This window comes from Ruegeria sp. BF12 (assembly GCF_056538705.1).
In genome coordinates, this window is the sequence record NZ_JBQFTP010000003.1 from 225,414 (window position 1) to 281,070 (window position 55,657).

At 58.5% G+C, this 55,657-nt stretch carries 53 protein-coding genes, 1 tRNA gene and 1 other RNA gene (2 of these 55 only partly in view); 22 read left to right on the top strand and 33 right to left on the bottom strand.

From position 1 onward, the window contains the following. Together ACR0J0_RS06735 and ACR0J0_RS06740 are read right to left on the bottom strand one after the other, a co-directional pair. Positions 1-487, bottom strand: partial view of a KpsE/RkpR family capsule polysaccharide export protein gene (locus tag ACR0J0_RS06735; RefSeq protein WP_480662316.1) — the beginning only. It extends 1,088 nt beyond the left edge of the window; only the first 487 of its 1,575 coding nucleotides appear in the window; its start codon is at positions 485-487; the stop codon falls past the left edge of the window. After that, the gene (locus ACR0J0_RS06740; RefSeq protein WP_480662318.1) at positions 465-1,124 is read right to left on the bottom strand and encodes an ABC transporter ATP-binding protein; all 660 of its coding nucleotides are present in this window, start codon (positions 1,122-1,124) and stop codon (positions 465-467) included. The genes ACR0J0_RS06735 and ACR0J0_RS06740 overlap by 23 nt, the downstream gene beginning before the upstream one ends. A gap of 227 nt (positions 1,125-1,351) precedes the next feature. On the opposite strand from ACR0J0_RS06740, the gene ACR0J0_RS06745 reads away from it, so the two are divergent. Together ACR0J0_RS06745 and ACR0J0_RS06750 are read left to right on the top strand one after the other, a co-directional pair. Continuing rightward, entirely contained in the window at positions 1,352-1,939 is a 588-nt protein-coding gene (locus ACR0J0_RS06745) for a uracil-DNA glycosylase family protein (protein WP_480662320.1), read from the top strand. Further along, complete coding sequence (locus tag ACR0J0_RS06750) at positions 1,932-2,720, top strand: SseB family protein (RefSeq protein WP_480662322.1); 789 nt, start codon at positions 1,932-1,934, stop codon at positions 2,718-2,720. Before ACR0J0_RS06745 ends, ACR0J0_RS06750 begins: the two co-directional genes overlap by 8 nt. Positions 2,721-2,773: 53 nt before the next feature. Here the strand turns inward: ACR0J0_RS06750 and yghU are convergent, their stop codons facing one another. Further along, positions 2,774-3,652: a glutathione-dependent disulfide-bond oxidoreductase gene (gene yghU, locus ACR0J0_RS06755; protein WP_480662324.1), complete on the bottom strand. Its 879-nt coding sequence runs from the start codon at positions 3,650-3,652 to the stop codon at positions 2,774-2,776. A 250-nt stretch (positions 3,653-3,902) separates the two neighbouring features. On the opposite strand from yghU, the gene ACR0J0_RS06760 reads away from it, so the two are divergent. Next, positions 3,903-4,421, top strand: coding sequence for a YHS domain-containing (seleno)protein (locus tag ACR0J0_RS06760; protein WP_480662326.1), 519 nt, complete (start codon positions 3,903-3,905; stop codon positions 4,419-4,421). A gap of 59 nt (positions 4,422-4,480) precedes the next feature. On the opposite strand, the gene ACR0J0_RS06765 is transcribed toward ACR0J0_RS06760, so the two are convergent. Together ACR0J0_RS06765 and metF are read right to left on the bottom strand one after the other, a co-directional pair. Then, complete coding sequence (locus tag ACR0J0_RS06765; RefSeq protein ID WP_480662328.1) at positions 4,481-5,131, bottom strand: J domain-containing protein; 651 nt, start codon at positions 5,129-5,131, stop codon at positions 4,481-4,483. A gap of 168 nt (positions 5,132-5,299) precedes the next feature. Further along, the gene (gene metF / locus ACR0J0_RS06770; RefSeq protein ID WP_480662330.1) at positions 5,300-6,166 is read right to left on the bottom strand and encodes a methylenetetrahydrofolate reductase [NAD(P)H]; all 867 of its coding nucleotides are present in this window, start codon (positions 6,164-6,166) and stop codon (positions 5,300-5,302) included. 94 nt (positions 6,167-6,260) lie between these two features. On the opposite strand from metF, the gene ACR0J0_RS06775 reads away from it, so the two are divergent. Together ACR0J0_RS06775 and ACR0J0_RS06780 are read left to right on the top strand one after the other, a co-directional pair. Continuing rightward, on the top strand, positions 6,261-7,166 hold the full coding sequence (locus ACR0J0_RS06775) for a LysR family transcriptional regulator (RefSeq protein WP_480662874.1): 906 nt from the start codon (positions 6,261-6,263) through the stop codon (positions 7,164-7,166). A 96-nt stretch (positions 7,167-7,262) separates the two neighbouring features. Further along, positions 7,263-8,048 (top strand): inositol monophosphatase family protein, encoded by a 786-nt coding sequence (locus ACR0J0_RS06780; RefSeq protein WP_480662332.1) that lies wholly within the window; start codon positions 7,263-7,265, stop codon positions 8,046-8,048. A gap of 370 nt (positions 8,049-8,418) precedes the next feature. Here ACR0J0_RS06780 and ACR0J0_RS06785 read toward each other — a convergent pair whose 3' ends face one another. After that, positions 8,419-9,162 carry a rhomboid family intramembrane serine protease gene (locus tag ACR0J0_RS06785; protein ID WP_480662334.1) on the bottom strand — a complete coding sequence of 248 codons (744 nt, stop codon included), beginning with the start codon at positions 9,160-9,162 and terminating at the stop codon, positions 8,419-8,421. A 43-nt stretch (positions 9,163-9,205) separates the two neighbouring features. Then, entirely contained in the window at positions 9,206-12,607 is a 3,402-nt protein-coding gene (putA, locus tag ACR0J0_RS06790) for a bifunctional proline dehydrogenase/L-glutamate gamma-semialdehyde dehydrogenase PutA (RefSeq protein WP_480662336.1), read from the bottom strand. A gap of 102 nt (positions 12,608-12,709) precedes the next feature. Here putA and ACR0J0_RS06795 point away from each other — a divergent pair, with 102 nt between their 5' ends. Together ACR0J0_RS06795 and ACR0J0_RS06800 are read left to right on the top strand one after the other, a co-directional pair. Continuing rightward, complete coding sequence (locus ACR0J0_RS06795; RefSeq protein ID WP_480662338.1) at positions 12,710-13,198, top strand: Lrp/AsnC family transcriptional regulator; 489 nt, start codon at positions 12,710-12,712, stop codon at positions 13,196-13,198. A gap of 30 nt (positions 13,199-13,228) precedes the next feature. After that, positions 13,229-13,795, top strand: coding sequence for a tetratricopeptide repeat protein (locus tag ACR0J0_RS06800; RefSeq protein ID WP_480662340.1), 567 nt, complete (start codon positions 13,229-13,231; stop codon positions 13,793-13,795). A gap of 50 nt (positions 13,796-13,845) precedes the next feature. Here the strand turns inward: ACR0J0_RS06800 and ACR0J0_RS06805 are convergent, their stop codons facing one another. The 7 genes from ACR0J0_RS06805 to ACR0J0_RS06835 form a co-directional block, all read right to left on the bottom strand. Then, on the bottom strand, positions 13,846-15,735 hold the full coding sequence (locus ACR0J0_RS06805) for a PhoX family protein (RefSeq protein WP_480662342.1): 1,890 nt from the start codon (positions 15,733-15,735) through the stop codon (positions 13,846-13,848). A 233-nt stretch (positions 15,736-15,968) separates the two neighbouring features. Then, positions 15,969-16,964 carry an ABC transporter ATP-binding protein gene (locus tag ACR0J0_RS06810; RefSeq protein WP_480662344.1) on the bottom strand — a complete coding sequence of 332 codons (996 nt, stop codon included), beginning with the start codon at positions 16,962-16,964 and terminating at the stop codon, positions 15,969-15,971. Beyond that, positions 16,961-17,995, bottom strand: a complete 1,035-nt coding sequence (locus tag ACR0J0_RS06815) for a Gfo/Idh/MocA family protein (protein WP_480662346.1) — start codon at positions 17,993-17,995, stop codon at positions 16,961-16,963. The genes ACR0J0_RS06810 and ACR0J0_RS06815 overlap by 4 nt, the downstream gene beginning before the upstream one ends. Next, positions 17,992-18,831: a carbohydrate ABC transporter permease gene (locus ACR0J0_RS06820; protein ID WP_480662348.1), complete on the bottom strand. Its 840-nt coding sequence runs from the start codon at positions 18,829-18,831 to the stop codon at positions 17,992-17,994. The genes ACR0J0_RS06815 and ACR0J0_RS06820 overlap by 4 nt, the downstream gene beginning before the upstream one ends. Positions 18,832-18,841: 10 nt before the next feature. Continuing rightward, positions 18,842-19,756 carry a carbohydrate ABC transporter permease gene (locus ACR0J0_RS06825; protein WP_480662350.1) on the bottom strand — a complete coding sequence of 305 codons (915 nt, stop codon included), beginning with the start codon at positions 19,754-19,756 and terminating at the stop codon, positions 18,842-18,844. A 65-nt stretch (positions 19,757-19,821) separates the two neighbouring features. After that, complete coding sequence (locus ACR0J0_RS06830) at positions 19,822-21,075, bottom strand: ABC transporter substrate-binding protein (RefSeq protein WP_480662352.1); 1,254 nt, start codon at positions 21,073-21,075, stop codon at positions 19,822-19,824. A gap of 25 nt (positions 21,076-21,100) precedes the next feature. Continuing rightward, positions 21,101-21,988, bottom strand: a complete 888-nt coding sequence (locus ACR0J0_RS06835; RefSeq protein ID WP_480662354.1) for an N-acetylmuramic acid 6-phosphate etherase — start codon at positions 21,986-21,988, stop codon at positions 21,101-21,103. 170 nt (positions 21,989-22,158) lie between these two features. Here ACR0J0_RS06835 and ACR0J0_RS06840 point away from each other — a divergent pair, with 170 nt between their 5' ends. The 8 genes from ACR0J0_RS06840 to ACR0J0_RS06875 all read left to right on the top strand — a co-directional run bounded on the left by ACR0J0_RS06840 (position 22,159) and on the right by ACR0J0_RS06875 (position 31,093). After that, positions 22,159-23,034: a glucosamine kinase nucleotide-binding domain-containing protein gene (locus ACR0J0_RS06840; protein WP_480662356.1), complete on the top strand. Its 876-nt coding sequence runs from the start codon at positions 22,159-22,161 to the stop codon at positions 23,032-23,034. Continuing rightward, positions 23,021-23,770 carry a GntR family transcriptional regulator gene (locus tag ACR0J0_RS06845; protein ID WP_480662358.1) on the top strand — a complete coding sequence of 250 codons (750 nt, stop codon included), beginning with the start codon at positions 23,021-23,023 and terminating at the stop codon, positions 23,768-23,770. Before ACR0J0_RS06840 ends, ACR0J0_RS06845 begins: the two co-directional genes overlap by 14 nt. Positions 23,771-23,789: 19 nt before the next feature. Further along, on the top strand, positions 23,790-24,818 hold the full coding sequence (locus ACR0J0_RS06850) for an SIS domain-containing protein (RefSeq protein WP_480662360.1): 1,029 nt from the start codon (positions 23,790-23,792) through the stop codon (positions 24,816-24,818). Then, positions 24,815-25,951, top strand: coding sequence for an N-acetylglucosamine-6-phosphate deacetylase (gene nagA, locus ACR0J0_RS06855; protein ID WP_480662362.1), 1,137 nt, complete (start codon positions 24,815-24,817; stop codon positions 25,949-25,951). Before ACR0J0_RS06850 ends, nagA begins: the two co-directional genes overlap by 4 nt. Before the next feature lie 138 nt (positions 25,952-26,089). Continuing rightward, positions 26,090-26,164 (top strand) — tRNA-Gly (locus tag ACR0J0_RS06860). Positions 26,165-26,292: 128 nt separating this feature from the next. Then, positions 26,293-28,113, top strand: a complete 1,821-nt coding sequence (locus ACR0J0_RS06865; protein WP_480662363.1) for an ABC transporter transmembrane domain-containing protein — start codon at positions 26,293-26,295, stop codon at positions 28,111-28,113. Between the two features lie 154 nt (positions 28,114-28,267). Beyond that, positions 28,268-30,157: an acyl-CoA synthetase gene (locus tag ACR0J0_RS06870; protein ID WP_480662365.1), complete on the top strand. Its 1,890-nt coding sequence runs from the start codon at positions 28,268-28,270 to the stop codon at positions 30,155-30,157. A 12-nt stretch (positions 30,158-30,169) separates the two neighbouring features. Then, positions 30,170-31,093 carry an alpha/beta hydrolase gene (locus tag ACR0J0_RS06875; protein ID WP_480662367.1) on the top strand — a complete coding sequence of 308 codons (924 nt, stop codon included), beginning with the start codon at positions 30,170-30,172 and terminating at the stop codon, positions 31,091-31,093. A 4-nt stretch (positions 31,094-31,097) separates the two neighbouring features. Here the strand turns inward: ACR0J0_RS06875 and ACR0J0_RS06880 are convergent, their stop codons facing one another. The 15 genes from ACR0J0_RS06880 to ACR0J0_RS06950 form a co-directional block, all read right to left on the bottom strand. Then, a complete protein-coding gene (locus tag ACR0J0_RS06880) occupies positions 31,098-31,934 on the bottom strand; it encodes an alkaline phosphatase family protein (RefSeq protein ID WP_480662369.1) in 837 nt (278 codons plus the stop codon). 151 nt (positions 31,935-32,085) lie between these two features. Further along, a complete protein-coding gene (locus ACR0J0_RS06885; RefSeq protein ID WP_480662371.1) occupies positions 32,086-33,723 on the bottom strand; it encodes an ABC transporter ATP-binding protein in 1,638 nt (545 codons plus the stop codon). Then, entirely contained in the window at positions 33,720-34,535 is an 816-nt protein-coding gene (locus ACR0J0_RS06890; protein WP_480662373.1) for an ABC transporter permease, read from the bottom strand. The genes ACR0J0_RS06885 and ACR0J0_RS06890 overlap by 4 nt, the downstream gene beginning before the upstream one ends. Next, positions 34,532-35,488 carry an ABC transporter permease gene (locus ACR0J0_RS06895; RefSeq protein WP_480662374.1) on the bottom strand — a complete coding sequence of 319 codons (957 nt, stop codon included), beginning with the start codon at positions 35,486-35,488 and terminating at the stop codon, positions 34,532-34,534. The genes ACR0J0_RS06890 and ACR0J0_RS06895 overlap by 4 nt, the downstream gene beginning before the upstream one ends. Positions 35,489-35,503: 15 nt before the next feature. Further along, positions 35,504-37,090, bottom strand: coding sequence for an ABC transporter substrate-binding protein (locus ACR0J0_RS06900; protein ID WP_480662376.1), 1,587 nt, complete (start codon positions 37,088-37,090; stop codon positions 35,504-35,506). 125 nt (positions 37,091-37,215) lie between these two features. Beyond that, on the bottom strand, positions 37,216-39,210 hold the full coding sequence (locus ACR0J0_RS06905) for a CocE/NonD family hydrolase (RefSeq protein ID WP_480662378.1): 1,995 nt from the start codon (positions 39,208-39,210) through the stop codon (positions 37,216-37,218). A 51-nt stretch (positions 39,211-39,261) separates the two neighbouring features. After that, entirely contained in the window at positions 39,262-40,365 is a 1,104-nt protein-coding gene (locus ACR0J0_RS06910; protein WP_480662380.1) for a glycerate kinase type-2 family protein, read from the bottom strand. Further along, entirely contained in the window at positions 40,365-40,802 is a 438-nt protein-coding gene (gene dtd, locus ACR0J0_RS06915; RefSeq protein WP_480662382.1) for a D-aminoacyl-tRNA deacylase, read from the bottom strand. Before dtd ends, ACR0J0_RS06910 begins: the two co-directional genes overlap by 1 nt. Positions 40,803-40,827: 25 nt before the next feature. Further along, positions 40,828-41,496 carry a nitroreductase gene (locus ACR0J0_RS06920; RefSeq protein WP_480662384.1) on the bottom strand — a complete coding sequence of 223 codons (669 nt, stop codon included), beginning with the start codon at positions 41,494-41,496 and terminating at the stop codon, positions 40,828-40,830. Between the two features lie 80 nt (positions 41,497-41,576). Next, on the bottom strand, positions 41,577-42,665 hold the full coding sequence (locus ACR0J0_RS06925) for a TFIIB-type zinc finger domain-containing protein (protein WP_480662386.1): 1,089 nt from the start codon (positions 42,663-42,665) through the stop codon (positions 41,577-41,579). A 32-nt stretch (positions 42,666-42,697) separates the two neighbouring features. Further along, complete coding sequence (locus ACR0J0_RS06930; protein WP_480662387.1) at positions 42,698-43,846, bottom strand: SPFH domain-containing protein; 1,149 nt, start codon at positions 43,844-43,846, stop codon at positions 42,698-42,700. Between the two features lie 22 nt (positions 43,847-43,868). Continuing rightward, positions 43,869-44,825: a DUF2927 domain-containing protein gene (locus ACR0J0_RS06935; RefSeq protein WP_480662389.1), complete on the bottom strand. Its 957-nt coding sequence runs from the start codon at positions 44,823-44,825 to the stop codon at positions 43,869-43,871. A 13-nt stretch (positions 44,826-44,838) separates the two neighbouring features. Further along, positions 44,839-46,029: a toxic anion resistance protein gene (locus tag ACR0J0_RS06940; protein ID WP_480662391.1), complete on the bottom strand. Its 1,191-nt coding sequence runs from the start codon at positions 46,027-46,029 to the stop codon at positions 44,839-44,841. A 30-nt stretch (positions 46,030-46,059) separates the two neighbouring features. Beyond that, positions 46,060-46,974, bottom strand: coding sequence for a 5-bromo-4-chloroindolyl phosphate hydrolysis family protein (locus ACR0J0_RS06945; RefSeq protein ID WP_480662393.1), 915 nt, complete (start codon positions 46,972-46,974; stop codon positions 46,060-46,062). Positions 46,975-47,148: 174 nt separating this feature from the next. Then, positions 47,149-48,021 carry a pseudouridine synthase gene (locus tag ACR0J0_RS06950; protein ID WP_480662395.1) on the bottom strand — a complete coding sequence of 291 codons (873 nt, stop codon included), beginning with the start codon at positions 48,019-48,021 and terminating at the stop codon, positions 47,149-47,151. Between ACR0J0_RS06950 and ACR0J0_RS06955 the strand changes: the two genes are divergently transcribed. Continuing rightward, a complete protein-coding gene (locus ACR0J0_RS06955) occupies positions 48,020-48,475 on the top strand; it encodes a nucleoside deaminase (protein ID WP_480662397.1) in 456 nt (151 codons plus the stop codon). The genes ACR0J0_RS06950 and ACR0J0_RS06955 overlap by 2 nt on opposite strands. A 21-nt stretch (positions 48,476-48,496) precedes the next feature. On the opposite strand, the gene ACR0J0_RS06960 is transcribed toward ACR0J0_RS06955, so the two are convergent. Together ACR0J0_RS06960 and ACR0J0_RS06965 are read right to left on the bottom strand one after the other, a co-directional pair. After that, positions 48,497-49,471: an adenylate/guanylate cyclase domain-containing protein gene (locus ACR0J0_RS06960; RefSeq protein ID WP_480662399.1), complete on the bottom strand. Its 975-nt coding sequence runs from the start codon at positions 49,469-49,471 to the stop codon at positions 48,497-48,499. Between the two features lie 41 nt (positions 49,472-49,512). Next, positions 49,513-50,205 (bottom strand): metal-dependent hydrolase, encoded by a 693-nt coding sequence (locus ACR0J0_RS06965; protein ID WP_480662401.1) that lies wholly within the window; start codon positions 50,203-50,205, stop codon positions 49,513-49,515. 59 nt (positions 50,206-50,264) lie between these two features. Between ACR0J0_RS06965 and ACR0J0_RS06970 the strand changes: the two genes are divergently transcribed. Next, complete coding sequence (locus tag ACR0J0_RS06970) at positions 50,265-50,921, top strand: ceramidase domain-containing protein (RefSeq protein WP_480662403.1); 657 nt, start codon at positions 50,265-50,267, stop codon at positions 50,919-50,921. Here ACR0J0_RS06970 and ACR0J0_RS06975 read toward each other — a convergent pair. Together ACR0J0_RS06975 and ACR0J0_RS06980 are read right to left on the bottom strand one after the other, a co-directional pair. After that, positions 50,912-51,475: a DUF4202 domain-containing protein gene (locus tag ACR0J0_RS06975; RefSeq protein WP_480662405.1), complete on the bottom strand. Its 564-nt coding sequence runs from the start codon at positions 51,473-51,475 to the stop codon at positions 50,912-50,914. The two genes, ACR0J0_RS06970 and ACR0J0_RS06975, sit on opposite strands and share 10 nt — an antisense overlap. 136 nt (positions 51,476-51,611) lie before the next feature. Further along, on the bottom strand, positions 51,612-51,776 hold the full coding sequence (locus ACR0J0_RS06980; RefSeq protein WP_480662407.1) for a hypothetical protein: 165 nt from the start codon (positions 51,774-51,776) through the stop codon (positions 51,612-51,614). Between the two features lie 241 nt (positions 51,777-52,017). On the opposite strand from ACR0J0_RS06980, the gene gatC reads away from it, so the two are divergent. From gatC to rnpB, 5 genes are all read left to right on the top strand, one after another. Next, on the top strand, positions 52,018-52,305 hold the full coding sequence (gene gatC / locus ACR0J0_RS06985) for an Asp-tRNA(Asn)/Glu-tRNA(Gln) amidotransferase subunit GatC (RefSeq protein ID WP_058275619.1): 288 nt from the start codon (positions 52,018-52,020) through the stop codon (positions 52,303-52,305). 3 nt (positions 52,306-52,308) lie between these two features. Continuing rightward, entirely contained in the window at positions 52,309-53,796 is a 1,488-nt protein-coding gene (gene gatA, locus ACR0J0_RS06990; RefSeq protein WP_480662409.1) for an Asp-tRNA(Asn)/Glu-tRNA(Gln) amidotransferase subunit GatA, read from the top strand. 40 nt (positions 53,797-53,836) lie between these two features. Then, complete coding sequence (locus ACR0J0_RS06995; RefSeq protein WP_480662411.1) at positions 53,837-54,535, top strand: hypothetical protein; 699 nt, start codon at positions 53,837-53,839, stop codon at positions 54,533-54,535. Then, a complete protein-coding gene (locus ACR0J0_RS07000; protein ID WP_480662876.1) occupies positions 54,480-55,196 on the top strand; it encodes an N-acetylmuramoyl-L-alanine amidase in 717 nt (238 codons plus the stop codon). The genes ACR0J0_RS06995 and ACR0J0_RS07000 overlap by 56 nt, the downstream gene beginning before the upstream one ends. Before the next feature lie 125 nt (positions 55,197-55,321). Beyond that, positions 55,322-55,657, top strand: an RNA gene (gene rnpB, locus ACR0J0_RS07005) — RNase P RNA component class A; it runs 56 nt beyond the window's last position.

Consider the following 55,657-nt stretch of genomic DNA (forward strand, 5'->3'; position numbering starts at 1 on the left):
TGCGACGGCGACGTCGCGCGATGTCTTTTCGTATCTGGTCAATTTCGAATTCGCGTCGTTGCGCTGGCGACAACTCGGGGCCCGGTAAAGTCTGGGCGCCCTCGTTGACCGTTTGCGGCAAATGGATCTTGATTTTGTCTTGAGACTTATCCTCGGCGCGTTTCTTTTCGGTAGCCAGGTCCAACAAGTTCGTGCGCTGAAACGGGTCGATCCCTTTTTTGCGCAGCAGGCGCACCGCATCGTAGTCCGAGGTCGCTGCAAGACCGTTTTTCTGAGCCAGCCTGCGCGCCATGCGCAATTGCCGTCCTGTCAGGCCCTCGCGCTTGATTGCATCCAGCTCGGTTCCGGGCTGCGGGTCATTGGCCGCAGCAGGCGGCTGAGTTGCCTTGCGAATGCGCGATATGGCGTCGGCGCGCGCCTCAGCTGTGCCTTCGCTGCGGCGCTTGCGGCGCCAGTTGTAAATTCTAGCCTTGGGTTTGGTAGTCATATAGCTGCTTTGCCTCTTCCAAGGTGTCGAACATGTGAAGCTGCCCATCTACAAGAACAGCGGCCTGTCGTGCAAATTTTTCCAGAACGTCAGGGCTGTGTGACACGATCACCAGAGTCGTCGTGCGCAACTTTTCCCTAAGGACGTCGCCGGCTTTTCTGTTGAAATCGACATCTGTCGAGGCCGGCATACCCTCGTCAATCAGATACATGTCGAAATCCAACGCCAGCATCAATGCGAAAGTAAATCGCCCCTTCATACCGGACGAATACGTGGCAAGCGGTTGGTTGAAGTATTCTCCCAAATTGCAGAGCCAGCTACAGTAGGCTTCGACATAGTCAGGGTCCATGCCGTAGATTTTGGCGATGTAGCGCGCGTTTTCCAGTGCCGACAGATTACTCGCAACGCCACCGGAAAAGCCCATCGGGAACGAGACTTTGCAGGATTTTCGAATCACGCCCTCGTCCGGCTTTTCCAGCCCGGCCATCATGTTGATCAGTGTGGTTTTTCCGGTTCCGTTGGGCGCAAGAATGCCGATCGAGCGGCCCAACTCGATCCGGAACGAGACATTGTCCAGGATCACCTTGCGGCGCGTTCCGGTCCAGAAGGACTTACTGACATTCTCAAACTCCAGCATTTGCGCCTGCTGCCTGTACCTGTGTTGTGCCGAATGCACCGACAAATCAGTGGTTATCCTACGCGTTTATATAGGCCACATTATGTCGAAAAACGAAGCGCATGATCAATGCATCCAAAAGCTGGCTGTTGGCAATGTGACTTTTTCATGTGTTGGCCCTGTGCCCTGCGCTGACTATCTTTCACTCTGACCGTCAACCAGTTTGAAGCACTAATCCTTGCGATCCGATGAATTCAATTCAGAAAGAAATCTCATCCTGTCGCCTCTGCGTTGATCGCTTTGCCGCGACAGAGACTGCGCACGAACCGCGCCCGGTGGTCTGGTTTCGGTCCGGAACTCCGATTTTGATTGCGGGCCAGGCGCCTGGTGCGCGGGTGCATGCATCGGGGCGGCCGTTTACCGATCCGTCCGGGGATCGCTTGCGGGACTGGCTTGGGATCAATGAGGCCGTGTTTTACGACCGTTCGCTGGTTTCCATCGTGCCGATGGCATTCTGTTTTCCGGGATACAATGCGCGCAAAGCAGATTTACCACCACCCCCGGTCTGCGGGCAGACGTGGCATGACAAGGTGATGCAAACGCTTGGGGATATACCTTTGACGATTGTGGTTGGCGGGCATGCTCACAAATACCATCTGAAAGCCCGCACCTCGGTCACGGAAACCGTTCGCAACTGGCGGGACCATGCGCCGCGCGTCTTTGCCTTGCCTCATCCGTCGTGGCGGAATACGGCATGGATGAAGAAAAACCCGTGGTTCCAAGCCGACCTTCTGCCGGATTTGCGCGCCCGGGTGCAAGAGGTTCTGAATGACTGAAGCCACAGCTCTGGATGCCGCCCACGCCGCGATGGAGGCTAACCCGCAGGACGATGCCGCGCGACTGCGTTTTTTCGAACGGCTGGCTGACAGCGAATTGTTCCTGATGCTGACCGAAGAGGCGAAGGGCGAGAATATCTCGCCCGAATTGTTCGACGTCGCCGACGGGCGCTTTGTGCTGGTCTTTGACCGAGAAGACCGGCTGGCGCGGTTTGCCGGACGCCCGGTGCCCTATGTGGCGCTGTCCGGGCGGGCGCTGTCGTCCATGCTGACGGGGCAGGGGATCGGGTTGGGCCTGAACCTCGAGGTCGCCCCGTCATCGATGCTGATCCCGTCCGAGGCGCTGGGCTGGTTGGCTGAGACGTTGCAGCACGGACCGGAAGAAGTGCAACAGCGGTTCGCGGAGTTTCTGGCTCCGGCCGGGTTGCCTGACGATCTGCTGACCGCGCTGGACGCAAAGCTTGCCACGGCGGTTGGATTGGCAGACGCGGCCTATCTGGTTGGGACCAAAGCAGAGGATGGCGGGTCTGGTCATCTATTGGGTTTTGTTGGGGCGGTCGATGGTGCAGAGGCAGCGCTTGCCAAAGCGGCGTCCGAGGCGCTGACATTTTCCGGGATCGAGGCAGGGGCCATGGATGTCGGGTTTTTTCCTCCGCATGATCCGGTTGCCGCGTCACTGGCGCGCGTTGGATTGCGTTTCGATCTGCCTCAGCCCGAGGTGCGCGTTGCCACGCAAACGATACCCGGCAGCGATCCCGATAAACCGCCTATTCTAAAATAGGATGTGGAAAACAAATCGCCCCGCGACCGGTAGAGCGCAGGGCGATTGCGTTGTTATTCCGCAGCCGCCTCCAGCTTGTCCTGCGTGCGGGTTTCGAAGTCTGAGGCCTCGTGACGCTCGTGCAGCTGGGTATGCGGCTCGCCGAACGCGCGGTTGACCATCCGCCCACGCTGTACCGCTGGGCGCGCATCAATGGCTTTGGCCCAACGCATAACGTTCTTGTAGGATTCGACGTCCAGGAATTCTGCCGCGCTGTAAAGACGGCCCAGAACCAATTGGCCATACCACGGCCAGATTGCCATGTCGGCGATCGTGTAGTCTTCGCCTGCGATATACGTCTTGTTCGCCAGTTCACGGTCCAGAACATCCAGCTGGCGTTTGGCTTCCATGGCAAACCGATTGATCGGGTATTCCCATTTTTCCGGAGCATAGGCGTAGAAATGGCCAAAGCCGCCGCCCAGATAAGGAGCGCTGCCCATTTGCCAGAACACCCAGTTCATGACTTCCGTGCGTTCCGGACCCGATTTGGGCAGGAATGCGTCGAACTTCTCGGCCAGGTGGAACAGGATCGAGGCGCTTTCGAACACGCGCGTCGGCTCATCACTCGACCGGTCCCACAGCGCGGGAATTTTTGAGTTCGGGTTTGCCTCAACAAATCCCGAGCTGAACTGATCGCCTTCGCCGATATTGATCAGCCAGGCATTGTACTCAGCGCCTTCGTGCCCCAGCGCCAACAGCTCTTCCAGCATTACGGTCACTTTTACGCCGTTTGGGGTGGCGAGTGAATAAAGCTGCAGCGGATGACGTCCGACCGGTAGGTCCTTGTCGTGGGTAGCACCGGCAATCGGGCGGTTGATGTTGGCGAATCTGCCGCCGCTCTGGCTGTCCCATGTCCAGACCTTTGGGGGCGTATAGGTCGGTTGCTCGCTCATTTCTTGCCTTTCTTAGCAAAGTGCAGGTGAATTGTCCGTCCGTCACAACAGCTAATGTTGCAAAGCGCCGAGTCCAACCCCCGACGCAGGGGCCGTTTTGTAACAAACCACATCCGACTTCTCACGTTTTCTCATTCGTCGTCACAGCGCCGCGAGCGGGACTGCGCATCAAATCAAAATCACCTATTGTCTGTTCAGACCCGCTCATACGGGCAAATCAACAACCCTGAGGACAAAAGGATTGACCACTATGAAACGTTTTGCCCTGACCGTAGCTGCGGCGATGACCTTTGCCGCTCCGGCCTTTGCCGGAGATCAGTATGTGGATGGTACCGGCTATGCCGTATCCGGTTACGATGTCGTCGCTTATCGCGACCTAGCTCAGGTTCCTGTCGGTCAGTCGCAGCCTGAAGGCGTGCGTGGCAATGCCAACATCACCGCAGAATATAATGGCGCCACCTGGGCGTTTTCGACCGAAGAAAACCGCGGGAAATTCCTGGAAAACCCGGCCTATTACGCCCCGCAATATGACGGGCATTGCGCATACGGCGTGTCGAAAGGCGGCAAGGTTCCGGCAAACCCGAACCTGTGGCGCATTGTGGATGACAAGCTGTATTTGAACATCACCGATGTTGTTGTCGGCTTTTGGGAAGAAGACGTTCCTGGCAACATCAATATCGCCGAAGGCAACTGGCCCGGTATCGAACCTGATGGCGCATCGACCAGCGTCATCCCGAAATTCACTTCGGAAGGCCCTGTCACAAACTAAGTGGCCACTCACGACACCAAAGCCCGGCTGGACCTCAGTCGGGCTTTTCTTCGCGATGATTAATGCGCCAACCAGAATTCGTCGCGCATCTGCTGGTCGGCTTCGAAACGAATCCGAACGCTTTTGGCGCCGGGGAATGTCCGGGCCGTTATAGCATCGGGAACGACAACCTCGCCGCCGCCAGAGTTATTTGACTGGAAATTCAGCACTTCGGTTTCTGTCCGGCGCGACCCTGCCAGAACTGATGTCGGCAAAGCTACGCGATTTGCCCCCTGGTAGACCGGTGTAGAAACAAAAAACGTCACGTGGCGGCCGAAAAAACCGACCGCATCGGGAATGTGATCGGATTTGCACAACTGATCTGGCTTCGACGTTTCGGTTTCGTCGCTTGTGTCTGGCAGTGCTTTGTTCAGCAGTGCGCGGCAGGCGTCGATATCCGCAGTTTCAAGGGTGATCACGCGTCTGCGCAATTTCGGGCGCCGCGGTTTTCCCGCCCCTGCGCCTTTGCCCGCCAACCCTTCCTTGCGCAGAAGGTCATAGGCTTCTTTGGCGCGGGTAAATCCAGTGCTATCACCGTTTGCCTGATCAGGGTGGCCGTGGAACGCAATATTCCGCCACGCATTTCTGATGTCATCTGAACTGGCGCTTTGATCCAACCCCAGAGCATACAACGCGTCTGAACGGGCCCTGAACTTTTCGGCAGTTTCCATACCCAACTAACTCATTAAAACACTTCACAACCCCAGTTTCAGGAGGGTTGTGAATTTGTCAAATTCCACATGAAATTGAAGTAACTACAGGAACAATTTCATTCGTGTGCAGGTATTGTTTTCGGAGCTTGAGGCGAAAAAACGGCGTGATTTTGGCCCTTTGTCAGATCAGGCGACATTCTGCAGATCGACTCGTGGCGTGATGCCAAGGGCAAAACACACATCGCGCGTTAGCTCGGGCCGGTTCAGAGTATAGAAATGCAGCTTGTCCACACCGCCCTCGATAAGGTCCGAGCACAACTCGGTGCACAGCGCTGTGGCCAGCAAATCCTCACGATCGTCGCGAATGGCTTTCTCAAACGCCTGTTCGACCCATGCCGGAATGCGCGTACCACAGCGTTTGGCGAAGTTGCGCGCGCCCTTCCAGTTCTCGATTGGAAGAATGCCGGGCACGATGGGTTTATCAATGCCGGCTTTTTCGCAGGCATCACGGAACCGGAAGAAAGTCTCGGCCTCGAAGAAGAACTGAGTCAGGGCCTCATCCGCGCCTGCATCCAGCTTGGCCTTGAGCCAGTCGATATCCGTGCGGGCATTTTGCGCCTCGGGGTGAATATCGGGATACGCGCCAACGCGAATGCTGAACATCTCAGTCTCCGCCAGGGCAGAGATCAACTCGACCGAATTGGCAAACCCGTCAGGGTGCGGCTCGAAACGGTCCTGACCGCTGGGTGGATCGCCGCGCAGGGCCACGATGTCCTGGACGCCGGCCCGCGCGAACGTATCCGCAATCTCCAGTGTTTCCTGACGGGATGCATCGACGCAGGTCAGATGCGCCGCAACCGGCAGGCCCGAGGATTTGTGCAGGGTCGCCACCGCGTCGCGCGTCAGTTCCCGCGTTGTGCCGCCTGCGCCGTAGGTCACCGAGACAAAGCGCGGTTCGAGCGGGGCAAGTGTCTGAACGGTGTCCCAAAGGCGGAATGAGGCCTCGAGCGTCTTGGGCGGGAAGAACTCGAATGAAATTTCTGGCTTAGTCATCTCGGCCTCACTTGTTTGGTTCAAGGACCTTGTGCCAGCTTCGACATTGTGAGACAAACTCATAATATTCAAGAACAACATGAGTATCACTGCAATGCACATCGAATTCCGCCATTTGCGAACCATCAAGGCCATCCATGAATGCGGTGGGCTTGCCCGCGCGGCGGATCAGTTGAACATCACACAATCCGCGTTGAGCCATCAGATCAAAGGATTGGAAGATCAGGCCGGGGTAGAATTGTTCCTGCGCCGCTCGAAGCCGATGAAACTGTCGGCAGCTGGGTTGCGATTGCTTCGCTTGGCGGAACAGATTCTGCCACAAGTCGAGGCGACGCAACAAGAATTCTCATCGTTGCGAGACGGGCGAACGGGGCGGATGCACATCGCCATCGAATGCCACGCTTGTTTTGAATGGCTGTTCCCAGTGCTTGAATCTTTCCGGAAATCCTGGGGTGATGTGGACGTCGATATCCGGCCTGGCCTTGCCTTCGACGCGCTGCCGGCCCTGCAGAAAGAAGAGGTAGATCTGGTCGTTTCGTCCGATCCCGAAGACCTGCCAGGCATCGAATTCATCGAACTATTCGACTATGACGCCGTCTTTGTCGCCGCGTCGTCGCACCCTCTGGCGCAGAAAGAATACATCGAGGCCGAGGACTTCAGGGGACAGACCCTGATTACATATCCGGTGGAGCGAACACGCCTTGATGTATTCAGTCAGTTGCTGATCCCGGCGCGGGTTGAACCGGCCACGATCCGGCAGGTGGAACTGACCGCGGTGATCCTTTTGCTCGTCGCGTCGAACCGCGGCATTTCGGTGTTGCCTGACTGGGTTGTGCGCGAAGTGAAGTACAATTCGGACTACGTCACCCGCCCCCTGACCAAAGACGGGATCACCCGTAGCCTTTATGCGGCGGTGCGCACCGAGGACCTGGAAAAACCCTTTGTGCAAGAGCTGATTCAGTTGGCCGGAACCGAGGCGCGCAAGCTGCAAGAGCAATAGGCAAAAAACGCGGGGCTGTTATGCGCATCATTCCTCTTGGCAAGGGCGCATTGCCCCAGTATACGCGCGGTTTGACCGGACAGGAGCCTTTGGACAATGGTTGGCAGTGCAAATCTCAACATCATGATCAAAGCCGCGCGCAAGGCGGGGCGTTCTTTGGTCAAGGATTTTCGTGAAGTCGAGAACCTGCAGGTGTCGATGAAAGGCGCAGGTGATTTTGTCTCCAAAGCCGATATCGCCGCCGAGGCGATCCTGAAAGAGGAACTGCTGGGCGCACGCCCCACCTATGGCTGGCTGGCCGAAGAGGGCGGCTCAATTGACGGTGAAGACCCGACCCGCCGCTGGATCGTGGACCCGCTGGACGGCACCACGAACTTCCTGCACGGCCTGCCGCATTGGGCGATTTCCATCGCGCTGGAACACAAGGGCAAGATCGTCGCCGGTGTGATCTATGACGCCGCCAAGGACGAGATGTTCTTTGCCGAAAAGGGCGAAGGCGCGTGGATGAACGACATGCGTATCCGCGTTTCGGGCCGCCACCGAATGATCGAGTCTATCTTCTCGACCGGTCTGCCCTTTGGTGGCCGTTCGGACCTGCCTGCGACCCTGCAGGATCTGGCCCGCCTGATGCCCGCTTGCGCAGGTGTGCGCCGCTGGGGTGCCGCGGCGCTGGACATGGCTTATGTCGCCGCCGGTCGCTACGAAGGGTTCTGGGAGCGTCGCCTGAACGCATGGGATCTTGCCGCCGGCATCATCATCGTGAAAGAGGCTGGCGGATTTGTTCAGGCGCTGAACCCTGAAGGCAGCGTTTTGGACGATGGCGAAGTGATCTGCTCGAATGAGCCTATCTTTGACCAGTTCGCGAAGGTGATCCGAGGCTAGGTATTTCGGATATCTTTTGAACAAGCGCGCCCCGACCTAGGCGCGCTTTTTTACTTTGAGCGTGGCGCGTTACGCCAGACCGGCTTCATTAGCCACAATGCACCGCATCATAGCGACGCTCAAAAAAACTAATTTGTTTGTTCGTTAAAGAGCGGCAAGAATGCATGGTCGGGATAGAGGCTCACCAGGTGGGAGAGAAGTAACGGTTTCCGAATAGGTCGAAAAAACGAACCCTATCCTGGGCTTTTCTCCGGGCGCGCGAACCCCGATGTATGCGGCTGTAACTGGCAAGGCGATATTGGCCGCGGCGCACGAGGTCACGTAGGTCATCGGTGGGCGTTTCCTCAACCACAAGATACGTGACGCACACCTATTTGCGTGGGACGCGCGGGATCCTTGATTGCGATAGATTGTATTCGTGTTCGGGGTGGGGAGGGTGCCCATGTGTGCGGCCCCAGAACGCGGGCCCGCCACGCTTTAGCCAAAGGGGAACACACAGGATCAGGCCGACAAAAAACCCACCCGTATGTGCCCAATAGGCGACGCCACCTTCGTCCGGATTGCTGGCGAGGCTGCCCAGAAACTGCATGCCCAGCCAGACGCCGAGCATTACGAAGGCGGGGATTGTGAATATGCGGACATAGACGATCAGGATCAGCAGGATATCCACGCGTGCTTTTGGGAACATCAGAAGATAGCCGCCCATAACGCCAGCGATAGCACCGGAGGCTCCGATGGTCGGCACCACTGAGCCCGGTGCGGTTATGACGTGGATCAGGCCTGCGCCGATTCCGGCGACAAGGTAAAACAGCAGAAAGGGCACGTGGCCCATCTCGTCTTCGAGGTTGTCGCCAAAGATCCAGAGGAACAGCATGTTCCCGGCCAAGTGCATCCAGCCACCATGCAGGAACATCGAGGTCAACAGAGTTTCAAAGGCAAAACCATCGGTGATCCGTGCCGGAATGACGGCATAGTCGAAATAGAGCCGGCTTATCAGCGGGGCATTATCCATGATTCCAACATAACTTAGGAATATCAGGATATTAGACGCCATCAGCAGGTAGACGACGTATGGCGTGCGCCCCGAGGGGTTATGATCACGGATCGGAAACATGGGGGGGACGCTGGGCTTTTCCCGGCCCAGCGTCAAGGTATGGTTACGCCGCACCTCCCAACAATGCTGCGTTACCGCCGGCGGCAGTCGTGTCCACGCAAACGTGGCGTTCGCCCAAGACCCGTGCCCGGTCCGGCAAGCCGGGGATCAGCGGCACGATCGGACCATCGCGGCGGGCGAGATGACGTTCGATCTCGCGTGCGGTATCTTCGTCGCCCCACCACAGAACGCCCGAGAGGCCAGTCACGTTTTCCAGCCGGTGCAGATCCAGTGCGCCTGTCGACCGAATGGCGGTGCCGCCCAGTGCTTCTACCGCTTCGGCCTGCGCTTGCGCTGCCTCAGCACCCGGTCCCATGCACAGCAATGGCGTTCGCGGGAATTCACTCAGCCGGTTAGACTCGCCAGTCGGACCGGGCAAAGATTTGGTCTGCACCGGCGTAGGTTGGCCCTGAGCAACTGGCAGCTCGCTCATTGTGCTTCCCCACTGCGCTTTGGACTGCTGCCGGTCTGGCGCGCAGAACCGGGCCATGTAGTTCGGCCCGCCGGCCTTCGGCCCTGTACCTGAAAGCCCCTCGCCGCCGAAAGGTTGCGATCCCACAATGGCGCCGATCTGGTTGCGGTTAACGTAGATATTTCCGGCATGAACAGCCTCGGTGATGTGCTGGACCCGATCGTCGATGCGGGTGTGCAGCCCAAAGGTCAGCCCGTATCCAGTTGCGTTGATTGCGGCGATGACCTGATCGATTTCCGAAGCCTTAAAGCGCGCGACATGAAGAACAGGACCAAAAATTTCGCGCTCCAGCGCAGAAATGCCGGGTATCTCGATCAATGTTGGTGCGATGAACGTGCCTTCGGGGGGTACGGCCAGTTCCTTGAGGACGCGCCCTTCGGCACGCGCCTTGGATACGTGATCCGCGATGCCCTGCCGCGCGGCGTCGTCAATGACCGGACCGCAATCGGTTGAGATCTGCCATGGTTCGCCGATCTGCAAAGCCGCCATTGCACCGGTCAGCATTGTCAGCAAGTCGTCTGCGATATCCTCCTGCACATAGAGGCAGCGCAGCGCGGAACACCTTTGGCCCGCAGATTGAAACGCGCTTTCGATGATGGATTGTACCGCCTGTTCGGGCAGGGCGGTGCTGTCGACGATCATCGCGTTCAGTCCACCCGTCTCAGCGATGAGCGGCGTGCCCGGGTGGAGGTTTTCGGCCATTGCCTCCCGAATTCTCAGCGCCGTCGCCGTCGACCCTGTGAAGGCCACGCCGGAAACGCGCGGGTCAGAGGTCAGCGCTGCGCCAACAGCTGGCCCACCGGGCAACAATTGCAACGCGTCACGCGGCACACCGGCTTCGTGCAGCAACTGAACCGCTCGATGCGCGATCAGAGGTGTCTGAGGTGCGGGCTTGGCCAAAACGGCGTTTCCCGTCGCCAGCGCAGCCGAGATCTGGCCGGTGAAAATGGCCAATGGGAAGTTCCAAGGGCTGATACAGGTAAAGATGCCTGCGGGTTCAGCGTGGGGGATGTTCGCAGCGTAATAGCGCAGGAAATCGACCGCCTCACGTAGCTCAGCCACCGCGTCGGGTACTGACTTTCCGGCCTCGCGCGCGAGCAGGGCGAACAGTTCGCCGAAATGCGCTTCGTACAGGTCTGCTGCCACATTGAGGGCGCGTGCACGGTCTGCGGGCGGATCCTGCCACGGTGAGGCTGTCGCCAGAGCCAGCTCGACATCCTGCGCGCTGGCAGCGGCGACGGCACCCGGCCTGTCCTGTGGTTGAGCCGGGTTTGTGATCGGCTGGTCTTCCTCAGGGTTTGCGTCCCCGGACAGAAGCGGTTGCGCATACCAATGGTGCGCCCGATATGCATCGCGCGCGGCGTCGATCCTGTCCAGCGTTGGTGTATGATGCAGGTCGAACCCTTTTGAATTCGGGCGTTCCGGTTGAAACAGTTTCGGACCGGTTGGCAAAGATGGCACCTGATCCTGAATAGACAGGAACGGATCGGCTGCGACGTGTTCAGGCGGAACCGTCTCATCCACGATTTGGTTTACGAAGGAAGAGTTTGCGCCGTTCTCAAGCAACCGCCGCACGAGATAAGCCAGCAGATCGCGATGCGCTCCGACTGGGGCGTAAATCCTGCAGCGTGTATTGCTCTGGTCCTTGACGATTTGGTGCAGCGTCTCGCCCATTCCGTGCAGGCGTTGGAATTCGAAAGGCTGGCCGTCGGCCATATGAAGGATTGCGCTGACCGTGTGGGCATTATGCGTGGCGAATTGCGGATAGATCCGGTCGGTCATACCCAGCAGCTTGCGCGCGTTGGCGATGTACGAAATATCTGTTGCTGCCTTGCGGGTGAACACGGGGAATCCGTCGACACCTTCGACCTGGGCGCGTTTGATCTCGGTGTCCCAATAGGCACCCTTCACAAGCCGAACCATCAGTTTGCGATCGTGGCGTTCGGCCATGCCAAACAGTGTATCCAGAACGATCCCGGCCCGAGGTCCGTACGCCTGTACCACAATGCCCAAACCGTCCCACCCAGCAAGGGCGGGTTCGGCCATCACGGCTTCGATCACTTGCAGGGACAGGGACAGGCGGTCCGCTTCTTCGGCATCGATATTCAGACCCATACCGGCCGCTTTGGCCAGCAGACACAACGCCCGCAGCCGTGGCACAAGTTCGTCCATCACGCGCTGTTCCTGTGCCAGTTCATAGCGCGGATGCAGGGCCGACAGTTTGACCGATATGCCCGGATTGGCGCGGATGTCATCGTGGATGCAAGCTTCGGCGATTGCCGCGATCGCGCGCGAGTAGGACAAGTGATAGCGGGCGGCGTCGGCCTCGGTCCGGGCGGCTTCACCGAGCATGTCGTAGGAATAGGTGTAGCCCTTGCCCTCCATCCCTTTGGCCCGGTTCATGGCGGATTGAATGGTTTCGCCCAGCACGAACTGGCGGCCCATTTCCTTCATCGCTCGTCCGACGGCTGTACGGATCACCGGCTCACCCAGACGTTTGATCGCTCCGCGCAACGCACCAACCGGAGACGTCTTGTCTTCGTCCAGTACCTTGCCGGTCAGCATCAGTGCCCAGGTGGATGCATTGACCAGCGAAGAGGACGATTGACCCAGATGCTTGCCCCAGTCGGATGGCGCAATCTTGTCTTCGATCAGCGCGTCGATCGTGTCGGCGTCGGGCACGCGCAGCAAAGCCTCGGCCAGACACATGAGCGCAACACCTTCGTCCGTGGACAGGCCGTATTCGGCAAGAAACACCTCCATCATGCCAGGCGAGGTGCTGGACCGGATGTCACGCACCAACTGTGCCGCAGCCGCGCAGATCGCGGTGCGGTCGGTTTCGCTCAGGTCGGCATTGGCGATCAACGCGTCAAGAATGTCAGATTGATTGGCGTAAGTCTGGCCATCAATCAGGGTGCGCAGGCTGTGTGACATGGGTCCTCCGGTCTTTTGTGTAATATAGTGTCGAAAAATCAGGACGATTGCCTTATTTTCCGAAACTGATGGGCGAAAGGCCTGTTTTTGAGGTCATCTACGATGCAAAAAGACTTTCCTGGGCTGGACCGGTTCGACAGGTCAATCCTTGCGATTCTGGCCGAGGACGGCCGGATACCCGTTGCCGACCTTGCGCGCCGCATCGGGCTGTCCAAGTCGCCCACTCAAGCACGTGTGAAGAGACTTGAAGCCGAAGGGATCATCACGGGATACCGCGCTTTGCTTGACCCGATCCGCCTTGGCCTAGACCACGTTGCCTTTGTCGAAGTCCGGTTGACCGACACCCGCGAGAAGGCACTGGCCGAGTTCAATGCGGCAGTTCGGAAGGTGCCCGAAATCGAGCAAGCCCATATGATTGCTTCGAATTTCGACTATTTGTTGAAAATCCGGACCGGCTCGATGTCGGAATACCGCGCGGTTCTGGCCGAGAAAATCTCGTCTCTGCCGCACGTTGCAAACACCTCGACTTTCGTGGCGATGGAGGCGGTGAAAGAGACCGGAGTGTCCGGAGCCTTGGACGGGGTGGGTTGACGTAAGCCACACACGCGTCACCATTGCTGCATGAAACAGTTTGCTTCAGCTTGTTTGTTGTACGTTGCGCTGTCAGTTGCGGCCAACGCCCAAGATTGCCCGGTCGCGCCGGACCATTCCGCCGACGTATCGGCGATTATCGCGCAGATTCAGGATGCCGAAGACGAACGAGCCGCGCGCGTCTTGTCGAACCAGCTCTGGGAGTTTTGGACGGATGCACCTGACGAAAGTGCGCAGGCGGTGCTTGATCGGGGAATGACGCGTCGAAATGCGTGGGACTTGCTGGGCGCAATTGAAGACTTCGACAGGTTGATCGCTTACTGCCCATCTTACGCCGAAGGGTATAACCAACGCGCATTTGCCCACTATTTACGGCAGGACTTTCAATCCGCTTTGCCCGATCTGGACAAGGCCATCGAACTGTCGCCGAACCATGTTGCCGCGATCAGCGGTCGCGCACTGACCTTGCTGGGGCTTCAGCGCATCGATGAAGCGCGCGAGGCTTTGGCTCAGGCGTTGGAGCTGAATCCGTGGCTTTCTGAACGGCATCTCATGGCTCCGGGTGGGCCACTTGCCATACCAGGTGAGGACATCTAAAAAAACGCCCCCGAAACCGCAAGGTCGGGGGCGTTTCGACTCTCAGCGGTTTATCCGACCAGACCGTTATCCGTACGCTTGATTGTTATCACCGACGACCGCGGCGTACCACCATTCGGCCAGTTGCTGCCGGGGTGCTGGATGCCGACGAACATGGTGCGCCGATCGCTGGACCATGCCAGACCGGTGACTTCACAGCCGTTCGGGCCGGTCATGAAACGCGCGATTTCGCCGGTAACGGGATCGCCAACCAGCATCTGGTTGTTGCCGTTCCCTGCAAAGTCACCCTCGTTGTCGTCGTTGCCGTCTGTCTGGATCCAGATCAGTCCGGTTGAGTCGATGACCATGCCGTCCGGCGAGTTGAACAGGTTACCCTCGTTCACGTTCTCCGAACCCGCGCGGTCGTCCGAATGAACGGTCGGGTTGCCTGCCATGACGTACAGGTCCCAATCGAACCCTTCGGCCGCATGGTCATCATTCGCCGGACGCCAGCGCACGATCTGACCGTACTTGTTGGCCTCGCGCGGGTTGGGGGCGTTGACTGAGGTATCATCCCCTCCGGCGTTCGGCTTCACGCCGCGGTTCTTGTTGTTGGTCAGGCAGCAATACGCCTCGACCGCAACAGGACTCGACGCCACCCATTCGGGACGGTCCATGGTGGTGCCGCCAGCTTTTGAGGCTGCCATACGGGTGAAGATCGCAATCTCTGCCGAATCCATGCCGGTGGTTTCCGACGTCAGAGCCAGCCATTCGCCCTTCATGTCGTCGTTGAACTTGGCGACAAAAAGGGTTCCGTCATTCAGCAGGCTCTCGGTCTCGCCTCCTGGCTGGTAGGTGCCGTTCGAGACGAACTTATAAAGGTACTCGCCCCGCTCGTCGTCGCCCATATAGACAACCACGCGGCCATCTGCAGCTAGAGTGACCTCGGCGTTTTCGTGTTTGAAACGGCCCAGACCGGTGTGCTTGACCGGCGTGCTGTTCGGCTTGCTCGGGTCAATCTCAACGATCCAGCCCGCGCGGTGTGGTTCGTTTGGATTTTTCGAGGTGTCGAAACGCGGGTCGAACAGCTCATATCCGTTCCAGCTTTCGGCTTTGACGCCATAACGCTTGAAACCGTCCGCGACCTTCTGGTCGTAGCTGGCGTTCTCGTCGCTGGAGCCGAAGTAGCCGTTAAAGTTCTCTTCGCATGTCAGATATGTGCCCCACGGCGTTTTACCCGCGCCACAGTTGTTCATGGTGCCCAGAGACGCGGTGCCGGTCGGGTCGGCTTCGGTTTTCAGAAGGTCGTGACCAGCGGCGGGACCCACTATTTTCATCGGCGTGTTGTGGTGGATACGACGGTTGAAAGGGCTGTCTTTGACGACGGACCAGCCGTCGGGGCCTTCGGTGATTTCCATCACGGTGACACCCTGAATGTTCTGCAGCTTCAGAACATCGTCGGCGCTGGCCGGAACGCCATCTTGCGCGGCGGGCAGGTTGATCTTGCGGTTCGGGTATTCGTGGTTGATCGCGATCAATTCGTGACCCTGGAACGAGAAAGTTTCCATCCCGTCGGTGTTTTCACCGAAGATACGATCCGATTTCTCGACCGGACCTCCATCGGTGATGTCATAGCCGTCGGCGTCCGAGAACAGTGGGTCACCCCAGCGCGTCATGACCTTCCACTCATACCCTTCGGGCACATGGACGGTGCCATCAGTCTGTGCGGCGATCGGAGTGAAAGCGAAACGCGAGGCTTCGACAGCCTGAGCCGAAGTTGAACCCAGCAAGCCAGTGCCCATGGCAGCGGCGCCAGAGCCAAAGGCGACCACTCCAGCCAGAAATCCCCGGCGTGAAATGGCGCTTTCAACAACGCGGTCAAAGTCGTTTTCTTCGGGGCGCGGGAAATGCAGCTCGTCCCAATCGTCGGCGGACAGGTTGGTCGAATCAACGTCTTTCATGGATAGCTCCTGGCTGTCTTAACAAAGTGGATGGACGCGCTTTAGGGGCCCTTTGTGACAGGTTCGTAACGACTGTATGAATGATTTAGGACGGTCTGTGGAGAAGTTTAAGATTAGTGTTGGGGGTCAATGCGGACAATTTGCCCGGCCAGAGGTCCCATCCGAGAAATCAAAGCGTAATTCTTGGAAAATGGTCGCAATCATTTCCAAGCGTAACTACGAATTGCAATTGCCTAACGCAGTCGCTGTCCCATCGGGTCAAACCGGTACGCTTTGTCTGAAGAGTAGGCAAACCGCAATTCCTGACCTTCCGAGATCGCGTGTTGCCCGAACAGGCGCGCGGTCACATCATGATCTTGCACTTTGGCAATGACGTTTGTGTCGCCGCCCAGTTTTTCTACATGGCTGACCTGCGCAGTCAGCGGGCCGTCGTCCGACAGAAACAGGTCCTCGGGGCGGATTCCGATTGTGTTGTCTCCGCTTATTTCCAGCAGTGCCTCGGGAAGGAAATTCATGGAAGGCGAGCCAAGGAATCCTGCGACGAATTGGTTGGCGGGATTGTTGTACAGCTCCATCGGGCTGCCAATCTGTTCGACCCGACCATCACGTAGCACGACGATCTTGTCGGCGAGCGTCATCGCCTCGGTCTGGTCATGCGTGACGTAGATCATCGACGCGTCCAGTGCGCGGTGCAGATTGGCGATCTCGATGCGCGTGTTCATCCGCAAGGCGGCGTCCAGATTGGACAGCGGCTCATCAAACAGGAACAATTTCGGTTCGCGGACAATTGCGCGCCCGATGGCGACGCGCTGACGCTGACCGCCGGAAAGCTCCGACGGGTACCGGTCTAAATAGGGTTCAAGATTCAGCATGCGGCTGGCATTGGCCACGCGTTCCTCGATTACCGCCTTTGACTGCTTCTCTTGCTTCAACGCAAGGGTCATGTTTCCACGCACGCTGAGATGGGGGTAGAGCGCATAGCTTTGAAACACCATCGCGATGCCGCGCTTGGACGGTGGCACCAGATTGACCTGCTGCCCGTCGATGGTGATCTCGCCCGAGGATGCGTCTTCCAGCCCCGCAATCACGCGCAGAAGCGTGGATTTTCCGCAGCCCGAGGGGCCGACAAAGACAACGAATTCGCCTTCTTCTACTTCCAGCGTGATATCTTTGAGGACGTGCACATTGCCGAAGGATTTGTTCACGTTGTTCAGCGTCAGGGCAGTCATGTTGCGGACTCCTCAAGGGAAACGGGTTGGCCAGTGCGGATGCTCTCATCCGCGGCCAGACAAATGGCGAGGGATTGGACGGCGTCATTCATATGGCGCGTCAGGTCGATGTCGTCGGCGATGGCGCGCAGCATGTAAGCCTGTTCAGCATCGCAGAGTTCTTGATGGCCGGGTTCGTCCGGCATATCGATATAGTGGTCGCCCTGTGGCGTATGGATTAGCAGGCCGCCGACCTTGGTATGGCCGTCGATGTCGGCGGACGCGCCCTTGTTTCCATCGGTGATCGAAACAGATCCGTTGGGTGACACGATGTCTTTCACAAAGAACGCGGTTTCGGACATCATCGGGCCCCATCCGGCCTCGTACCAGCCGACCGAGCCGTCGTGGAAGACCACCTGAAACTGTCCGTAATTGTACATGTCTTCAGCGATCTCATCGGACAGGCGCAGGCCCATGCCATGCACCCGGACGGGTTGCGCATCGGTGATCTGGCACATCACGTCGACGTAGTGCACTCCGCAATCGACGATAGGCGACGTGGTCTGCATCAGCGCCTTATGCGTCTCCCATTCTGCTCCTGACGATTGCTGGTTCAGGTTCAGGCGGAACACATAAGGTCCACCCAAATTGCGCGCTTCTTCGATCAACCGCATCCACGAGGGGTGATGGCGCAGAATATAGCCAACCACCAGTTTGCGGTTCAGTCGCGTAGCTGTCTCGACCACGCGCCGGGCGTCCGCCACATTGGTCGCAAGCGGTTTTTCTACGAACACATGCGCGCCAGCTTCCATGGCGGTACAAGCGTAATTTGCATGGCTATCAGAATAGGTGGCGACCACGACCAGATCGGGTTTCGTTTCGACCAGCGCCGCTGCGAAATCCGAGTGTACCGGATAGCCTGCAAGTTCTGGGTGATCCACACGACCGGACCGGTTCACCAATCCAACGATCTGCGCCTCGGGGTGGTGATTGTAAGCCAGCGCGTGGCTCAATCCCATATTGCCGAGGCCTGCAATCAGAACGCGGGTCATTTGACAGCTCCAGATGTAATGCCGCGGATCAGCTGGCGAGAGAAGATGACATAGAGGATCAACACCGGCAGGATTGCCATCGACAGGGCCGACAGGACTGCGTTCCAGTCCGTCACGAACTGCCCGATGAAGACCTGGCTGCCCAGCGTCAGCGTCTTGGTCTCCTCGGCAGGTGCGAGGATCAACGGGAACCAAAGGTCGTTCCAGATCGGGATCATGTTGAACACCGCCACCGTTGCCATTGCGGGGCGGACAAGGGGCAGAACCAGTCTGAAGAAGATCGTGTATTCCGACAGTCCGTCGATACGCCCGGCATTCTTTAGGTCGTCGCTCACCTGCCTCATGAACTCAGACAGAATGAAGACGGCCAGCGGTAATCCTTGCGCTGTGTACACCAGTATCAGCGCCCAGAGCGAGTTCACCAACCCGGTTGCCACCATCATCTCAAGGATAGCCACGGTGCCGATCCGGATCGGAATCATGATCCCCAGAGCCAGATACAGGCCCATGATCAGATTGCCTTTGAACTGATACTCAGACAGCGCATAAGCCGCCATTGCGCCGAACAGCAAAATAAAAAACAGAGACGCGACGGTGACGATCATCGAGTTCTGGAAGTAGAGGAAGAAGTCGCCTTGCTTCATAACCGTCTCATAGCCAATCATCGAGAAACTATCTGCATTAGGCAGGGCCAGTGGCTCTCGAAAGATCGCTCGGCGGGATTTGAAGCTGTTGATCAGGATCACAAAGACCGGGAACAGGGCGATCAGTGTGTACAGGATCAGCGCGCCGTGCATTGCGAACATGTTGAGGGGGTTATGACGTGCCTTATTCATCGCTTGACCCTCACAGTTGATACCGGCGCATCCGGGTCTGGATGCCGAACAGGTAGATACACACACCGACGAGGATGATGGCGAACATCGCCCCGGCGATTGCGGATCCCATATGCGGATCGCCCAGTTGCAACTGGAAGCCGAAGAATGTGCGATACATGAATGTGCCCAGAATGTCCGTCGAGAAATCGGGGCCAGCCAGCGCGCCTTGGGCCGCGTAGATCAGGTCAAACGCGTTGAAATTGCCAACGAAAGTCAGGATCGAGATGATCCCGATCGACGGTAGGATCAGCGGTAGTTTGATCTTCCAGAAGGCAGCAGCACCGGTGATGCCGTCAATCTCTCCGGCCTCAAGGATTTCTTCCGGGATGGTCAGCAGGGCGGCATAGATCAGCATCATCGGGATACCCACGAACTGCCAGACAGAGATCAGCGCCAGCGTGGTCAGCGCATATTCCTCTTTCCCCAGCCATGGCGCGTATAGCGACTTGAGCCCAATTGCATCCAGCATCGACGGGGCGATGCCCCAGATCGGGGAGAGGATCAGTTTCCATGCGAAGCCGACGATCACAAAACTCAGGATGGTGGGGATGAAGATCGCCGACCTATACAGCGCTGCAAACCGCAGGCGCGGGTGGCTGAGCAGGGCGGCCAGAGCGATTCCGATGGGGTTCTGAACCAGCATGTGAATCAGGAAGAACCAGAAGTTGTTTCCAAGGGCGTTCCAAAACTGTTCAGACCAGATGGGGTCGAAAAACAGCGTCTGAAAATTCTGCAATCCAACGAAGACGCGGTTCTGATCAATCTCGGTGTAAAGTGCCAGACGCAGTGTGTTGAACAGCGGAAAGATCATCACTGCCGTGTAGATCAAAACGGCCGGTGCAAGAAACACGACGATATGCCAGCGGAAGCGGGGGCGGTTCATGGGATCGCTTTCAAAGGGGTGTCGGGATTACCCGGGCGATCGTCGCCGCCCGGGTATGCCAAGATTTACTGATGCGGAGCATACCAGTTAGCTAGCCCGTCTTGCAGGCGCTGACCGGCGTCAGCAGGGCTTTCCGCGCCCCGAACGACGTTGGCCGATGCGTTCCACGTCTCAAGCTCAAGGTTGGGCTCGCCGCGCGACAGAATTTGATAGGTCGAGCGGATCGTCGATTCACACTCATCCCGCCAACCGACGAATTCCTTGGCCAAAGGGTCTTGCAAGTCGACCGGCGCATTCGACAGAGGGAAGAATCCGGGCAGGGCGTTGCCGAAAATTTCGGCAAATTCTGGGCTTGCGACCCACGCCAGGAACGTCTCTGCCGCTTCGCGGTTTTCTGTGGCGGCGTTCATGCCGATCCCGATATCTGTGTGGTCCGAGATGTAGCAGGTGTCACCCGCGTTGCGGACCGGCGGTTTGAACGCGCCCATCTCAAAATCGGCCTGGGCGTTGAAGCCCGAAATCTCCCAGCTGCCGGCTGGATAGATGGCGGCCCGGCCAAGCGTGAACAGGTTTTGACTGTCGGGGTAGGTCTGCGCTTCATACCCGTCCCCAAGGTAGTCTTTCCACTTCGCCAGGGTCTCGTAAGGCGCGACCCATTGTGGGTCAGTCAGTTTTTGCGACCCTTCGATCAATGCCAGACGACCTTCTTCGCCTTTCCAGTAATTCGGGCCGATGTTGTTATAGCCCATCGTGGCAGCTTCCCATTGGTCAGTAGTGCCCATGGCCATAGGAATGTAGGTGCCGTCTTGCTTGAATGTCTTGAGGGCGGCAAAAAACTCGTCTTCAGTCGTTGGGACCTCGACGCCCAATTCGTCGAACGCGTCTTTGTTGAAGATAAAGCCATGAATCACTGACGCCATCGGAACGCAGAATGTGGCCGCGCCGTCATCTGTCTGCCAAGCGGATTTGGCCACGTCCGAAAAGTTCGACATTGCATCCAATCCGGATAGATCGGCCAAGTGCCCTGCATCGTACAAGCCCAAAGACCGGTCAAACGGGCGGCACGTTATGATATCCCCGGCGGAACCTGCTTCGAGCTTGGCGTTCAGAGCTGCGTCGTATTCCGTTGGAGCAAATGGAGAGAAAACCAGTTTGATCCCGGGATGTTTGGCTTCGAACGCCGGAATGATCTGTTCCTGCCAAAGTGTCAGATCGTCATTGCGCCAGCTTTCGATGGTCAGCGTCACGTCCTCGGCATAGGCGTTTGACGCCATCAGGGTCGTACCCAATAAGGCCAGTTTCAGGCTATTGCGTTTCATTGTTGTTCTCCCAGTTGGTTAGCAGTCAGTTGTCTTGGTCCAGCGCGGACCGGAGGACGCCTCCGTTTGCACGCAAAGCCGCCTTGGCATCCGTCAGCGTCATGCCTCGCGCTGCAATCAGCACCGCAGGTTTCACATCGCCATCGGCCACAGCCAGCGCGTTCCGGGCGGTTTCCGTGTCGACATTTGCGATCCGGGCGACGATGCCAGTTGCCCGCGCGCGCAGCTTGTCATTGTCAGCGCGCAGGTTGACCATCATTCCGTCGTGAACATGGCCCAATTGCAGCGCCATAAGAGACGACAACATGTTGAGTGCGATCTTCTGGGCCGTTCCCGCGCCCATCCGTGTCGAACCTGAGATCAGTTCCGGAGGCGTCGCCAGCAGAATGGGAATATCGGCATGCTCCAGCAAAGGGCTTCCTGCGTTATTGGCAATCCCGACAACGGTCGCGCCACGCGCCCGGGCGATGTTGCAGGCCGTCAGGGTGTAGGGGGTTGACCCGCTGGCAGACACTGCAATCACAGTGTCATTTGACTGCAGCTGAGTCAGCGCGCTTTCCAACCCGTCGGCCACGTCTTCTGCGCCTCCGGGCATTTCGACCCCTGTCGGCAGGCCACCAGCCATGTGAATGCGAAGTTGGCTCGCGGGGATCGAGAAGGTGCCGCCCAACTCTTGCGCATCGGCGGCGGCCATCAGGCCGGATGAACCCGCCGCCACGTAGTGCAGCGTACCGCCAGTACTGATCGTCTGCGCCATGGCTGAGCTTCCTTGCGCGATCGCCTCAAGCGCATTCCGCACTGCGGTTGCGGCGACGATCTGCCCTTCAGCCAGCGCTTTGGCTGATGCAAGCGGATCCCGCGAGACCAGCTTGATTGCGTCCGGATGCAGTTGTTCGGTCGACGGCAGCGACAAAAGAATCCCCTCCTTTGCGTTTCGTTTACAATACCTATTGAATACCACTTGTCCATATTTTTATTTTCCTCATATATTTTTAAGGGTTTAATTGAAAATAGCCAGAATGGGACCCGATTTCTCTAACTTCGTCCTTTCTAATTCGAAATAGGTATTATAATGGTATTGTCATGACTGAGTCTCTGAACAGCGCTGTGCTTGCCGTGGACGGGGGTGGAACCCGATGTCGTGTTGCTTGCGAAGTCAGTGGTATTATCCAATCTGTGGAAACTGGGGCTGCGAACGTCTCAACCGATTTCGATGCGTCAATCCGGCAGATCCAGGCGGGGTTTGCGCAGATGGCGCAAATGCTGGGTGTTGGGCAGCAGGACCTTGTGCGATTGCCCTCCTTTGTTGGCCTGGCCGGGGTCACCGACGACCGAATTGCCGGCCGAGTAGAGGAGGCTCTGGGTCTTGTCCGCGCGCGCGTTCAGGATGACCGACCAGCTGCACTGCGTGGCGCGCTGGGCGAGCAGGACGGTCTGATTGTGCATTGCGGCACTGGATCCTTCATCGCATCGCAGAAAGACAGCGTGATGCGTTTTGCCGGTGGTTGGGGGCCAGTTCTGGGGGATGAGGCATCGGCGCAGTGGGTCGGGCGGCGTGCGCTGGCGGAAACATTGAATGCGGTCGACGACGTTCAGGCTTCTTCCGCTCTGACGCAAGAGTTGATGGCGGAATTCGGCGGTGCGGCCGGGATTGTTGATTTCGCCGGGGGCGCCGCGCCGACGGAGTTCGGCGCTTTGGCCCCAAAGGTGACCTCTGCAGCGGTTTCCGGAGACGTTGTTGCCAGACGCGTCATGCACGCAGGCGCCGCATATGTCACTGAGATGGCCCATCGCCTTGGGTGGCGGCACCAGATGGCAATCTGTCTTACCGGCGGCATCGCGCCTCATTTTGCAGAGTATCTGCCGGCTGACATGCAGTCTGCACTTCAACGCCCATTGGGTGAACCACTTGCCGGAGCGCTGGCGCTGGCGAAGGAGGTCCAAAATGAGCATCGCTGATTTTCTTCGTTCTGACTTATGGTTGACCCCGGAAAATGGCCCTCGATACGTGCAGTTGCGCCGCAGATTGCAGGAAGGCATCGACACAGGCGTACTTGCGCCAAACTCGTCGCTTCCGTCCGAGCGGGAGCTCGTTGAGATCACGGAATTGTCCCGCGTGACCGTTCGTAAGGCGATTCAGGAGCTGGTGCAGGAAGGCGTGATTGAACAGCGACAGGGGTCAGGCTCGTTCATCCGGGAACGTGTGCCACGCGTCGAACAATCGCTGAAGCACCTGACGTCGTTTACCGAAGACATGTCGAGCCGCGGGATGCAGACCACCTCAAAATGGCTGGAACGCGGGGTATTTGCGCCAACAACCGAAGAGGTCACCGCGCTGAATTTGGCGGAAGGGGAACAGATATCCCGCATCTATCGACTGCGCGAAGCGGACGGGCGTCCGCTGGCGCTGGAGCGCGCCGCGTTGCCGCTGGATATTCTGCCGAACCCGATCGAAGTGACGACATCACTTTACGAAGTGCTCGAAGCTCTGGGGCATCGCCCGGTGCGTGCGGTGCAAAAGATCTCGGCGCTGAACCTCGCGGCGCGAGAAGCGGAGTTGCTGGAAGTCCCTGAAGGTGCAGCAGGTCTGAACATCGAGCGCATCTCATTTCTGAAAAACGGGCGGGTCGCGGAATTGACACGTTCGCTCTATCGCGGCGACGCCTACGATTTTGTCGCCGAATTGCGCCTATAACCGGAAGGACCGGGATCACATGTCCGAGAAAACATCGAAAATGCGTCAGGAAATTCTGGAGATCCCGGATGCCGTCGACAGATTGCTAAGCCAAGGTGCCGCCAATATCCAGAAAGCCGCGCAGAGCGTGCGGGATGCGGATCCACGCTTTCTAATCTCGGTTGCGCGCGGATCATCTGATCACGCCTGTACGTACCTCAAATATGCCAGCGAGCTGTTGTTGGGGCTGCCCGTTGCTTCGGTCGGGCCGTCTGTCAGTTCGCTCTATGGCGCCGAGTTGCGCGCAAAAGGGGCAGTTTGCCTGTCGGTATCCCAGTCTGGTCAAAGCCCGGATATCGTGGGCCTGACCCGGTCGTTGCGTGACACTGGAGCAACCACCATTGCGGTGACCAACAATACCGGCTCGAGACTGGCCGAGGTGGCAGACGCAGTTCTGCCCCTGCACGCGGGGCCAGAGCTGAGCGTGGCCGCGACAAAGACCTTTGTGACATCACTGGTGTCCGGGCTATGGCTTTTAGCCGAGATCAAAGGCGATGCCGAAATGACGGGCGCAATCCACACCTTGCCTGAATACCTGGCGCAGGCGACACAATGTGACTGGTCAGCTGCGGCTGACACGATCACCGGGCGCTCCCTGTTTACGCTTGGCCGGGGCCCGTCTTTCTCAATTTCCGGCGAAGCTGCGCTGAAGATCAAGGAAACCTGCCAAATCCATGCCGAAAGCTATTCGTCTGCCGAAGTGTTGCATGGTCCGGTCTCAATTGTCGAAGATGGATTCCCGGTGATCTCGTTTGCTGCTGGGGATGCCGCCGAACAGGCAACGGCCGAAGCCGCCGACGCGCTCGCGGAAAAGGGGGCGGCGGCCTTTGCTACAACAGACAAGGTAACGCGCGCTGTGGCCCTGCCGGTGGTTCGCACGGATCACTGGATTACCGACCCGATCACTGCCATTACGTCGTTTTACAGTATGGTCGAGGCCGTCGCTGGCGCGCGCGGGATCGACCCGGATGCGCCGCGGCACCTTAAGAAAGTGACAGAGACGGTATGACAGAGCGCAGCACGATCATTCGCAATGGGCCGATCTTCGATGGGGACCGGTTGCTGCACGACCACGCGATTGTTTTCCGTGAAGGGCAGGCAGGTCAGCTGCTGCCCGAGGGCGAGTTGTTCGAAAAAGGCGATACGATCGATCTAAACGGCGATATTCTAAGCCCCGGATACGTTGATCTTCAGGTTAACGGTGGCGATGGGATCATGTTCAATGGTGATCCTTCGGTTGAAACGATCCGCAGAATCGCCAGTGCTCACCGGCGGCTGGGTGTGGCATCCTTGCTGCCCACATTGATTACCGACAGCGCCGACAAAACCCGGGCGGCTATAGATGCCGCAATTCAGGCTATTCGGGAACAGGTTCCAGGGGTCGTCGGACTGCATCTGGAAGGGCCACATCTGTCAGTGGCTCGCAAAGGAGCCCACGACGCCGATCTGATCCGCCCGATGGACGCGGCGGACATGAAAGCGTTGATCGCCGCCTCTGACGCGCTTCCCCGCCTGAAGGTCACCGTGGCCCCTGAAAGTGTCTCGGAACAGCAGGTCCGGACGATGAGCGAAGCAGGTATTCTCGTATCTTTGGGGCATACCGATGCGGATTTCGAAACATGCCAGCGGTATGCCGCGGCCGGTGCCCGGTGCGTGACGCATTTGTTCAATGCGATGAGCCAACTGGGCAATCGCGAGCCGGGCTTGGTCGGTGCTGCACTGGCCAATGGGGGCCTGTCCGCAGGGCTGATCGCGGACGGCATCCATGTACACCCTGCCGCCATGCGAGCGGCCTGGGTAGGAAAAACCGCCCCGGGCCGAATTTTCCTGGTCAGCGACGCGATGGCCGTCGCGGGTACTGATCAGAGCGAATTCGATTTGGAGGGCCGCAGAATCACGCGCACCGATGGCAGGCTGACCTTGGCGGATGGGACATTGGCGGGTGCGGATCTCGACCTGACAACTGCTGTGGGCGTACTCGTCAACAAAGTCGGCGTACCGGTACAGGACGCATTGATTGCGGCCACCAGCTATCCGGCGCATCTGATCGGGTTGGCCCGGCCAGCAGCTTTGGAATACGGTTCAATGATCCGAATAGCAGCAAGTTTCGACGGGTGCGACTGGTTGCCGGATCAGGGCTGAGGCCACCGCAGGCGGGCGAAATGGCACCCCCGGACGCGTATGTGCCAGGGCAAAGTTATTGTTCGCGACGAAATTGAAATCTGCGTCCGAACTGCGCTTGACGGCATCTGACGCATCGCATAAACCAACCAACGCTGAGCGGGCGTCGTATACTGGCTATTACCTCAGCCTTCCAAGCTGATGAAGCGGGTTCGATTCCCGCCGCCCGCTCCAAGTCAGCCTCAAAATTCTGCGTCAAATGGCCCTTTTGGGCAGCCATTTTACCTGGTGCTTCTTGACCCCGGCTGCAGCGGTCGCCAAGAAGCCTACACTTTAGTGCGAACATGACGTAAGGGCCGAATATGGCAAACTCCGCCTCAGCCAATCCCAAGGGCAAACCCGCACCCGGCGCCACCGAAGAGCGCGCGGGCTCGCGGAAAATAGGCGTTTTGTCTTCACTCTGGCCGTTTATGAAGCCCTACCGTTTGCTGATGATGGGCGCGACATTTGCCTTGGTTCTGACAGCCAGCATGACGCTGACGCTGCCGCTTGCAGTGCGAAGGGTGGTCGACAATTTCCGCATCGAAGATGGTGAATTGTTGGACTGGTACTTTCTGGCGGCCTTGGTCATCGCTGCGGTTCTGGCAGTGGGGACGGGTATCCGCTATGCGTTGGTGACCCGGCTGGGTGAGCGTGTTGTGGCGGATATCCGCAAGGCCGTGTTTGACCGCGTCATCGGGATGAGCCCCGAGTTCTACGAACGGATCATGACCGGAGAGGTTCTTAGCCGTATCACTACGGACACGACGCTGATTCAATCCGTGCTGGGATCGTCGGTTTCCATTGCTCTACGAAATATGCTTTTGTTCGCGGGCGGGTTGGTCCTGATGCTGCTGACGTCGGCCAAGCTGACGGGCATGGTGCTGCTGCTGATTCCTGTTGTCGTGGTGCCAATCCTTGTGATGGGGCGTCGCCTGCGGGTACTCAGCCGCGAAAATCAGGACTGGATCGCGGCCTCGTCCGGCAACGCGGGCGAAGCGCTCGGCGCGGTGCAGACGGTTCAGGCCTTTACGCACGAACAGGCCAGCCGCAAGCAATTCGGAGACATGACAGAAACCTCATATGGAGTCTCGCTGCGGCGCATTCAGACGCGCGCGGTGATGACGGTCATCGTCATTTTCCTGGTGTTTTCGGGCATTGTCGGCGTTCTGTGGATGGGTGCGAATGACGTCCGCAACGGCGTGATGACCGAAGGTGTTCTGATTCAGTTCGTGATCTATTCGATTATCATGGCCGGCTCTGTCGCCGCCCTGTCCGAGATCTGGAGCGAGTTGCAACGCGCCGCAGGCGCGACCGAGCGGTTGGTGGAGTTGCTGAACGCGCAAGACACCGTGACTGATCCGGCCAAGGCAAAATCTTTGCCGACGCCGGTATGTGGCGAGATTCGCTTTGACGACGTCACTTTCCGCTATCCGGCGCGGCCGGATGTTGTAGCGCTGGATCATATGTCTCTGGCGATCAAACCCGGTGAGACCGTGGCTTTTGTCGGGCCGTCTGGGGCTGGCAAAACCACAGTCATCCAGATGATCCAGCGCTTCTATGATCCGGATTCAGGTCATGTCAGCCTCGATGGTGTCGATCTGCGCGACCTCGATCGTTCGGATTTCCGGCAGCACATGGCGCTGGTGCCGCAGGACCCGATCATCTTTGCGGCCTCGGCCCGTGAAAACATCCGGTTTGGTCGATTGGATGCAACAGACGCCGAAGTCGAAGCCGCGGCCCGTGCGGCTGCTGCTGACGAGTTCATCTCGAAACTGCCCGAAGGGTACGACAGTTTTGTCGGTGAGCGCGGCGTGATGCTGTCAGGCGGTCAGAAACAACGTATTGCCATTGCCCGCGCGATCCTGCGCGACGCGCCGGTTCTGTTGCTGGATGAGGCGACTTCGGCTCTGGACGCCGAAAGCGAACGCGCGGTGCAGGGCGCCGTCGATCAGATGCGCGCCGGTCGGACCACGCTGATCGTGGCGCACCGTCTGGCGACCGTCAAAAAGGCGGATCGGATCGTGGTGATGGAGGCCGGTCAGATCGTGGCGCAGGGCACCCATGAGGATCTGGTTGTTCAGGATGGTCTGTATGCCCGCCTGGCGCGCCTGCAATTCACCGATGGCGTCGCAGCTGAATAGCCTGACGTCGCGGAAGTCAGTTTCACGCCGCTGCGTAATTCTACAATTTTGGGCGTGGCCCCTCTAACCCGTCGCTTGCAGTTGCGGGGTTTTGCTTCCATCTTGTCATGGAAAAAACCGCGCAAGACGTGGGAGAATAAAAGGGAGGAGCCACATGGCCTTTGTGGGTTTGGAAGACAAGGCAAGAATTGAGCAGGAAATGTCGTGGGAGGATCGGGATGTTCCGGTCACCTTCCATCAGTTGCTGTCGCGTACGGCCAGCAAGTTTCCGAACAGTAATGCGGTCAGCTTTCAATTGTTGTCGGGCCCAACGGACAAGGCCGAAACTCTGACTTGGTCGCAACTGTTGGGCAAGGTCAATCAGGCCGCGAACCTGTTCCGGTCATTGGGCATCGGTGAAAAGGATGTGGTGGCCTATGTGCTGCCCAACTGTAACGAGACGCTGGTTACTTTGATGGGTGGTGCGGTTGCTGGCATCGTGAACCCGATCAACCCGCTGCTGGAACCTGAACAGATCGCCGCAATTCTGCGCGAAACCGGCGCCAAAGTGGTCGTTACGCTCAAGTCGTTCCCCAAAACGGATGTGGCGCAAAAGGTCGAAGAGGCGGTTCGCCATGCGCCAAATGTCAAAACCATCCTCGAGATTGACCTCAACCGCTATCTGACGCCGCCAAAATCCTGGCTGGTGCCGTTCCTGCGTCCCAAGATGGGCGACAAGGAACATCTGGCGCATGCGGACTACAAGAACTTCAACAAGGAATTGGCCAAGCAGCCGACGACTTTGACGTTTGAGGACAGCAAGGAAGATCGCGTTGCCTGCTATTTCCACACTGGCGGCACGACCGGCATGCCGAAGGTTGCGCAGCACAAATACTCGGGCCTGATCTACAATGGCTGGCTCGGCCACACGCTGCTGTTCTCGGAAGAAGACGTGATCATGTGCCCGCTGCCCATGTTCCACGTGTTTGCGGTGCATGTGATCATGATGGCCGCGGTGTCGTCCGGCGCACATGTGGTCTTCCCGACACCGGCGGGATATCGCGGCGACGGCGTGTTCGACAATTTCTGGAAGCTGATCGAACGCTGGAAGGTGACTTTCATCATCACCGTTCCCACGGCGATTGCGGCCAAGATGCAGCGCCCGGTGGATGCGGATATCTCAAGCGTGAAGACGGCATTCTCCGGCTCGGCGCCTTTACCGGTCGAATTGTTCCGGCGGTTTGAAGAAGCAACAGGCGTGACCATCGTGGAAGGCTATGGCCTGACCGAAGCCACCTGTCTGGTGTCCTGCAACCCGGTGGACGGGGAAAAGAAGATCGGCTCGATCGGTATTCCGTTCCCCTATACGGACGTGAAAATTCTGCAGGATGGCCCGGACGGTCCAAAAGAATGCGCCGCGGATGAGATCGGTGAGATCTGCATCTCGAACCCCGGCGTCTACGCGGGCAATACCTATACCGAAGCGGATAAGAACGTCGATCTGTACCACTTCGACAAGTACCTGCGCACGGGCGATCTGGGGCGTTTTGACGAGGACGGTTATCTGTGGATCACGGGCCGTGCCAAAGACCTGATCATTCGGGGAGGTCACAACATTGACCCGGCCGAAATCGAAGAGGCCTTGCTGGGGCACGATGCCGTTGCCTTTGCAGGTGCCATCGGCCAGCCGGACGCCTATTCGGGCGAGGTGCCTTGCGCCTTTGTCGAACTGGTCGAGGGCGCTTCGGTGACCGAGAAGGAACTGATGGACTATTGCGGCGTGCATGTTCACGAACGAGCGGCGCAACCCAAGCATATGACCATTCTAGACGAGCTGCCCAAGACCGCCGTCGGTAAGGTCTTTAAGCCAGAGCTTCGCAAACAGGCGATCACGCGCATCTACAATGGCGCGCTGGAAGAGGCGGGTCTTGACGCGCGGGTGGTGCTGGTTATCGACGATAAGAAGCGCGGGCTTGTTGCACAGCTTGACGCGAAGGGTTCCTCGGAGGACGATGTCAGCAAGGTGCTGGGATCGTTCATCCGGCCATGGGAGTGGGCTGCCTGACCGGGAGGGAACATGGATTATGAACGTCTGATTGATGAAGAAACTTGGGCGTTCATAAAACGAACGGCTGAAAGCTATCCGGATGATGCGGTCGATCTGTCTATCGAGGATCAGCGTCGTGTGTATGACACAATGTGTGCGGACTTTCGCCAGCCCCGCCCACAAAGGGTAGAAACTGAGGACAGGCAGGCAAATGGCGTGCCTGTCCGCGTCTACATCGCGGGCCAGCCAACGCGAACCGTCATCTATTTCCACGGTGGTGGATTTGTTGTTGGCGGTCTGAACAGCCACGATGACGTCTGCGCAGAGATCTGCGCGCAGACCGGGTATCGGGTCGTCGCCGTGGATTACCGCCTGTGTCCGGAACATGTCCATCCCGCGCAGTTTCAGGACAGTTGGACTGCGACGAAGTGGGTGGTCGAGGAATTCGGCGATCCAATCGTCCTTGCAGGCGACAGCGCTGGGGGCAATCTAGCCGCCGCCGTGGCGCATCATGGCCGAGGACAACTAAAAAACGTGCTGGGGCAGGTTCTGATTTACCCCGGTTTGGGTGGCGACAGCACGAAGGGTTCGTATATCGAACACGCACACGCACCGCTTTTGACGCTGGATGAGATCCTTTTCTACGAAAAAGTGCGATGCGGCGGCAATGTTCCGAAAGACGACCCGACCTTTGCACCGCTGCACGACGTCGACTTCTCGGGGCTTCCGCCGACCGTAGTCGTCACCGCCGATTGCGACCCGCTGCGTGATGACGGATCCAGCTATTGCGACCACATCGCCGCTGCGGGCGGGCAGGCGCATTGGATCAACGAACCAGGCCTCGTCCACGGTTATCTGCGCGCGCGTATTTCTGTGAAACGCGCGGCAGACAGTTTTGAGCGGATCTCAGTCGCCATTGAGGCGTTAGGCCAGCAGATCTGGCCCTACGACTAACCCGTCATTTCAGGAAAGGCGCGGCTTTCATGGTCTCGGCAATGGGTGCGCCCATGCGGTTCAAGATTGTAGGCGCAAGCTGTAGCTGGTCGATCACTGTGTCGACCTCGGGACCTACTGCATCTCCGAAGTAATACAGCGCCGTTTCCTGTTGCAGCGGGCCGCGTCCGCCGTGGTGGCCGCGCTCGTCCTGCCCGTGGTCGGCGGTCACGATGACTTCATAGCCTAACTGCCGCCAGCGCGGAATGAAGGGGGCCAGCATCTCGTCTGCGACGAAACAGGCATGGTCCATCTCTTCGCAATCATGGAAGAACCGGTGCCCCATACTGTCCAGCGTGCACGTGTGCAGAATACCGTAATCCAGCCCAAAACGTAGACACAGGTTGGTCAGCGTGCCGAACAGGTCGACGTCTGAAGGGGTCATCTGATTGGCCTTGCCGTAGCCGGTCATGCTGTGGAACCGACCGTGGTTGATGGTCGCGCTGTCGGGCTCGTCATATTCAATGTCGCGGACGTAGTCGAAAGGATGGCGGTTGAAGAATTGCGACCAATAGCTGTGCGTTACCGCGCCAGTAACACCACCAGCTTCACGCACTTGGCTGAAGACGTCCTTGTGGCTCAGTCGAAAGACGTTGCCGTTGCCGGTACAGCCGTGCTCCTGGGGAGTGACGCCGGTGTGGATCGAGGCATAGCAACTGGCCGATGTAGACGGCAGAACAGCGCGCAGTTTCCAGACCCGCGCTTCGCCGCTGTCAACCCAGCCTTCGAGATTGCCAAACAGGCGCCGAAAATTGCGCCACGGAACACCATCCAGGATGATGAGGAGTAGTTTGCGGTCCATGTCATTGGCCTTTTGACTAGATATTTCTGGCGACCCTAGGGGATTCGCGATCAGGGGTCTGCCCGTTCGCGCCCCCAATAGCAAAATCCCGACACCTGTCATCGAACAAGGTGCCGGGATTTTGATTCTTCATCGAACTGTCACGAAGCGATCAGTTGCCCGCGCTCTCCATTTTGCGATGGGCGACGACCTCTTCCAGCCAGCCCAGATGCATTTCGGGAACCGAGCTGAGCAGCAGGTCGGTATAGTCGTCGAACGGCGGGCTCAGCACCTCGCTTTTCGAACCATAGCGAACCACGCGGCCCTGATACATCACCGCGATGCTGTCGCTGATCGCGCGGACCGTCGCTAGATCGTGGGTGATGAACAGATAGGCCACGTCCTCGATCTTTTGCAGGTCCAGCAGCAGCTTCAGGATGCCGTCCGCAACCAATGGATCAAGCGCCGAGGTGACCTCATCGCAGATGATCATCTTGGGCTTGGCCGCCAGAGACCGGGCGATGCAGACACGCTGTTTCTGACCACCGGACAGTTCGGCCGGATAGCGGTCGATGAACTTTTCGCCCAACTCGATCTCATCCAGCAGCTCAATGATCCGCTTGCGCTTCTCAGCACCACGCATGTTGAAGTAGAACTCCAGCGGTCGCCCTATGATCGTACCAACGGTCTGACGCGGGTTCATCGCCACGTCAGCCATCTGGTAAATCATCTGCAACTCTCGCAGGTCTTCGCGGGATCGGCCTTTCAGATCACCACTGAGCTTGCGCCCGGCGAAGGTAATCTCACCATCGCGCGGCGGCAGCAGACCGGTGATCACACGCGCCAGCGTCGATTTGCCCGAGCCGGATTCGCCCACAACCGCCAGCGTCTGCCCCGGATGAAGCTCGACATTGACGTTGTGAAGCACGTCGAAATTCAGTCCCTTGTAGCGTGCGGTGATGCCGTCCACGCTGAGCACCGGTTCTGGTGTGGGCTTCTTTTCTTCGTGTTCGATCGAGCGGACCGAGACCAGCGCTTGCGTGTACTCTTCTTGCGGGTTGTTGATGATCTGATCGGTGTGACCGTATTCGACCGTGTTCCCCATCCGAAGAACCATGATGTCGTCGCTCACCTGAGCCACAACAGCAAGGTCGTGCGTGATGTAGAGCGCTGCAACGCCGGTATCGGCAATGGCCTCTTTGATCGCCATCAGAACGTCGATCTGGGTGGTCACGTCCAGCGCCGTGGTGGGTTCGTCGAACACCACCAGATCGGGTTCCGGACATAGCGCCAGCGCGGTCATGCAGCGCTGCAGCTGCCCACCCGAGACCTGGTGCGGATAGCGATCACCGATATTGTCCGGATCGGGCAGACCCAGCTTGGCGAACAGTTCGCGTGCGCGCCCCTCGGCCTCTTTGCGGCTGAACTTCTTCTGTTCAACCGCAGCCTCGATCACCTGATCCATGATCTTCTTGGCCGGGTTGAAAGACGCAGCAGCGGATTGAGACACGTACGTAACCTCACCTCCGCGCAGTTTTCGGATATCTCTGTGCGACGTCTTGAGGATATCGCGCCCATTGACCCAAACCTCGCCGCCGGTGATTTTCACACCACCTCGGCCATAAGCCATCGAAGCCAGACCGATGGTAGACTTGCCTGCACCGGATTCACCGATCAAACCCAGCACCTTGCCGCGCTCGAGGTCAAAGCTGACCCCGTGCACGATTTCGATGTCATGGGGTTTTTCACCTGGCGGGTAGACGGTCGCGCCGATTTTGAGGTCGCGGACCTTGAGAAGGGTATCACTCATCCCCGGCCTCCTTTCAGCGATGTGGTACGGTTCAGAACCCAGTCAGCCACAAGATTGACCGAGATGGCCAGCGTCGCGATGGCCACTGCGGGGTACAGAGCCGCGCCGATCCCATAAACGATACCGTCCTTGTTTTCCTTCACGATGCCGCCCCAGTCCGCCAGCGGCGGCTGAACGCCCAGACCCAAGAACGACAGAGTTGAGACAAACAGAACCATGAAGATGAACCGCAGGCCAAGTTCAGCGACCAGCGGCGACAATGCGTTGGGCAGGATTTCCCGGAAGATGATCCACGATTGTCCTTCGCCACGCAGCTTTGCGGCTTCGACATAGTCCATCACGGCGATATCCACGGCCACAGCACGAGCCAGACGATAAACGCGAGTTGAGTCCAGCAAACCCATGACGATGATCAGGACGGGCACGGTGACAGGCACCATAGCCAGAACGACCAGCGCGAAGATCAGCGTCGGGATCGACATGATAAGGTCCACCGCACGGGACATGACCTGATCCGCCCATCCGCCAAGAACGGCGGCCAGAAACCCAAGGATCGAACCTGTTACAAAGCTAAGGATGGTGGCAGCAGTGGCAATAAAGATCGTCGTGCGCCCGCCATAGATCATGCGGCTGAGAAGGTCGCGGCCAATGTTGTCAGTGCCCAGCCAAAATTGCGAGCTGGACGGCTCCCACACATCGCCAACGACTTCGGCCATGCCGTATGGGGCCAGCAGAGGCGCAAAAATCGCGATGATGAAGTACAGGGCTGTGAATGCCAGCCCGATCATTGCAGAGATTGGGATATTCTTCATTTCGGATGCCTCAGCCTTGGGTTGGCCAGAATGGCAACGATGTCCGCAATCATGTTCAGTCCGATATAGATGGCGGCGAAGATCACGCCGCAAGCCAGCACCACCGGCACGTCACGTTTGGTCACGTGATCAACCAGATACTGCCCCATGCCGGGATAGACGAACACCACCTCAACCACGACGACGCCAACGACCAGATAGGCCAGGTTCAGCATCACTACGTTAACGATGGGCGCGACCGCGTTGGGGAAAGCATGGCGGTAAATGACCTGAAAATTGCTCAGACCTTTCAGTTCGGCCGTTTCCACATAGGCCGACTGCATCACGTTCAGAATTGCGGCGCGGGTCATGCGCATCATATGCGCCAGAACGACCAGCGTCAGCACGATGACCGGCAAAGCGATCGAGTTCAGCTTTTGCCCGAAGGACATGCTGTCGTTGATCATCGCAAGAGGCGAGAACATGCCCAGCTTAACGGCAATGAAATAGACCAGAACGTAACCGATCAGGAATTCGGGTATGGAAATCGTGGTCAGGGTAACAGCTGAAATCAGCTTGTCCGGCCAGCGATTGCGATAGCGGACGGCCAGAAGGCCGAGAAAGATGGCAAGCGGAACCGATACGACAGCGGCCCAGAACGCCAGAAACAGAGTGTTGCCCAGACGATTGCCGATCGAGTCTGCAATATCCAGTTTGTTGGTCAGTGACTGACCCAGATCGCCCTGCAGAATGCCGCCCAGCCATTCGAAATAGCGGGTCAAAGCGGGACGGTTGAGGCCCATTTCCTCGCGCAGGTTTGCCAGCGCCTCGGGGGTTGCAGCTTGACCCAGGACCGCTTGCGCAGCGTCCCCGGGCAGGGCTTCAGTGAGGCCGAAAATCAGAGCCGATGCACCGAAGAGAAGAAGGAGTCCCAGCGCAAGGCGCTGGGAAACCAGTTTGATGATTGGATGCATTAACTGTGGGCCCTATCAGGAGAACCACATTTTGCGGGACATGTTGCCATTCATCATCTCTTGGGTCGGGTCGCTCTCCCAACCTTCGAGCTGATTGGTGACGCCCTCGACAAAGTCGTTGAACATCGGGCAGATCAGACCACCCTGATCGCGGACCATCATGCCCATCTTGCTGTAGATGTCCTTACGTTTGTCGTTGTCCAGTTCGGCGCGTGCCGCGAACAGCATTTCGTCGAATTCCGGAATCTTGAAGCGGGTGTCGTTCCAGTCGGCAGTCGACAGGTACGCGGTCGCGTACATCTGGTCTTGCACCGGACGGCCGCCCCAATAGGAGGCGCAGAATGGCTGAACGTTCCAGACTTCGGACCAGTAACCGTCGTTGGGCTCACGTTTGATCTCCAGCGGGATACCGGCCTGAGCGGCGCTTTGCTGGAACAGAGCTGCGGCATCCACAGCACCTGGGAAGGCACCATCTGCCACACGCAGGATGATCGGCGACCCGTCATGACCCGACTTCTGGTAATGCTCCGCCGCTTTTTCAAGGCTGAACTCGCGCTGCGGGATTGAGCCGTCAAATAGCGGGTATGCCGCATTGATTGGCATGTCGTTGCCAATCGTGCCGTACCCGCGCAGAACCTTGTCGACCAAGTCCTGACGGTTGATTGCGTGTTTCAGCGCCAGACGCAGTTCGTTGTTGTCGAATGGCGCAGTGTCGCAGTGCATGATGAACACGTAGTGCCCGCGACCTGCAGTCGAGTGCACAGTCAGGTTCGGTGCGCGGCCCAGCAGATCGGCAACCTTTGGTTCAACGCGGTTGATCGCGTGAACCTGACCAGATTGCAGTGCGGCGGTACGCGCGGTCGCATCGTTGATGACGATCACTTCGACACTGTCGAAGTTGCCGAAATCGGGGTTCCAGTGGTTTTCAAACTTTGTGTAGAGGTGACGTACACCGGGCTCGTTCACTTCTACCTTGTATGGTCCTGTGCCGATACCTGCACCCGGATCGTCCATGCCGCCGTCCGGTTGAATGATCAGGTGGTAATCGGCCATCAGATAGGGAAGGTCAGCGTTCGGCTCGGTCAGAGTGACCTGGAAGTTGTCGCCATCGGCCTTCATCGACTCAATGCCCTTCATGATGCCCAGGGCACCTGACTTGGAGTCTTCGTTCGAGTGGCGTTGCATGGTCTTCAGCACGTCTTCGCTGGTCATGGTCTTGCCGTTGTGGAACTCGACGCCCTGACGCAGCTTGAATGTCCAGACCTTGGCGTCCGCGCTGCCTTCGACGGCTTCCGCGAGGCGCGGCTCGATCGACCCGTCGGGTGCAACCTCCACAAGCTGGTCCCCGAACTGTTTACCGTTCTGGAAAGGAACCGAGCTTGCGTAAGTTGCCGGGTCCAGCGAGTTGGTCGATTCACCACCCTGCAAGCCGAACTTCAGGTCGCCGCCCTTTTTGGGGCCAGCCGCACGCGCTGCATCGGCAAACATGGTGCTGGCCATCGCTGCCGACACACCCAGAGCCGCAGCTTTCCCCATGAATTCGCGACGGGTGAGTTTGCCCGCTGTGACCTGACCGGCCATGTGAGTGAGTTGTTCGTTCATTTATTGGTCTCCCAGTTGATTGGATTACAGCCCTTGTCGGACTTTTTTATTGACGCATGAGTCAAGGTAGGCGCATTTCGGTCTGCCGAGCAAGGACAAATGTCTGACCTTTGCCAACCAAAATATCACATCTGGTTGCGTTGAACGGTGTCCTCCGTTTGCTTGGAAAATACCAAAGTTCCGTTTTCAAAGGCACTTATTTTCGCCTGCAAATAAAAGTTGTCCCGGTCGGACCACATTTCACAGGACGTTTCGGTGTGCAGGTCAATTCCGTCCCGGCTGAGTTCCTGCGTCCAGTGGCAATACCCTCGGGCGGATAGCGGGTCATCCGGATGAATGGTCCAGCGTTCAAATGCAGTCCCGCCATGGGTCAAACCGTGGTGGTCGTCAGTGACAAGACCAAAGTCGTCTTCGATGACAAGACTGGTTTTACCCGAGTTCATATCGGTTTCCACACGCCGCGAATTGCTGCTGTCGCGCAATGTCGTGGCCTCGCGCGGGGTTTCGGATTCGGGCGGTTGGAACACATGCTCGTCTCCGCCCGGTGTCGCCCGGTTCGGGATCGAAATCTCACCGCCGGTCAAATGTATCTCGACAGGTTCAGGTGACGGCCAGATCAGTGGCCAATACGCGCTGGAAACAGCAACGCGCAGACGATGCCCTTTGGGAACGCGATAGGCGATGTGGTCCAGATCCAGTGTAACTTCATAAGGTTTTCCGGGCTCCAGCGGAGTTGGATTCGCGTGACCGTCACGATGCGACAGGTTCAAGACGCCATAGGTAATCCGGGTCGATGCACCGTCCGGGTGGACGTGGTTCAGCCGCACCGCGATCTGCGCCTGTGGCCGGTCAGCGCTGACCTTCAACCGAATGCGTGGTGCGCCAACGATGTCCAGATCTTCGGACAAAGGCGAACCATCGAAACAAGCGGACAACGCATCGTCTGCGCGCTGATCCCCCGGCATGTCAGGACCCAGCCAAATGGCGCAATACTCCCCTCCGTCCATGCCGCAGGTCTGGGGGGAGCGTACGCGCCTGTTCAGTGATCCATCCCGGCCAAGCCTGTCATCCGACAGGGCCAGTTTTAGGTCAGGCAGATGTGACGTCGCCCCAGTCTGTTCGGCAATCCAGCGCCCGGGTCTTTCTGCATACCACCGCTGCGGGCGGACCCCGTCCATCAGATAGGCTCGATAGTCGGGATCGTTCTCAACGCCCGTGTCCAAACCTTTCAGCCAGTGATCCCACCAGCGCAGCGCTTCTTGCAAGAAACCGATTCGTGGCTCGGGCACTGCAAAGTGCGGATACTTATGTACCCACGGGCCGACGATACCCTTCACCGGGGCATCAAGCTGTTCAACCAACAACGGCACAGTATTCTTATACGCATCGCCCCAACCGCCAACAGCAAGGGTCGCCGCGCGGATCGCGTTGAAATCTTCGCAGACCGAGCCATGACACCAATAGGCATCCCGTGTCTGATGGCGCAGCCAGACCGACGGCAGGAAGGGTTCGTTTTCAAGACGCTCAAGCCACAGCTCACGCCAGTTCTGGCGCAGCGCCGGATCGGGGGCTCGGGACGAATAGGACCACATGGTCGCGCCCCAGCCCAGATTTTCGTTTAGCAGGCAACCGCCCTTATAGTGGATGTCGTCCGCATACCGGTCAGCCGTTGAACACAGTGTGATGATTGCTTTCAAGGGGGCTGGTTGCAGGGCCGCAACCTGTAGGGCGTTGAAACCACCCCAACTGATTCCCATCATGCCAACCGCCCCGGAACACCACGTCTGTTCGGCCAGCCATCGAATTGTCGACACGGCATCATCCAGCTCTTGCTGGGTATATTCATCCTCCATCATCCCTTCGCTGTCGCCATTACCGCGCATGTCTACGCGAATGCAGGCATAGCCGCGTTTGGCAAACCAGGGATGGGTCAGAGCATCGCGCGGCGCCGTGCCGTCACGTTTGCGGTAGGGGAGGAACTCAAGAATGGCCGGAACGGGATTTTCGTCGGCGTCAACCGGGCGCCAGACGCGTGCTGAAAGTTGACACCCATCCGGCATCACTATGCCGACATCCGGTAAATCTTCGATATCGCATAGCGAATTGGGCGAGCGCGTCATTCTAAGAGTGTCTCGGTCTTTTTCGCTTTGGTATGCGTGAAAATCGTCAAATCAACGCCTTAATGCGACAACAAGGTCCATCACATTCGTTCCGGTGGGTCCTGTAACCAACAATGCGCCAGCAGCGTCCAGAAAACTACCGCTGTCAGCACGTTGCAGGGCACGCTCGGCTCCATCGCCCCAGGTCGCACCGTCAACCACCGCTCCGGCTGCATTGGTCGGGCCATCGGTACCATCAGTTCCACCGACGACCACGGTCAGCTCCGAAACTCCGGCGATTTCACGGGCCAGCGCCAGCGCAAGTGCTTGGTTGCGTCCACCGCGACCCGGGTTGTCCGGCAGGACCACTGTTGGTTCACCGCCGAAAACCATGGCGCCGGGTTCCATGTCTCGTAGCCGTTGCCCCAGCGCCGTGGCGACCCGCTTGACATCATCGTGCAAGCACTCTTCATCAGCCAGCACCTGAAAACCTTGGGCGCGTGCAAGATCGACCGCGGCAGAGCGCGCATGAGCGTTGGACGCGACGATCTGGGTCGTCGCCTCAAACTCATGTGTTTCAGGTAGAGCACCAATGCCGGACCCGATGACATTCAGATCATCACCCGGAACGTCTGAAATCGCCAGAACGGTCGCTTTTGCCCCCCCAAAATGTGACAGAAGCCCGCCGCCCTTGATCCGCGACAGCTTGCGGCGTTCCGCATTCATCGCAGTGATGTCCAGACCCTCGGCCAGAAGCCGTTTGTTCAAATGTTCCAGATCGGCCAGAGTTTTTTCCGGAAGCAAATCCTCAGCCAGCGAGGATGCACCGCCCGACACCAGCAGCAAAACGTGCGAACCGGGTGGCATGGCCTCAATCGTCTCGCGCAGGGCGCGGCCACCGTCGAGGCTGCGCACGTCGGGCACAGGGTGGGAGGCTTCGATCACTTCCACGTTTTCCGGCAAGTCGCGGCCATGATCGTCCTTGGTCACGACCAGTGTCGGGCGTGGCCCAAAATGTTCCAATGCCGCGCGGGCCATGGCTGCTGCCGCTTTACCGACTGCCAGGATTTGGTCCGGTGCCGGGATGTCGTCCAGAACAGCCTTCGTGGCCCTCTGTCCGTCAACCGCGTTTACCCCGGCTTGCCAGATGCGGATTGCCTGTTGCCTTTGATCCATCAACTTTCCACCCAAATCGTAACCGGCCCGTCATTGACCAATTCCACTGCCATATCAGCCCCGAACTCACCGGTTTCGACCGGTACGCCTTTGTCCTGCAGCCGCTGCGAAAACACCTCGTAAAGGTGCTTGCCCTGATCCGGGGGGGCTGCTTCGGAAAAGCCGGGTCTGTTCCCGCGAGAGGTATCGGCGGCGAGTGTAAACTGACTGATCACCAAAGCCGAGCCGCCGACATCTACGACAGATAGGTTCATCTTTCCGGCATCATCCTTGAAAATTCGCAGTTTTGAGACCTTGGCCGCAAGTTGGTCGGCCTTGTGTTCGTCGTCACCCTGCATGGCGCAGACCAGGATCATCAAGCCTGGGCCAGTTTGCCCGATCTGGTTTCCGCCGACCGAGACGTTGGCCCGAGACACCCTTTGTAAAACTGCGCGCAAATTTGTTCTCCGTTTGATGACATGATTAACCCAGCCAGCTGGCAATCTCGCCCAGATCAGCGCGGCTGGTCCGAAACCCATTCGCCGGATGGTCTGCATCTGAGTAACCGAAAGATATTGCGCACAATATCAAACGGTCGTCTGGAATGCCGAAATACCGGTGCAGGAATTTGCCATAGCTGGCCACAGCGGCCTGAGGGATCGTGGCAATGCCCAAGGCTTGTGCTGCCAGCGTGAAGGCCATGACAAACCCACCGCAATCCATTGCACCATAAGACCCGAGGTCTTTAGGGCTTGAGACGATTGCGCAATGGGGGGCGCCGAAAAGGTTGAAGTTTTCAAGCATTTGCCTGGTTGAGCCTGTCCGGTCGCCGCGTTCGACGCCAACGGCCTCATACAGCGCCCAGCCGCATTCGCGTCGACGCGCCTGATAGACGCCATTATACGCAGTCGGGAACGGCAAGTCCGGTTCTGGAGCGCCGATCGCGACCTCATTCTGCAATGCCTTTCGGAACACGTCGGTCTCGCTACCACTGGTAATCACGATGTTCCAAGGCTGCGCATTGCACCAGCTTGGCGCACGCGATGCGCAGGTCAAAATCTGCTCGATCTGGGCCTTCGGCACGGGGTCAGGGCGAAAAGCGCGACAGGAATGCCGCTCGGTCAGCAATCGATCCAGATCTGATGGCGTCATGCTGTCCTCCCCTTCGTGTTGACGAGGCGGAGGATGACGTGAGGTTCCGGGATGTTCAAGCGTTTAAACGGAAACAGTGTTTACTGCTGACCGGTAGCCATAAGATAGCCAACACCCGCCGCGACCAACAGTCCAAGAACCACTGCGATGGTGATTTTGATTGCGGACCACGGGCGCTCACCCTGAACTCGACCTGTTCTGCCATTCACAACAAAACGATAAGTTGCGCCGCGATATTTGTATGCAGCCATCCAGACAGGCAACAAGACATGCTTGAAAGTCACGTTCCGCACATCTGTGTCGATCGCATGAATACGTTGCCTGTCACCACCGATATCAAACCGCACGTCCCGTTCGATCACGCGAGCCATGTGCCCACGGGCCTCGGCGTATCCGTCCTGCAACTCAACTGTGTAAGCCTCAGCCCGGAACCCTGCCAGGTATTCGGGCTGATATGGTTCCAGCGCAGCCAAATCCCACGGCTCCAACGCGTCCGTATAGCTTTTGGGTAAGGACCGAGATGCCAGCACCAGCACATCATCAAAAAACCGCGCAACCCGGCCGGATTTTGGGGACCACCGCACTTTGGCCACACGCTGCTGCATTGGCTTGCCGTCGCGCATGACCGTTCGGGTTTCGTAATAAACCGTGCCACGTTCGCCCTGATAGCTGGACTGCGTATCCGCATCGAAGGTCCAGTAGGGGACATATATCCCCTGCATCTTGCGGCCCTTGCGGGCATATTCCTTCAAACCGTTCGGCGCGAACCAAAGCTTGCCAAGCCAATCCGACATCGCCTTGTGGGCCGAACGCTCGTCCAATGCAAAGGGCAGAACGCCCTTGGGTTTTATATGCCGATTAACGCCAGTTTCAGTGACAACGGGCGTAGCGCAGAACGGGCATTCCGCCGCGTGGGTGTTTGGGTCGAATTCTACCTGAGCCGCGCAGTTCGGACAGGACAGAACGCGGGTTTCTTCAATTTCACCTTCGGGCAGCTTGTCTTGCAGCGCTGCATTGAAATCCAGCTCTTTCAAACTGGCGCCGCCCCATGGGCTGGTACCGATAGTTTCCGAATGCCCGCAATGGTCGCAGGTCAGCGTGCCATCGCCGGGGTTGAACCGGTAATCCGCGCCGCATTGATCGCAGGGAAAGCGGTGTTCGTCGGTCATTGCTGAGCCTTGGTCATCCATTTATGCCAAAATCAGGCACCCGGCGGAGGCGGAGGCAGGATCGTGAACAGTTGGGCCAGTTCCCGCACGTCCCCGGCCTTCTTCCAGCCATCCTGACCGGCGGTCCAGACATGGGTATCGCGCGTGATCTCGCCCTCGGTCGCCATGCGCCCCATCTTTGCCTTCGAGAACGGGCCGCTGGTTTGTCCATCCACCGCGATATGCCAGACATGCTCGACCGGGGGAGGGGGAGGCGGTGCCGCATGCGCTGGTGGTTGCGGGGCAGCGGGGGCGGGCGCTCCCCACGGGCCGCTCGGTTGACCCGCTGCCATGTTCGACATCTGCTGCGCCATCGCCATGCCCATACCCATGCCAAGTCCGGCACCCATGCCACCCCCCTGACCGGGGTTATTGGCAGCAGCGGTCATCGCTTCGGCTGCGGAATATTGCGTGAACTTGCCCAGATCGCCAGCCAGCCCCATTGAGGTGCGCTTGTCCAGCGCGGCCTCGACGGCGGGCGGCAGAGAGATATTCTCGATATAGAACTCGGGCATCTCCAGCCCATAGCCTTCCAGCACTGGCGAGACTTCGGCGGCGATCAGCTTGCCCAGATCGGCGGTGTTGGCCGCCATGTCCAGAACCGGGATACCAGAACCTGCGATTACGCGGCTGAACTCCTGCACGATGATGTTGCGGATCTGAAAGCTGATCTCATCCATGGTGAATTCGCCATCTGTGCCGACGATTTCGATCAGGAACTTCGCGGGATCCTTGACCCTGACCGTATAGGTGCCGAAGGCGCGGATGCGAGTAGGCCCAAATTCGGGGTCCCGCAGCATGATCGGGTTCTTGGTGCCCCATTTCAGATCGTTGAAACGGGTCGTGTTGACGAAATAGATCTCGGATTTGAACGGCGACTGAAACCCGTGGTCCCAGTGCTGCAGCGTCGTCAGGATCGGCATGTTGTTGGTCTCAAGCATATAGAGACCCGGCGTGAAAACGTCCGCCAGTTGCCCTTCATGGACAAAGACCGCAGCCTGACCTTCGCGCACAGTCAGCTTGGCGCCGTATTTGATCGCGTGGCCCTCACGTTCGAAGCGCCAGACCATGGTATCGCGGGTGTCGTCGACCCAGTGGATGACGTCGATGAATTCTCCGGTCAGAAAATCGAAAATGCCCATTGGGGTTCTCCTCTTCCGGGGCTCAGAGCGGCTGGCCCGTCAGTTCACGTGCAATGATCCGCACCACGGGGCGGGCGTTGTCGACCGAAACACCGGTTTCCAAGCGCGGATCGTACAACATTGTCAGTAGTTTTTCGTCATGGCTGGTCAGCAGCGCAAACTCGTCATCGTCGTTGAAGATCGACGGACGTGCAGCCGGGCTGTCGTTGGACAGCCCCAACCCCTGAGCTATCTCCTCGTGAATGCAACTGCGACGCAGCAGATCTGGCAGTTCAGACCGGATCAGGGTCACGGCCCGAACGTATTTATTTGGGGCCGAGCTGTTGCCCAGAGCAAAAACAAAGCAATCGATGTCGGAGCGCGGGTTTGCCACAAGATCCAGAGAATCCTGGCTGATATTCGGGATCAACTGTTTCAACCGGCTAACCACGTAGACGCTATCGTCCTTGCCCGCAAAGAAGACATAAAAATTAGCCCGTCGGCTGACCACCGAAATCGGGTGCCCTGTCACTCTGGCCAGTCTTGCGGAATACGATTCCACCTCGGCCACGTCCTGCGTGCGGGTGGCCGGCAGGACAGAAGGGCCAAATTCGGTTTGGACCCGCACAGGCCCCGCCCAACGGCTCAGCTGCCCGTCCGTTTGGCGGGACGCAACGGCCACCGCATGGTCGGGGTATTCGCTGTAAAAGGCAATCGCCTCAAAATTTCGGGCCAGATCGTCTGCGTCGTAGGGGGTGTCCGGACCACCTCCGTCTGTGCGTAACAGTCCTCTTGTCAGCAAGTCACGTTCGACCCGTTCATAAAACCGCGTCAAATCCTGACTGGCGGCTGACGGCGGGACATAAGCGTTTGGCTCAGGCGCAGGTGCGACAGGACGCTGTTCCGGAACAACGGATGACGTCAGTGCCTCATCGCAATTGGCCAAAGCCAGCAGCGATACAAGCGCCAACGCGGGTTTAAGTGCACTCGAAAATCGCACGCCCAGCCTGCCTTTAGCTCGAAACCGCAGTTCCAGCGTTGTCGCCGACCCCGTCCTTGCGGGCCTTGGCAGCGGCCAGCGTGTCGCGCAGTTCGGCTTCCATCTTCTGCAGCTCTTGCTCGGCGGCAGCGCGCTTGGCCTTGCCTTCGTCAGCAATCGCCAGACTTTCGTTGATCGTTCCGATGAGGTCGGCGTTGGCCTGTTTGACCGCTTCGATATCAAAGACGCCGCGTTCCATTTCTTCGCGGATCATCTTGTTCGACTGACGCAGATTGGCAGCGTTGGACGTAAGCAACTCATTCGTCAGGTCATTTGCGTCACGTACGGCAGAGGCTGCCTCGGCACTGCGCTGAATGGTGACCGCCTGTGCCAACTGCGTCTCCCACAGAGGCACTGTGTTGACGAGTGTCGAGTTGATCTTGGTCACCAGCGACTTATCATTTTCCTGCACCAGCCGGATCGAGGGCAGCGACTGCATCGTCACCTGGCGGGTCAGTTTCAGGTCATGCACCCGACGCTCCAGATCATCGCGCGCAGCGCGCAGGTCGCGCAGTTCCTGCGCTTTCATGACTTGCTCATCCTCAGGCGCGGCCTGAACTTCGGCCTCTTTTTCGGGGATATCATGGCTGTCCAGTTCGGTCAGCTTTTCCTCGCCTGCAGCGATGTACAGCGCGAGTTCATCATAGAAACCCAGCGTCTTTTCGTAGAGCAAATCCAAAGACTTAATGTCTTTCAGCAGCGTATGTTCGTGTGACAACAGGTCGTCGGTGATCCGGTCGATCTGACCCTGAACCTCTTCATATTGCGCGGTGAACTTGGCAAAAGGCGCCGCTTTGCCGATCAGTTTCTCCCACCAGCTGCGCTCGCGCCGGACATCCAGTTCGCTGACCGAAAACCCGCGGATCGTGGTCACGATGTTGCGCAAGCTGTCACCGGCGGGGCCCACATCCTTGTTGCGCACGTCCGCCAGCATGGCTTGACTGATTTCCTGCAGCTCTGCCTGTGCAGAGGACCCAAAGGAAACGATGGAGTTGGTGTTCTCCATGTCGATCTCTGCCATCCGCTTACGGATTTCAGCGCCAACAGGTTCGTCGGCTTCCTCAAGCGAGACGACCTCGGCCGTGGGGTCTGGCAGGGCAACGGCCGTTACCTCCTGCACCAGCGTTTCAGCTTCGACCGCCTTGTTCTTGATGTCATCGGACATGGGGATAATCCTCTCTCAAATGATGGCCGGTCAGTCCAACCGGACGCCTTCGCGTTGCAGTCTTTCGCGCAACACATCAATCTCGACCGTCAGATCGCTGCGGTCATCCAAAAGCATTTTGCGGGTACGTGCCGCGAAATTCTGTTCAAGGTCATCCAGCAAAGACGAGAAGTCTGCCAGAGCCTGTGCATCGCGGGTGCGGGAATAAACATCTGCGAACTTGATTGTCGCGTCACGTGCACCCTGAAGGTAAACCGTCAGGTACTTTCGTGCTCCTGCCAAGTCACGCGGATCTTCTTCGACCGTGCGGAAAAGGTCGCGTGCGGTATCCTGAAACCGTTCCACACGCGCTTCGATCCTGCGGTCGCCGGCACGTTTTACGGCATCCGTCATTTCGGACAAATGGGTTTCGGCGTCCTCGACCACACGGGCGACGCGGTCTTGCTGAAAGGTGTCGATACCTTCCATGCCCTTGTCTTTCATCGGGTCAATTCCGAAGGAGACGGAGTGCAGGACGCTTGCCACCACTCCAAACAGGATCGGGGCGATCAGACTGGCCTCGGACGCTGTCGCAGCGTCCAGAAACTCGGTGCGATAGGCGGCCAGGCCGATTCCAAGCCCGGTCAACAGGCTGGAGAATATCTTTCTGGGAAAAGCCGGACGTCGAGCTGTGCGTCGGGCGTGATAGGCGGACTCGGCCCGCAACCCCTCGCGCAGCAGGAAGGCGGCTGCGGTCAGAACACCGGCCGCAATCAGTCCGATCGTCATGCCCACTGCGCCGTCGTTCAGGGACAGAAACACCAGAGGTATAGCTGGTAGAAACAAAAAGTTGGCGCGGGCACCGGCGGGTTCGACACGAGCCCCGTCAAACTGACCACGCGGGTTTTGGTCCGGCTGTGCCGAGTCGCCTTGAGGGCTGTATTTTCCGCCATACCGTTTGGTCATGCGCTCACAAGCCCCCTAACAGGCCAGTGCACACGCCAAGCATTAGTGCCAACAGCACGACATAGGCTAATTTTTGCACTCCGGTCCCGGACATGGCGCCCCCCAAGTATGCCCCTTGTGGAAATCTAGGCCATGAGAGGCCATGGCGCTAGGGGGAAGGTTGCCTAACCTGCGTCACTTGCGAGGTTTCTTGCCGATCGGAGGCCGTTTTCTCTGGGGGCGGGCGGGCCGTTTGGTCGGGGCGTCGGGTTCGGCGTCCAGCCCTAATTGATCCCGCATGACCCTGCGGCGAATTTCCTCGACCTCTCCGGGCTTTAGATTTCCCAACTGAAAGGGGCCATAGGACACGCGCAAAAGACGGTTCACGGCAAAGCCGATGTCTTCCATTGCGCGGCGGATTTCGCGGTTCTTGCCTTCGCGCAGACCGATAGTAAGCCAGGCGTTTGCTCCTTGCTGGCGGTCCAGCGTGACGGTCATCGGCTGAAAGCGTTCGCCCTCAATCACCAGTCCCTTGCGCAAGGGTTCGAAATCCTCGTCCTTGGGGCGGCCATTCACTCGCACGCGGTACTTCCGCAGCCAGCCTGTCGCGGGCAGTTCAAGCTTGCGCTTGATGCCTCCGTCGTTGGTCAGCAGCAGCAATCCCTCCGAGTTCAGGTCCAACCGGCCAACGCTCATGACGCGGGGCATATCCTCGGGCAGATTGTCGAAGATCGTCGCGCGCCCCTTTTCGTCTCGGGTCGTTGTAACCAGACCGGGCGGTTTGTGATACAGCCACAAGCGCGAGGGTTCCGGTTCTGACACCGGTTTGCCGTCGACGTTGATTTTGTCTTTGGCGGTGACGTTCAGCGCGGGGCTGTCGATGGTCTTGCCATTCACGCTGACACGACCGGCTTCGATCATGCGCTCGGCTTCGCGGCGCGAGGCAATGCCTGCGCGGGCAAGGACTTTGGCGATCCGGTCGCCGGGGGGAGGGGTGTTGCTCATCCGCTGGCCATAGCGCATCCCGCCCGCTTGCGAAAGACAGGTTTCTGAGGCAGTGAGGGGCATGGAGTTCAGATCTCATATGAAACTCGCGCTGGAACAGGCGCGCGCGGCAGCAGATCGCGGCGAAGTTCCGGTGGGTGCGGTCATCGTTTCGACCGACGGCAGGGTCGTCTCTGCCGACGGTAATCGTACGCGAGAGCTGAATGATCCCACCGCCCATGCCGAGATTCTGGCACTGCGAGCGGCCTGCGCCGAAGTCGGGTCCGAGCGTCTGCCTGATCACGATCTCTATGTGACGTTGGAACCCTGCGCGATGTGTGCGGCGGCATTGGCGGCGGCACGTATCCGTCGCATCTATTACGGGGCCTCCGATCCAAAATCCGGTGGCGTTGCTCATGGCGCGCGCGTGTTTTCGCATCCGCAAGCCCATCATGTGCCCGAGGTTTACGACGGACTCTCGGCAACGGAATCCGAAAACCTGCTGAAATCTTTCTTTGCCGAGCGGCGGGCGACCTGAACTTGGCGCCGTGCAGCGGTGTCACTTCTGCCAGTCAAGCCTGTAGATCTTGTGGTCTCCCTTCAGGCCTTTCAGCGGGACCGTTGCGGCATCGGAAAACGAGAACTGTTTTCCGCTTCCAACCATTATCCTGGTGGCGTCAGACACACGAATCTCATCCGGGGCGCACAGAGATGCGATCCGCGCCGCTTTGTTTACCACCGTTCCAAAATAGTCCCCGTCGGTCTCCAGAACATCGCCTGTGTGAATGCCGATTCTGGCCCGAAGGCGCGGTTCGATTTTGTCGGAATGCAATTTTTGCTGGATCGACTGGGCTGCCTCAAGCGCACTACGGGCAGTTGGGAACACGGACATTGTCCCGTCGCCCAGCGATTTTATCATTTTCCCACCTGTTTGATCGATCTGCGCTTCGACTTTTTCCAAGTGACACCTGACGGCCCGGTTCCAGAGTTGATCACCGATCGCCTGTGCGATGGCCGAGCTGTCGGCGATGTCGGTGAACATGATCGACGCTATGCCCGAAGGGCTTTGCTGCAGTTCTTCCTGATCCACGCCCAGCAACAGGTCGTCGAAGCTTTTGGATTCGAACCCCATCGCTTCAATATTCGAAACGGGATTGGAATTGTGGATCTGAACAATGCGCCACACGGCGTCTTCAAGAATGAATACAAAGGAAATACGAAAATTCACCGCCTTGTCTGTTTCCGGCGCGTAGACCTTGGCGCGCCAGACAGCCCATCCGACCGAGCCAATTTCATGCGCGACGATGCTGGACTCGTTGATAACGAATTTCGGGACGTCCTCGATATAGGCTTTGTACCCGGTCCGAAGCGCGTCTCCGATCCAGAACTCGTCGTCCGCTGATCCCAGATATGTCAGAGCACTGGACTTTGAAAACAGATTGACGACGACATCTGTATCACGCGCGCCAAATGCCGAGACCCACCTTTGTACTATGGCCTCCAATTCCGGAGATGTGGCAATGCGATCATCCATTCTTTGAAGATTTTGGTTCGAAATACGACTTTGACTATATCTTATAGCCGTATCGGCGTCATCACTGCCGGCTCAATGACCTCCACACCCGGCAAACCGTCAATCAGGGCCTGAGCCGATTGTTCCAGAACCGGAAAGGTCTTGTAGTGGCAGGGAATCACGGTCTTGAAGTTGAAGTACCGCTTGGCCGCATACGCCGCGCCTTTCATGTCCATCGTGAAGTGCCCGCCGGCAGACAGGATGCCGATATCGGGTTTGTAGTAGTCCCCCATCCAATCCATATCAGCCATGATGTCGGTATCGCCCGAGACATAGAGCATGTGCCCTTCCGAGGCGATCATGAACCCGACTTCGCTGCCGCCGGTGCGCAGCCCGTCCGGCGTGGAAAAGGTCGAGCTGTGCGAGGCCGGGACCATCGACACTTTGATCCCGTTCAGGTTCACGGTTCCGCCTTTGTTATAACCGATGGTTTCTAGCCCCTCGGCCTCGCTCCAATACCCCATCAGGTCGTATTGACCGACCACCGGAACGTTCAGATGTTTGGCCAGCGAGACGACATCTGCGACATGATCGAAATGCGTATGTGTCAACAGAATATGTGTCGCGCCTTCAAGGGCGGCATCGTGCTGGTCCTCGGACAAGACTGGGTTGCCTGTCAGCCAGGGGTCGATCAGCAGAACCTGGCCTCCGGTTTCGATGCGAAAGCTGCCGTGACCCAGCCAAATGATATCCATGAAATAGTCCTCCCGAACAAAGTGTTGGCTTTAACCTAACATCGGATATGTAAAAGTTCATGGACTGGTTTCAGGAAATTGATGGCTATTGCGAGCGCTTGTCGCCCGCCTATTGGGCCGAGCCGATAAATGCAGTGACAAACGCCGCGTTTCTGATCGCGGCTTTTGTCATGTGGCGGCGTGTGCGCGGGCATGGGATGCCTTTGGCGATGCTGCTGGTATTCATTCTCGCCGCCATCGGGGTCGGCAGTTACCTGTTCCATACCCACGCGCAGGCCTGGGCGGCGATGGCGGACGTTCTGCCGATCCTGCTGTACATTCTGGTCTATATCTTCGCGATCAACCGGGACGTCTGGCACATGCGGCCGCTGACGGCCGGGTTCGTGGCGGCGCTGTTCATTCCCTATGCCGCAGCGACGGTGCCCCTGTTTGAATTTGTGCCCGGTCTGGGTGGATCAGCGGCCTATGCGCCGGTACCGCTGCTGATCCTGATCTATGCGTTTTTGCTGCGCCACCGGGTGCCGGACACCGCCCGTGGTCTGGCCATCGGAGCGGTGATCCTGATCGCCTCGATCACCTTTCGCGCGCTGGACGAACCGATTTGCGGACAAATCCCATTGGGCACGCATTTCATGTGGCATATCCTGAACGCCGTCATGCTGGGCTGGATGATCGAGGTCTATCGGCGGCATATGGCCCGCGCGTCTCAGTCTTGAAACGCGATGGCCAGATGGTCGGGCAGGTCGAATTCGGACAAAACCCGCGCCCGGCCGTCGGCTGACATTTTGCGGGCAGTCTTTTCGACGATGCTCTGGATTTTCTCGGCTGAGTGCTTTTCGGCGAACGGAGCGAAATACCATTTAAGGAAAACAAAACAGATCACGTCTTCAAGCGCCTGAACCTCATCGTCGCGCTTGATGCCCTGTTTGCGCAGCATACGATCGGCGGCTTCGATGTCGTCGGCGTCGTAGCCGTTCTGTTCCATCAAGCCCGTTACGACGTCAGCGTGATGGACGCCCTGCGCCTTGCGCCAGGCAAGGTATCCGGCGCGACCTTCGGGATACTCGCTACGCGCCAGTTTCCAACGCTCCACGTGCTGACCCCGCGCGGCGATCTGCAGTGGGTCGGATGCATCCGGGAACAATCGGTCCAACTCGGCGCTCATGCGCTGACCATACAATAGCTCGGCTGGCTGGCCGTCTTCTAACTTGGGGTCATGTGAGTTGGCCGCATCAATTGCGTCCAGAACAGCTTGCTTGCGCGCGTTCATCTTCCGCTCCGTTGGCTTGTCGGATCTGCAGCGCAGTCCGGTGGTCATTTCGTGCCATCGTAACGGTTTGCCGTGCGGGGTGCAGCAAGCAATTGCCGGGTCGGCGACAGTTTCACCGACCCGGCCGCGGGTCATGTCACTTGCCCGGCTTGGTCTGATCCTGAGTGACGGGCTCGGAAACCTGATCGGGGAACATCAGGCTACGGGTCAGGGTGTCCATGGTTGGGCCAAAAGCGCCTGCCTGGGCCTGCGCTGCAAGAACTGTGGTGGCCAATACAAAGGCGGTCATGAACGTTTTCATCGCTTTTCTCCGATTTCTAGGCTGTGCCATGCCATATGAAGTGAACAGTTCAGTTCAGTTTTTCAAGGGGCAAAATGAACTAATCGGTTTACTTTTTTGCATAGGGGGTATGCAGAATTGAATGGCCGGATCGGATTTTGTGGACCTTCGCGACAGATCCAAGGCAGGATCGGGGCCTCGGCGGTCTTGCGACCCGACGACCAGACAGGTAAATGCCCCCTAACGCATATGAGGATATCCGATGTCGATTGACCAAAGCAATGCCGCCAAGGTGGCCAAACTGGCCCGGATCAAGGTCGAGGATGACGCGCTGCCGGCGCTGGCATCCGAGTTCAACACCATCCTTGGGTTCATCGAGCAACTCAACGAAGTGGATGTCGAAGGCGTCGAGCCGATGGTCTCGGTCGAACCGATGCGCCTGAAGCGTCGTGAGGACGTGGTCACCGATGGCAATCAGCAGGACAAGGTTCTGGCCAACGCCCCTGATGCGCGCGAAGGGTTCTTCGCTGTTCCCAAAGTTGTGGAGTAAGACATGAGCGATCTGAACAAACTGGGCCTGGCCGAAGCCCGCGACGCGCTGCGTAAGGGTGAAGTGACTTCGGTTGAACTGACCGAATCTTGCCTGAAGGCTATTGATGAGGCCGACGCGCTGAACGCTTTTGTCCATAAGACACCCGAGATCGCGCTAGAACGCGCCAAGGCTGCGGATGAGCGGATCAAGGCTGGCGACGCCCCGTCGATGTGCGGCCTGCCGATCGGCATCAAGGATTTGTTCTGCACCAAAGGCGTACCCTCGCAAGCCGCCTCGAAAATTCTGGAAGGCTTCAAACCCGAATACGAATCCACCGTGTCCCAGCAACTGGCCGATGCTGGCGCTGTGATGCTGGGCAAGCTGAACATGGACGAATTCGCGATGGGCTCGTCCAACGAAACCTCCGTCTACGGCAACGCGGTCAGCCCATGGCGTCGTGGCAATGATGATGCGCAATTGACACCAGGTGGTTCGTCTGGTGGATCGGCCTCGGCCGTGTCCGCTGACCTGTGTCTTGCGGCCACCGGCACCGACACCGGCGGTTCGATCCGTCAGCCCGCCGCCTTCACCGGCATCACCGGCATCAAGCCGACCTATGGCCGGTGCTCGCGCTGGGGTATCGTGGCTTTTGCATCCTCGCTGGATCAGGCCGGGCCGATGACCAAAGACGTGCGCGACGCGGCCATCATGCTGGAGGCGATGTGCGGTCACGACCCCAAGGATTCGACGAGTGCCGAACTGGCCGTTCCGAATTTCGAGGCGATGCTGACCGGCGATATCAAGGGCAAGAAAATCGGTATCCCCAAGGAATACCGTATGGAGGGTATGCCTGCCGAGATTGAAAAGCTCTGGGCCGAAGGGGCCGAGATGCTGAAGGCTGCGGGCGCCGAGATCGACGATATCTCGCTGCCGCACACCAAATACGCGTTGCCCGCGTATTACGTGATTGCCCCGGCCGAGGCATCCTCGAACCTCGCGCGCTATGACGGTGTTCGCTATGGCCGCCGCGCTACGCTGGCGCAGGGCGACGGCATCACCGAGATGTACGAGAAAACCCGCGCAGAAGGCTTCGGCCACGAGGTTCAGCGCCGTGTCATGGTGGGCACCTACGTGCTGTCGGCCGGTTTCTACGACGCCTATTACAACCGCGCGCGCCGTGTTCGTACATTGATCAAGAAAGACTTCGAAGACGTGTTCGCGGCCGGAGTCGACGCCATCCTGACCCCGGCGACTCCATCGGCAGCCTTTGGTCTGGGTGAAATGACCGAAGCGGATCCGGTTCAGATGTATTTGAACGACGTCTTTACTGTGACGGTAAACCTGGCCGGTCTGCCCGGTATCGCGGTCCCGGCTGGTCTGGACAAACAAGGTCTGCCGCTTGGTCTGCAGCTAATTGGCCGTCCTTGGGAAGAAGGCGATCTGCTGAACACAGCCTATGCGCTGGAAAGCGCCGCCGGGTTTGTGGCCAAGCCGGGGAAATGGTGGTAATCCTCGGATCAGGCAAGACCAGCTAAGACGGAGCAGCTGAATGCGCTTTACGCTTCTGATCCCCGCAATCGGGCTTGTGGCCGCCTGCAACACGGTGGCCCCGGTCCAGGGTACAGGTTTCAATACGCCTCAATACCAGGCACAGCGCGAAGCTGAACTGGCGGGGCAGGGGTATACCGGAAACCCTTTGGTTGGCCCGGCTGAAGTGTCAGAACAGCAACTGGGCGCGCCCGGTACAATTCCGACAGGCGAAAACGCGGATATCGCCTCGGCAACAGCTGCCGCTTTGGCCAGCACATCGGGTCAGAGCACGGTCACTCAGGCCCCGCTTTCTGCGACCAGCAGCAACGCGATCTCCGATGAGCAGGATTTTGAGGTCGTATCCGGCCGCCGCACAATTGAATCCGACGCGGCGCTGATTCAGCAGAATCGCCAGACCTACGAGGTCGTCACGCCGACCGCTGTTCCGCAGCGCGGCACGGATGGGCAACCGAATATCGTGCAATATGCTCTGAGTACTTCGAACCCTGTTGGAACACAGATCTACAGCCGTGCCGGTTTCAACCTCGACGCCAAGGCTCAGCGCAACTGCGCCAAGTTCCCATCTCCTGACCAAGCTCAGATCGAGTTTCTGGCCAATGGCGGCCCGCAGCGGGATCGCAATGGGCTGGACCCTGATGGCGATGGCTACGCCTGCGGCTGGGATCCCAGTGCATTCCGCAGTGCCGTCAATAACTGACCAACTCACGCCGATCTGGCATCCATCACCCAACTTTGGGCCGCGCAGGGACGGGCTGACGCCGTCGCTGATCGTTCTGCATTACACGGCCATGGATAGCGCGCAGGATGCGCTGGACCGGCTATGCGACCCGATTCACGAAGTCTCGGCACATTACCTGATTGGCGGTGACGGAACGCTTTGGCAGATGGTTCGGGAAGAGGACCGCGCCTGGCACGCCGGGGCCGGAGAGTGGCATGGGCAGAATGACATCAACTCCCGCTCGATCGGCATCGAGCTGGACAACACCGGCACGCATCCGTTCTCCGAGCCACAAATGAACGTGCTGGAGTGGCTGCTGCGCCAGATCATGCACCGCTGGGACATTCATCCAAATGGCGTAATCGGGCATTCCGACATGGCCCCAGGCCGTAAATTTGATCCGGGCTCCCGCTTTGACTGGTTGCGGCTAGAACGCAACGCGCTGGCCGGGCGACGCGGAAACCGTGAGGGGCCTCGAGACGCTCCAGCGGATCAGTTCCGCGCTTTGGCAAAGGCCGCCGGATTCAGCGCCGATGTCGACGACGAAACCCTGTTGTCCGCTGTTCGCCTGCGTTATCGACCCTGGGGCAAAGGCCCGTTGCGCCCTGCCGATCTCGCGCCGTTGGGCAAACAAACCTAATCCGCGCTTCACCTGGCCAAAAATACCTCGGGGTTGAACTGGCCGCAGGCCAAGAAGGGGTTGGCCTCTTCGCCCCCTCATCGACCCTTGACGCCGCCGGGCCCAAAGCATACGCACCCAAATGCGCGGAGGGCCGGATGGCCGCTGGGGCGAAAGCCCGAGAGGAAAGTCCGGACTCCACAAGACAACGGTGCCGGGTAACGCCCGGGCGGGGCAACCCGACGGAAAGCGCCACAGAAATCAGACCGCCACATGCGTGTGGTAAGGGTGAAACGGTGGGGTAAGAGCCCACCGCGTCTCTGGCAACAGGGACGGCACGGCAAGCCCCACCGGGAGCAATGCCAAATAGGGTCCCCGCGCGGGCAGGTCGGCGTCAGCCGATACCACCGCTAAGCGCGTCTTGGCCGAGAGGGACCGGGTTGGCAGCTTGAGCCGTGCAGCAATGCGCGGCCTAGAGGAAT

Excerpts from the sequence above, each read along its gene's own strand:
- ACR0J0_RS06740 (WP_480662318.1), bottom strand. The coding sequence starts at position 1,124 with ATGCTGGAGTTTGAGAATGTCAGTAAGTCCTTCTGGACCGGAACGCGC.
- ACR0J0_RS06745 (WP_480662320.1), top strand. The coding sequence starts at position 1,352 with ATGAATTCAATTCAGAAAGAAATCTCATCCTGTCGCCTCTGCGTTGAT.
- ACR0J0_RS06750 (WP_480662322.1), top strand. The coding sequence starts at position 1,932 with ATGACTGAAGCCACAGCTCTGGATGCCGCCCACGCCGCGATGGAGGCT.
- yghU (WP_480662324.1), bottom strand. The coding sequence starts at position 3,652 with ATGAGCGAGCAACCGACCTATACGCCCCCAAAGGTCTGGACATGGGAC.
- ACR0J0_RS06760 (WP_480662326.1), top strand. The coding sequence starts at position 3,903 with ATGAAACGTTTTGCCCTGACCGTAGCTGCGGCGATGACCTTTGCCGCT.
- ACR0J0_RS06765 (WP_480662328.1), bottom strand. The coding sequence starts at position 5,131 with ATGGAAACTGCCGAAAAGTTCAGGGCCCGTTCAGACGCGTTGTATGCT.
- metF (WP_480662330.1), bottom strand. The coding sequence starts at position 6,166 with ATGACTAAGCCAGAAATTTCATTCGAGTTCTTCCCGCCCAAGACGCTC.
- ACR0J0_RS06775 (WP_480662874.1), top strand. The coding sequence starts at position 6,261 with ATGCACATCGAATTCCGCCATTTGCGAACCATCAAGGCCATCCATGAA.
- ACR0J0_RS06780 (WP_480662332.1), top strand. The coding sequence starts at position 7,263 with ATGGTTGGCAGTGCAAATCTCAACATCATGATCAAAGCCGCGCGCAAG.
- ACR0J0_RS06785 (WP_480662334.1), bottom strand. The coding sequence starts at position 9,162 with ATGTTTCCGATCCGTGATCATAACCCCTCGGGGCGCACGCCATACGTC.
- putA (WP_480662336.1), bottom strand. The coding sequence starts at position 12,607 with ATGTCACACAGCCTGCGCACCCTGATTGATGGCCAGACTTACGCCAAT.
- ACR0J0_RS06795 (WP_480662338.1), top strand. The coding sequence starts at position 12,710 with ATGCAAAAAGACTTTCCTGGGCTGGACCGGTTCGACAGGTCAATCCTT.
- ACR0J0_RS06800 (WP_480662340.1), top strand. The coding sequence starts at position 13,229 with ATGAAACAGTTTGCTTCAGCTTGTTTGTTGTACGTTGCGCTGTCAGTT.
- ACR0J0_RS06805 (WP_480662342.1), bottom strand. The coding sequence starts at position 15,735 with ATGAAAGACGTTGATTCGACCAACCTGTCCGCCGACGATTGGGACGAG.
- ACR0J0_RS06810 (WP_480662344.1), bottom strand. The coding sequence starts at position 16,964 with ATGACTGCCCTGACGCTGAACAACGTGAACAAATCCTTCGGCAATGTG.
- ACR0J0_RS06815 (WP_480662346.1), bottom strand. The coding sequence starts at position 17,995 with ATGACCCGCGTTCTGATTGCAGGCCTCGGCAATATGGGATTGAGCCAC.
- ACR0J0_RS06820 (WP_480662348.1), bottom strand. The coding sequence starts at position 18,831 with ATGAATAAGGCACGTCATAACCCCCTCAACATGTTCGCAATGCACGGC.
- ACR0J0_RS06825 (WP_480662350.1), bottom strand. The coding sequence starts at position 19,756 with ATGAACCGCCCCCGCTTCCGCTGGCATATCGTCGTGTTTCTTGCACCG.
- ACR0J0_RS06830 (WP_480662352.1), bottom strand. The coding sequence starts at position 21,075 with ATGAAACGCAATAGCCTGAAACTGGCCTTATTGGGTACGACCCTGATG.
- ACR0J0_RS06840 (WP_480662356.1), top strand. The coding sequence starts at position 22,159 with ATGACTGAGTCTCTGAACAGCGCTGTGCTTGCCGTGGACGGGGGTGGA.
- ACR0J0_RS06845 (WP_480662358.1), top strand. The coding sequence starts at position 23,021 with ATGAGCATCGCTGATTTTCTTCGTTCTGACTTATGGTTGACCCCGGAA.
- ACR0J0_RS06850 (WP_480662360.1), top strand. The coding sequence starts at position 23,790 with ATGTCCGAGAAAACATCGAAAATGCGTCAGGAAATTCTGGAGATCCCG.
- nagA (WP_480662362.1), top strand. The coding sequence starts at position 24,815 with ATGACAGAGCGCAGCACGATCATTCGCAATGGGCCGATCTTCGATGGG.
- ACR0J0_RS06865 (WP_480662363.1), top strand. The coding sequence starts at position 26,293 with ATGGCAAACTCCGCCTCAGCCAATCCCAAGGGCAAACCCGCACCCGGC.
- ACR0J0_RS06870 (WP_480662365.1), top strand. The coding sequence starts at position 28,268 with ATGGCCTTTGTGGGTTTGGAAGACAAGGCAAGAATTGAGCAGGAAATG.
- ACR0J0_RS06875 (WP_480662367.1), top strand. The coding sequence starts at position 30,170 with ATGGATTATGAACGTCTGATTGATGAAGAAACTTGGGCGTTCATAAAA.
- ACR0J0_RS06880 (WP_480662369.1), bottom strand. The coding sequence starts at position 31,934 with ATGGACCGCAAACTACTCCTCATCATCCTGGATGGTGTTCCGTGGCGC.
- ACR0J0_RS06885 (WP_480662371.1), bottom strand. The coding sequence starts at position 33,723 with ATGAGTGATACCCTTCTCAAGGTCCGCGACCTCAAAATCGGCGCGACC.
- ACR0J0_RS06890 (WP_480662373.1), bottom strand. The coding sequence starts at position 34,535 with ATGAAGAATATCCCAATCTCTGCAATGATCGGGCTGGCATTCACAGCC.
- ACR0J0_RS06895 (WP_480662374.1), bottom strand. The coding sequence starts at position 35,488 with ATGCATCCAATCATCAAACTGGTTTCCCAGCGCCTTGCGCTGGGACTC.
- ACR0J0_RS06900 (WP_480662376.1), bottom strand. The coding sequence starts at position 37,090 with ATGAACGAACAACTCACTCACATGGCCGGTCAGGTCACAGCGGGCAAA.
- ACR0J0_RS06905 (WP_480662378.1), bottom strand. The coding sequence starts at position 39,210 with ATGACGCGCTCGCCCAATTCGCTATGCGATATCGAAGATTTACCGGAT.
- ACR0J0_RS06910 (WP_480662380.1), bottom strand. The coding sequence starts at position 40,365 with ATGGATCAAAGGCAACAGGCAATCCGCATCTGGCAAGCCGGGGTAAAC.
- ACR0J0_RS06920 (WP_480662384.1), bottom strand. The coding sequence starts at position 41,496 with ATGACGCCATCAGATCTGGATCGATTGCTGACCGAGCGGCATTCCTGT.
- ACR0J0_RS06925 (WP_480662386.1), bottom strand. The coding sequence starts at position 42,665 with ATGACCGACGAACACCGCTTTCCCTGCGATCAATGCGGCGCGGATTAC.
- ACR0J0_RS06930 (WP_480662387.1), bottom strand. The coding sequence starts at position 43,846 with ATGGGCATTTTCGATTTTCTGACCGGAGAATTCATCGACGTCATCCAC.
- ACR0J0_RS06940 (WP_480662391.1), bottom strand. The coding sequence starts at position 46,029 with ATGTCCGATGACATCAAGAACAAGGCGGTCGAAGCTGAAACGCTGGTG.
- ACR0J0_RS06945 (WP_480662393.1), bottom strand. The coding sequence starts at position 46,974 with ATGACCAAACGGTATGGCGGAAAATACAGCCCTCAAGGCGACTCGGCA.
- ACR0J0_RS06955 (WP_480662397.1), top strand. The coding sequence starts at position 48,020 with ATGGAGTTCAGATCTCATATGAAACTCGCGCTGGAACAGGCGCGCGCG.
- ACR0J0_RS06950 (WP_480662395.1), bottom strand. The coding sequence starts at position 48,021 with ATGCCCCTCACTGCCTCAGAAACCTGTCTTTCGCAAGCGGGCGGGATG.
- ACR0J0_RS06960 (WP_480662399.1), bottom strand. The coding sequence starts at position 49,471 with ATGGATGATCGCATTGCCACATCTCCGGAATTGGAGGCCATAGTACAA.
- ACR0J0_RS06965 (WP_480662401.1), bottom strand. The coding sequence starts at position 50,205 with ATGGATATCATTTGGCTGGGTCACGGCAGCTTTCGCATCGAAACCGGA.
- ACR0J0_RS06970 (WP_480662403.1), top strand. The coding sequence starts at position 50,265 with ATGGACTGGTTTCAGGAAATTGATGGCTATTGCGAGCGCTTGTCGCCC.
- ACR0J0_RS06975 (WP_480662405.1), bottom strand. The coding sequence starts at position 51,475 with ATGAACGCGCGCAAGCAAGCTGTTCTGGACGCAATTGATGCGGCCAAC.
- ACR0J0_RS06980 (WP_480662407.1), bottom strand. The coding sequence starts at position 51,776 with ATGAAAACGTTCATGACCGCCTTTGTATTGGCCACCACAGTTCTTGCA.
- gatC (WP_058275619.1), top strand. The coding sequence starts at position 52,018 with ATGTCGATTGACCAAAGCAATGCCGCCAAGGTGGCCAAACTGGCCCGG.
- gatA (WP_480662409.1), top strand. The coding sequence starts at position 52,309 with ATGAGCGATCTGAACAAACTGGGCCTGGCCGAAGCCCGCGACGCGCTG.
- ACR0J0_RS06995 (WP_480662411.1), top strand. The coding sequence starts at position 53,837 with ATGCGCTTTACGCTTCTGATCCCCGCAATCGGGCTTGTGGCCGCCTGC.
- ACR0J0_RS07000 (WP_480662876.1), top strand. The coding sequence starts at position 54,480 with ATGGCTACGCCTGCGGCTGGGATCCCAGTGCATTCCGCAGTGCCGTCA.